Genomic DNA, 57,671 nt, shown 5'->3' on the forward strand with positions numbered 1-57,671 from the left:
TACGACAACTTGACCGGGATGACAGGCGGCTGTTGTCCCGGTTTTCGTATAAAGAAGTGCGGATTATCGGTGCCGAGGCGAAATAATTTTCTCGCGGCGTCAACTGTGGTATAGTACACGATTGATAGGTAATCTGGTTAGTTCGATGGGTTTACTGACCAAAATAATGTGTAAATAATTAGGCTTAAGCCTGGAGAGAAAGGGTGAGTTTATTGTTTGAAAACACCGAAACGAATGGCTCAGTAACTTGTTCATTCTGTGGTAAGTCACAGGATCAAGTTCAAAAGATTGTTGCCGGACCGGGTGTTTACATCTGTAATGAATGTATTGACCTGTGTAAGGAAATTATTGACGAAGAATTCAGCCAAGATGCCACACAAGAAACTTTAGAGGTACCAAAGCCAGTCGATATCGTTAAAACACTTAATCAATATGTAATTGGCCAAACTGAAGCCAAGCGGACCCTTTCCGTTGCGGTTTATAATCACTACAAGCGGGTCAATGAAATGGCACAGGCTGACGATGATGGTCCTGAGTTACAGAAGAGTAACATCGCCGTTATTGGACCAACTGGTTCTGGGAAGACTTACCTGGCGCAAAGCTTGGCAAAGATTCTCAACGTGCCGTTTGCCATTGCAGATGCCACGACGTTAACTGAAGCCGGCTATGTCGGTGAAGACGTCGAAAATATTCTTTTGAAGCTCCTACAAAATGCCGATTACGACGTTGATCGGGCTGAAAAGGGCATTATCTACATCGATGAAATCGATAAGATTGCTAAGAAATCCGAAAACGTTTCGATTACGCGTGATGTTTCCGGTGAAGGGGTTCAACAGGCTCTTTTGAAGATCTTGGAAGGAACGATTGCTAACGTGCCGCCTCAGGGTGGTCGTAAGCATCCCCAACAAGAATTTATTCAAATCGATACTACCAACATCTTATTCATCGTGGGTGGGGCGTTTGATGGTATTGACGGCATCGTTAAGCGGCGTTTGGGTGACCAAACGATTGGTTTTGGTGCCGACACCAAGGAGCAAAACGTACTGGCTTCAGGTGATAGTATGATGCAACACATCATCCCAGAGGACCTTTTGCAGTTCGGATTGATTCCTGAATTTATTGGGCGGTTGCCAATCTTAACGGCTTTGGAAAAGCTTGACGAAAACGATTTGGTTCGGATTTTAACGGAACCTAAGAACGCTTTGGTCAAGCAGTATGAGAAGCTGTTGTCTTTGGATGGTGTGGAACTTCAATTCCAGCCCGCTGCACTGCGTGAAATGGCTAAACTAGCAATTTCACGGAATACTGGTGCCCGGGGGTTGCGGTCGATCATTGAAGACGTCATGCGTGACATCATGTTTGACTTGCCAAGCCGTAACGACGTGGAGAAGGTCATCATTACCGCTCAAACGGTAACGGATCATGCCGAACCAGAATTAGTTTTGAAGGATCAAAAGGCGTCATAATTTTAGTGACGGGAAAAGATCAGCTGTGGCTGGTCTTTTTTTAATGAACTTGTAAAGTAGGGTAAGGGCAATAAGTTTGTAAGCTGTATAAGTGCTAATAATAGTGAAACGAGTTTGCCTTGGATTAGGCACTAAGATTATCCGACCAATTTAGGGCAATCAACTAAGTTGGTCGGCAGATGTGGGCTGGAACCGGGTGAAGACAACTTAAGACCGCGAAAATACCGAGTCTTCAACCTCATCTTTAGAAATTAATTTAAAAACAACTAAAAGACCGGATGCACTGCTTTTGAACCGTTTTCCAAGCGTTCAGCAATCAAGAACAGACTGCTGTCACTGGAAATTCTGTGTTAGAATGGTGAAAGATATTTTGGAGAGGATGGCACAACTAATGGAAGTAAATCACGTGGAATTAGTCATGAGTGCGGTTGACCCCGTACAATATCCAACGACGGGGTACCCAGAAATCGCCTTTGTTGGGCGGTCTAATGTGGGGAAGTCGTCACTGACTAATGTCCTCATCAATCGACGTTCGTACGCTCGGACCTCGAGTCAACCAGGTAAGACCCAAACCCTTAACTTTTATAACGTAGAGGATCAACTCTACTTTGTCGATGTTCCTGGCTACGGTTACGCAAAGGTTTCCAAGTCAGAACGTGAGAAGTGGGGCCAAATGATTGAGACGTATCTGACGCAACGCGACCAACTGCGTGGTGTTGTTTCATTAATTGATGCCCGTCACGCGCCGACTGCGGATGACATTCAAATGTACCAATGGCTAGCCTACTATGACTTACCAACGTTGATCGTTGCAACTAAGAGTGACAAGATTGCGCGCGGTAAGTGGAATCAGGCTATTAGCCAAATTAAAAAATCCATGGGCTTGCAGAACACCAACAACATCATTATGTTCTCGGCCCCCAAAAAGATTGGCAAGGATGCCGTCTGGAATTGGATCGAAGAACAAGCCTTTGGGGAGGAATAAACGTGGAATTTAATGATTATCAAAAAGCTGCTAACCGGACGTTGTACGGTAATGAGCAGGTTCTAACGAATTGTGCACTAGGCCTAGCTGGTGAATCTGGTCAAGTCGTTGAGCTGGTCAAACGCTATACCTTTCATGGTAAGGACCTCGATCATGATGCACTCGTCAAGGAAATGGGCGATGTGTTGTGGTATCTGAGTCAAATCGCCCAGTGGGCAGACATTGACTTTGATGAGGTGGCTCAAGATAACATTAAGCGACTGAACGAGCGTTATCCACATGGATTTCAACCAACCCGATAAAAATTAAAAGGGGCCCACGGCGATGTTGTCGTGAGTCCCTTTTGTTTAGTCTGTGGCGTGGTCTTTGTCGAGTTTAGTCTGGTCTTCCTTGGTTAGACCTTTGGGCCGCTTGTCGTCCTTGTGGGCGTCTTGACGCTTGAGAAACTTGTCACGCTTAACGTCGGTGGGGTCCATTTGAGCAAACTTACCGAACATGGAGTCCAAGTCATCTTGTCGTTTAACTTTAAGTGCCAATTCAGCCACCTCCTTGCTTGTTTGCAATTATCATAGCAGAATTATGGTCGTTTGTCATTTTTCGGCTAGGTTTCGAACGGTGGCTGATTAAATTTGCAACTATTGAGCTTCAAGCTGAAGGTTGAAAAGTTCCCAAATACTCATCATGACGGTTATCACAACGATATGGAGACTAAAATTGGACAACGTCGCTCAAACATCGCCTTACCGGTCAGTAGATAAGGGCTGAAAACCGGGCGGATGCTACCTACCTTGACATAGTTAGTTTGAGGCAACACAGCTTATGCCTGCTAGAAACGCTGCTGAATTACGCTTAAGCTTTAGCAACCACTTGAGATTCAGTGATTGAAATCGACATGCACAATCAGAGCCGGAGTGCGGCCGTTGCCATTCATTTAGCGGTGACAATTTCTACGGTTACAAGAGTAAGGTGAATATTTTGGCTTTCAATCTCGCAGCTTCAAGTAGGTTAGGGAGTGAATTGCTTGCACCAAACACGCATTCGGCTTATACTTTATAAGCTATTTATTGGACGAAACGGGAGGGATGCGCCTTGGCATCAGAGTATCTAGAACATAAGCTGGCATTATTGCCAGGACTTCCCGGCTGTTACCTCATGAAGAATATTAACAGCCAGATTATTTACGTGGGGAAGGCAAAGAATTTAAAGAATCGGGTCCGCTCTTACTTTAAAAGTAGTCATACTGGGAAGACTGCGCAATTAGTCAGCGAAATTGTGGACTTCGAGACGATCATTACGTCGACCGACAAGGAAGCGTTTTTGCTTGAAATTACGCTGATTCAAAAGCACCAACCTTACTTTAATATCAAGCTTAAGCGGGGAACGGGATATCCCTACATTAAGATTACGAATGAACGTGATCCCCAGCTTATCTTGGTCAGTAACATCAAGAAAGATGGGGCATACTATTTTGGGCCTTATCCCAACGTGTATGCGGCTGAAGAAACGATTCACTTTCTTCAGAAGGTTTATCCTTTACGGCGATGTACCGGATTTCAAGGCCGCCCATGTCTGTACTATCACATGGGCCAGTGCTTGGGTGCCTGTTTCAAGGAAGTTCCAGAAGAGGCGTACGCCAAGCAGATTCGTAAGATCAAGTCCTTCTTGAATGGAAACGTGGGTCGGGCCGAAAAAGAATTGACGACCCGGATGAACAAGGCAGCGGCCGACATGGAATATGAGCGGGCTGCAGATCTGCGAGACCAGATTCGTTACATTGAAGCCACGGTTGAAAAACAAAAGATCATTTCCAACGACAGTACACCGCGGGATATCTTCAATTTCTACTTGGATAAGGGCTGGTTGTCGATTCAGGTCTTTTTCATTCGGCAGGCCCGGTTGATGAAACGGGAGAAGCGTCTCTTTCCAATCGTGAACACTGCAGAGGAGGAATTGGCTAGTTTTATCGTTCAATTTTATCAGCGAAAGAACACGGTTTTGCCGCGGGAAATTCTAGTACCCAGTAGTATTGACGGGGATGTCATTGAGGAAATTCTGCATGTGCCGGTGCGGACGCCACAACGTGGGACTAAGCGTGATTTGCTTGAAATGGCTGGGAAAAATTCCCGACTTGTTTTGGAGGAAAAATTCCGACTGCTTGAACTAGATGAAAGCAAGACAACGGGTGCCATGCAGGAAATTACCGATGCTTTGGGAATTGCGCCCGGACATAAAATCGAAGCTTTTGACCATTCGCACATTCAGGGGGCCGATTTGGTTTCAGCAATGGTAGTCTTCATAGATGGTCAGCCCAATAAGAAGTTATATCGAAAATATAAATTGCGGACAGTCGACCATGCTGACGAAACGGCTAGCACGTTGGAAGTTATTCGGCGCCGGTACACGCGTTTGCTGAAGGAACATGGTCAGATGCCAGATCTCATCTTGATGGATGGTGGGGATATTCAGATGAACGCAGTCAAGGAAGTGCTTGAAGACGAACTGGACCTGCACATTCCGGTTGCTGGGATGGTTAAAAATGATCATCATAAGACGGCTGACTTGTTATTTGGTCCGGATGATCACCACATTCAATTGGATCCAAAGAGTCAGGGATTTTACCTGGTACAGCGGATTCAAGATGAGGTTCACCGGTTTGCGATTACCTTCCATCGACAAGTTCATTCCAAACATTCGTTGAGTTCACGATTGGACCTGATTCCCGGTGTTGGTCCCAAGACGCGGAATAAACTGTTGCGTAAATTTGGTTCCACTAAGAAAATCAGTGAGGCTAGTATCGATGATTTACGGGGACTGGGCATTAGCAAAGAGGTCGCTCAGACCGTTCACATTACGTTGTCAGCGGAGACGGCGGAAATCAAAAGTCCGCGGACCCCATCCCAACTTTGACGTGACACCCATTTGTCGGTATACTAGCAGGAGTCGAATTGAGAAAGCAGCGCAGGCTGGTTTAGAAAACGAGGAATAAAAAATATGTTTGTAGATCAAGTTAAAATTAGCGTTAAGGCTGGTAACGGTGGCGACGGAATGGTTGCTTTCCGGCGTGAAAAATTTGTGCCTAACGGTGGACCAGCTGGTGGTGACGGTGGTCGCGGTGGAAACATCGTCTTCGCCGTTGATGAAGGTTTGCGGACACTGATGGATTTCCGGTATCAACGGAAGTTTAAGGCCAAGCACGGTGGCAATGGGGGTATCAAGCAGATGACTGGTCGCGGTGCCGAGGATACGATTATTAACGTACCTCAAGGAACAACGATCATTAATGCCGAGACGGAACAGGTCATGGGGGACTTAGTAGCTCCCGACGACTCGGTCATTATCGCACATGGTGGTCGCGGTGGTCGTGGTAACATTCATTTCGCATCCCCTAAGAATCCCGCACCAGAAATTGCTGAAAATGGGGAACCAGGACAGGAATTTGAAATTCGGTTGGAATTAAAAGTTTTGGCCGATGTTGGCCTGGTTGGTTTCCCATCCGTTGGGAAGTCAACATTACTCGCCACAGTTACTAGTGCCAAGCCTAAGATTGCGGAATACCATTTCACGACGTTAGTTCCTAATCTAGGGATGGTGCGTTTGCCAGATGGTCGTGACTTTGTAATGGCTGATTTGCCTGGACTGATTGAGGGGGCCGCTACCGGTGTTGGATTAGGATTCCAATTCTTACGGCACGTTGAACGGACCCGGGTCATTCTCCACTTGATCGATATGAGTGGGTTGGAAGGCCGTGATCCTTACGAAGACTTTGAAAAAATCAATCAAGAATTGATGACGTACGATCCAGATATCCTCAAACGGCCCCAAATCGTGGTGGCTAATAAGATGGATATGCCAGATTCTGCGGATAATTTAGCCCAATTCAAGGAAGACTTAAAGCAAGATGAACTTTTGACGCAAACGCCAGAAATTTATGCTGTATCGGCGTTGACACATGCAGGATTGACGCCCTTGCTACAACGGACGGCCGACATGCTGGCTGCAACGCCACAGTTTCCAGTTAAGCAGCCAGAAGTGGCCACTAAGGCTGAGTATGACTTTAAGCCAGAGCCTGAATTTACCATTACACAGGATGCAAATGGTACTTGGGTTTTAGGTGGCGAGAAGCTCTTGAAGTTGTTTAAGATGACTGATATCAACCATGATGAGAGTCTGTTGCGGTTTACGCGGCAGATGCGTGGTATGGGAATCGACAATAGTTTACGGGACCATGGTGCCAAGAACGGTGACCTGGTTCAGATCGACGATTTCACCTTTGAATACATGGCTTAGCGTTTAATCTGGCTGTTGGACTGGCTAATAATGGTTGGAACTGCTATAGCTGAGATGGTGAACGTGCCATGACGGGCTGCACTTTAAAGCCCCAAAAGGCATATATCTTCGGCGACGGCTCATTCTGTAAGCTGACAAAATTGGCAGTTACCAGCACCTTCGTAATCTGGTTTCTTCCAGCTTAGAGTGACTGACACTAGAGATCTCGCCTGATCAAACTATGAAGTCGATAGTTGTCATACAGTAGAGTTGTGATGTTTTAAGCACTATCGGATGTTTAAAAACTATCGAATTATGCGACGAAAAAAGACGTTTCTAATCTGCCAGTTGGCAAAATGGAAAACGTCTTTTTCTATGTGCCTGAAGAGAATCAAATCGTTCACGTTACTCTTATGACGGTTGGAGGAGCAAGGCTCACACACGTGTTTCTCGAGACTAGCATGCGTCCAACCCAACCCCTCAAAAGGACACCTAGAGAGATGTGTGCCCCCCTCAGGTCGTTCCACGATGGTGTCCGGGAAAAGGGCACCAACTGATAACAGCGACGTAACTAGAAGCATCCCTGGCCGCGATTGCTGACCAATCTGCAGTTGGTATGGCAACATGCAATCGGCCAATTAGAAAGATTTAGAGGTTCAGTTTAAGCCAGGCAGTTGGCTTCACGAGTTGTTTCTGGTTGGCGTAGGCCCCGGCAAAGGCAATCTTAATACTCTTGAAGCTGGGTTTGGTTTTCTCACTAGCCAGACCGGTGGCAAAGGTCGCGAGCTTGCCGTTAGCCGGAATCGTCTTCCCAGCACTGGCGTCACTCAGTTGGTTAGAGGCGTTCAGTTGTTGGTTGGCCGATAAACGGATAGCTTTGATGCCATCTGTGGTTAAAGCCTGTTTTCCACGATTATAAATGGTAAACTTAACTTGAATTGTGTAGTATGGACTATCGAGATGGGCTAGGTTCAGAGCTTGGGCGGCCATCCGTTTAGCTGCGGCAGTTTCAGCAGTATTTTTGAGTATCCGTACTGTGGTGATCTTGTAGGTCAGTTTACCACTACGAATTGTGGTTTGTGGATGGGTAACTTGATTTAAGGTGAGCTTGGTGCCGACCTTGTCATAGGTGTATTGGCCATTACGGGTGAGATTGCCAGACTTCACGTAGCTGGCACTCCTGGTCTGGGCGGTGTCTGGATGATACGTCTGGGCCTCCTTAGAAGAAGAGGCAGCCGTGACCGCGGCATCTGGGTCGGCTGCTTTATAGTGGCTGGATTGGCTGCTACTGTCTTTAAAACTGGCCGTACTCTTTTGTGCGTTAGACTGGCAGCCGGTGAGGCCTAAGGTCAGTAGACTCAGTCCCAGAACTAATGAAAATTTAAATAATCGCATGAAAAACACTCCTTTTAGCCGAGTAAAATTTTATGAGGAATCAACCGGTAACCGTATAGTCGCAATGGTTCGGTATCACTGGCCATAAATAGATTGGTTTGGGGATCTACTTGTTGGCAACGTGTGCGGAACTGATCCAACGTGAGGGCGGGGCCATCGGCTGATAATAAGCGTAACTGGTGGCCGGTGGCGACAATTTGTAGGTCCGTAATGGGCATTGTCGTGTTGCTCTCCCAGTAGAGTTTTAGTGCGGGATGTAAGTCGATTGTCGAAAGATTAAAATCAATGAGTCGCATGCCGGAACCTCCCTAGTCAAGTAGTCACCTCGATTATACCGAACTTTGTCGGGGAACCCTAACAATATTCATGCGTAAGTTGGCTAAGATGCTAGTTGCGGTTTGCATGAAAATCCCCTAAAATAGTGGACGGACTCTAATTATAGAATAGGAACGAAAAAATATGGAAATTGAATTTTTAGGAACGGGCGCCGGTTCGCCAGGAAAGTTTCGCAATGTGACCAGTACGGCTTTACGTCTACTAGATGAACGTAACTCAGTCTGGTTATTCGATGTTGGTGAGGCCACGCAGCACCAAATTTTACGGACGACATTAAAACCCCGTAAGATCGACAAAATCTTCATTACACATTTGCATGGTGACCATATTTTTGGCTTGCCTGGTTTATTGAGTAGCCGGTCATTTCAAGGGGGCAATGCTCCCCTGACTATTTACGGACCTAAGGGAATTCGGGACTTCGTTGAAGTGAGCCTGCGCGTCTCTGAGACCAAGTTATCCTATAAGATCCATTACCAAGAGATTACGAATGACGGCCTAATCTTTGAAGACCCTAAGTTTCGAGTCTACGCCCAGCACCTGGACCACCGAATCGAGTGCTTTGGTTATCGAATCGTGGAAAAGGATCATCCTGGTGAGTTGCAGGTTGAAAAATTGCGAGCAGCCCAGATTCCATCGGGTCCAGTTTACGGGCAGTTGAAGGCTGGTCAGACAGTGACCTTACCGGACGGTCGAGTCGTTAATGGTCAGGACTTTTTGGGTCCGGCACAAAAAGGACGTGTGGTCGCTATCTTAGGTGACACTCGGCAAACGCAGAATGCGTCTCGGCTGACGCAAGATGCCGACGTCTTGGTTCATGAAAGTACGTTTGCTAAGGGGGAAAGCAAGTTGGCCCGTTCTTACTACCATTCAACTAATATTCAAGCAGCCGAGCTGGCGAAGCGTACGCACGTTAAGATGCTGCTACTGAACCATATTTCGGCGCGGTATACGGGGAAAATGGCCGTTGAACTGCAGCAGCAGGCACGCGAAGTTTTCAAGAATACACGCGTTGTGAAGGATTTTGACTTAGTGACGATTCCGTTTCAAAAAATGATTCCAGAGGATGCGAAGTAACATGAAAAATCAATGGCGAATTGTGATTACCTTGTTGTTAGTCATCGTGGTGGCCGTTTTTGCCATCTTAAATGTGGAGAGTGTGCCAGTCTCATTTGGCTTTACGACGGTGCGCTGGCCGTTGATTTTATTGTTATTAGTCTCCATCCTGATTGGGGCCGTTCTCATGATCTTATTTTCAACGATTACGACTTTTCGGCACAATCAGGCCTATAAGGAACTGGAAAGAACCAGTGATGAGCAGTTACAGAAACGCAACGCGGAAATTGACCGGCTGACAAAACGTTTACAGAATTCGAATTCAAAGCAACAGGGCGGCCAACAGGCAAAGCGGATTCAGGAGCTGGAGGCCCAGGTTGCCGATCTCCAGAGTAAATTAACAGCTAAATAGGATGTAGAACTAGGAGAGTGGCACATGACGTACCGCTCTTCAATCATTTTAGAGAGGATGGTTTGCTGGTGATTGCTGCACAATATCAATGGAACATTAAAAACGTTGACCAGCCGTCAGCTGAAGCTCAGCAGGTAGCTCACACGACGGGAATTTCACCAATTGTTGCCCAGATTCTGTGGAACCGAGGCGTTCGCACTGAAGAGGCCGTGACCGCCTTTTTGAATCCCGGTCCGGAGCAGTTGCATGACCCCAGTCTGTTACATGATATGGACAAAGGGGTGGCACGAATCGAAGAAGCTATCGGTGCCGACCAGCAGATAACAATTTACGGAGACTACGATGCCGATGGTGTGACCAGCACGTCTATTTTGTACGAAACGCTGAACGAAATGGGAGCGAAGGTCAACTATTACATTCCTAACCGGTTTAGTGATGGGTACGGACCAAATGTTACTGCTTTTCAGAAGCTGATTGCGGCCGGCACCCAATTATTTGTGACCGTAGATAATGGGGTATCGGGGAATGAGGCCATTACAGCAGCTAATGCGGCTGGTGTGGACGTGGTTGTCACGGATCACCATGAATTACCGCAAGAATTGCCCGCTGCGTACGCTATTATCCATCCAAGATACCCAGGAGCCGAATATCCTTTCGGGGGTTTATCAGGCGCTGGAGTGGCGTTTAAGGTCGCTCAAGCCTTGCGTGAAGAGATTCCGCAAGATGTTTTAGACTTAGCTGCCATTGGAACAGTTGCTGATCTGGTGCCACTGGTGGATGAGAACCGAGTATTGGTTTACTTTGGCTTACAACTGTTGAAGCAAGACGAACGGCCCGGACTGCGTTCACTGATGGCGGGTGCCGGAATTAAACCCGGCGAACTGACGGAGCAATCGATTGGTTTCGGTATTGCACCGCGGCTTAATGCACTGGGTCGACTAGACGATGCTAGTCCAGCTGTTGAGTTATTGACGACTGTTGATGACAGCCGGGCAACCGAATTGGCGCAACAAACGGAACAAAAAAATCGTCAACGACAAGAGCTGGTCCAGCAGATCAGTACGGCGGCATTGACCCAAGCAATGGACGACCAACACAAGGATCGGCCAACTCTAATTATTAGTGGCCGGAATTGGCACGAAGGCGTCTTGGGCATCGTTGCCAGCAAGGTCGTGGAAGCGACTGGTAAACCAACCTTGGTAATGAACATAGATGGGGATGGCCGGGCTAAGGGATCCGGTCGAAGTGTCGATGCGTTTAATCTATTTACTGCTTTAGATGGTCATAGAGACCTAATGACGGCTTTTGGGGGCCATCACATGGCCGTTGGTTTAACAGCGCCAGCAGACCAATTAGACGTCTTAGCGACAGCTATGGACCAAGAAGCAATTGCTCAGAAATTGACAGAGAGTGGTCCCAATGAGTTGCCGGTAGCGGCTTCTTTGAAAGTGGGTGCCATGACGACAAAACTTTATCAGGAGTTGGTCAAGTTAGCACCGTTTGGGACGGACAACGTGCAACCGCTGTTTGCGTTTGAAACGGCCACGATGGCTCAGGTGAAGACGATTGGGCAGGACCATAGCCATTTGAAATTTCAACTCCAAGAGGATGGTCATAGCTTAAATGCCATTCAGTTTGGTGCGGGAAAGTTTGCGTCCCAGCTAACAGCGGCACCGAATCAAGTAGCCGTGTTGGGAGCCATCGAAGATAACGTTTGGCAGGGTCGGCATTCCCTGCAATTGATGGTTAAAGATCTGCGTTTGGTGGAAGAGCCAGTCACAGATGCCAGAACAGTACAATTACATCAAGCGATGTTTAGCCAACCTGGAACGTACGTCTTTTTCCATCAAAAAATTTATCAACAGTTAGTTCAGCAATTACCCGTAACGGCAACGGCACTAGTTTATGATGGTGCGGCGTTACCCCCACTGCACGCGGAAACGCCACTGTTTATTGTGGATTGCCCGGATACGACCGGAGATCTGACCGCCGTTTTACAGCAATTACAACCGCAGAAAGTGACGGCCTATCTCTATAAGAAAGAAAGTCTTTCGCAATTAGGGATGCCAACTCGCGCGCAATATGCTAAACTGTTTAAGTTCGTTGCTACACATCAACAAGTCGATGTGGGACACCAGCTGACGCAACTCGCAACCTTTTTGCAAATTCCACGAACGCAATTAGTGTTCATGATTCAGGTTTTCTTCGAGTGTGGTTTTATCACAATCGCGCGTGGGGTGATGAACGGTGTGGCGCACCCGGAGCGTAAGGAACTTTCTACAGCACCGAGTTACCAACTACGACAACAGCAGATGCAGACGGAACAGGACCTCTTGTTCTGTTCGTCCGCAGAGTTGATTCAGCGTCTGCATGCCCCATTGAACTAATATAAAGGAGCTACTTAAACTTATGGCAACTGATTTTACGAAATACATTGCAAGCGTCCCGGACTACCCCGAAAAGGGAATCATGTTCAGAGATATCTCTCCATTAATGGCTGATGGCCAAGCCTTTCATGATGCGACTGACGAAATCGTCACGTATGCGAAGGGAAAGGGCGTTGAAATGGTTGTTGGTCCGGAAGCTCGGGGCTTCATCGTTGGCTGTCCGGTTGCTTATGATATGGGAATTGGGTTTGCGCCAGCCCGGAAGCAAGGGAAGCTCCCTCGCGAAACAGTCAAGGCGACCTACGACTTGGAGTACGGAACTTCTGCACTTTACATGCACAAGGATGCCATCAAGCCGGGCCAAAAGGTCTTGGTGACAGATGACCTACTCGCAACGGGGGGAACCATTGGTGCCACGATTCAGTTAGTTGAAGACTTGGGTGGTATCGTTGTTGGAACGGCCTTCTTAATTGAACTAAGTGATTTACATGGTCGCGACAAGCTGAAGGGTTACGACATCTTTAGTTTGATGAAATATTAAAAAAAAGCGATTGTCTCTTTTGTCCGGTAAACGGCCAGGGGAGACAATCGCTTTTTTGATTTGCGTGACAACTTAAGATTATGAGAAAATTCTGGTCGTTGTGGGGATCTTCAGCTTAGGACATGGATTTTCCGTGCAAATTTAGGCTGGTAGGCGAACGACAGGTTTCTATTTGCTTGAAGATCAAGAAACAACATGTATTTATTTAGAGTTTTTTCTGCCGTTCTAGATTTTTAAAGTATTGATAGGCCTGATTGATAATATCGGCAGGCGACTGATGATAGACTAACCGAATGTCGGGGCGTGAATTAATCTCACCTTTGGTCAACGTTTTCAGTACGGCGTGGGACAGACCTTCACTCATGAGAAAGGTAAGGTCTGTCTGTTGGCCAATTGCTTGTTGAGTGATCCAGGAGATACTTTTTTCGTGATTGTTCACGATGGTCGGTGAGGCGCCAAATGAGTGAAAGGCTTGATTTAGTGTCTGCGTTTGTTGCCAGGTTACAATCAGAATCCGTTTACCGTTCAAGATAGCCTTGCCATCGACTGGTAACCAGCTTGTGAAGTGCATGGGATGGGCTCGCTGGGTATGTTGGTGTAGCCGTCGAAGTTTGTCACGGGTCAGGTCGTGGGGCGTTACTTCACGATACATCTGGGTGAGCAACACCCCCTTATTTCCTGTCAGAATGCCGGCGTAAATGACATCCAAACGTGGCTCTGAACCGTAATCCAAGTCGTAATTAGAGAAAATTTGATCGTCGATCGTCTTGAAGGCGACGTGGGTATTAACTTTGATGAAATAGCCATAGGTTTGGTTTTCTTGCCGAATGACTAATTCGTTGAGCCGGAGTTGACGGTAACGTTTGGCAAAATCGGGGAGCCAACGAATTTGTTGAAAATCCTTGGCGTTCAGTAGGGCGTCTAAGTGGTATTTTAGATTTTGTGGCGATTCATTGCGAAGAAAATCAATTTGACGGTTTAACTCACGGATTGTTTCTCGACTAGCAGTGAGATCTTGATTAAGTGAGGCAACCTTATTTTTAAGCACATGCTGGTGTTTTTCGGCGGCGTTCGCACGGGCCTTTTCGGCCGGAAGCTGGGCGAGTTTTTTGCGTTGTTTATGAGACAATGGCTGGAGATGTGGTTGTTGTCGAAGTTGCTGAATGGTTTGGAGACGGGTCTCGGCCGTATGTAACAGGTTTCCAGCTTGAATGAGGTAGGTTTGGACGTAGTTGAGCTGTCGCTGACTGGTAGCGGCAGCGATTTGAAGCCTTTGGTTCTGTTGCGTGATGTCAGTATTTTCCTGAGAGAGTGCTTGATTTTGCTGGGTTAGCCTCCGATTAGCTTTTTTTAGTTGTTGTTGCGATTGCTGAGTGGTCCGTAATTTTTCTCGGAGTGCAAGTGCTCGATTATTGGCCTGCTCCTTCTGCAATTGGTGGCGTAGGTGACGAACTTCGGATTTTAACGCAACAGTGGCGTCAGATTGGTCTTCAGGCTGAATTTGAATAGTAGGTTGAAACTGCTGTTCACGTTGTTGGTAGCGTTCTAGGAGGTCTAATTTAACGGCATGAGCCCGCTGCTTATCCTGCTGGGATTGTTTTTTAAAATTAAATTGTTGGTTAACCATTATGATCACCACCTAAAGTATTCGTTGGATTAAGCCTAACTCTAAAGCAAGCAAAATATTCTTGCAACCGTGGGGGCCTGGTGCTGCTAAATGAGTGGCAATGGCCGCCCGCCTGTTGCTGTGGAGAACGTTTCCAGTCTATATCTGCTGGTCGGGTAAGGTGTTGACCGGATTTCAGTATTGCTGCTAAAGCAGGCATAACTGGTGCTTTGAAGCCTTCTTTAGTTTAACCTAAATGGTAGACGCCGTGGCAGGATTTGTTCAATAAATGCACTCGGTTAGTTTTGTCACGAGTCCATAATTCATCAAATATGCAAAAAACCCGTATTCTCCGAAGCCTCACAGACGACTAAACGGTTGTGAGACTGAAAAATACAAGGCTAGTACAAAGATTAGTGTAGATTTTAATTCATTTAAGGCGAAAAGAGAGCTGATTTTAGCGAATGAATGACACTGTACGAAAATTAGCGTTATGTACCAAATATTTTGGAAAGTTATGGTGGCTATCTTATTCAGCAATCATGCCATGCCGTTGAATCACAAAGCCGGTGAGGGTCAGACCGACTGCGAATAAGGCCAATAACCAGATGACCAGCGTCCAGGAGTGCATAAACTGCTGGAGATACCCGAAGAGAATGGGGCCCACTGCAGCCAGTAGATAACCAGCTGACTGCGCCATACCGGAGATGGCAGCCGTTTGGGATGGGTTCGTCGTTTTTTCCGTAAAGAAGAGAATGGCTAGGTTAAAGGCAATACCAGCGCCCATACCGGCGATCACACACATGGTGGTTAAGAAAAATAGTGAGTGGATCGGCAGGATGAAGGTCAGCGGGGCCACGACGTAGCCTAACGTCATGACACCCAGGAGAATGGTGACACCGTGTTTTTTGCTGAAGAGATAGGATACCATAAACGACAAGGGTAGTCCGCTGAGCTGAAGTAAGGTGAGCAGATTACTAGCGCTTAATGGCGAGACGCCATGGGTTACCAGAATGCTGGGTAACCAGGTAATAAGCGCGTAGTACACAAGCGACTGAAAGCCAAAGAAAAGGGTGATCAGCCAGCCTAGAGATTGATGCCAAACGCTTTGGTAGTGGTGAACTTGGACCTTCTGGGTGGTTAGTGCTGCTTGTCGTTTTAATTTCAAATTGGGAATCCATGTCAACAAGGCCAGAACGCTCGGAATGGAAAGAATACCCATAGTCACGCCGAGACTGATGTGTGAAATCAATAGGCCGGAAAGTGCCGTTCCAAGCGCACCTATAAGCAGCATGGATAGTGTGTATAGGCTAGTGCCGAGCCGTAAATTGGTCGCCATGTGCTCTTTGATAAGTGCGGGCACGAGGACGTTGCCGCTGTCGATCCCGATCCCGATAAGAAAAGTGCCAACGAACAGAGCTGGTACCGTGGGGATGATCCGCAGGTAGCTACCGACGATCAGAAGGATGAAGAGAAGAAAAACGGTCAACTCATTTCCCCAATGCTGAGCTAACCGAACGATGATCGGTGAGAAGATGGCAAAGGTGATGAGGGGAATCGACGTGAGCAGACCAGCCATGGAGCTGGTTAGGGCAAACGTTTTTTCAATGTGCGTCAATAGTGGGGGAATGAAGGTGATGGGCAGACGTAGGTTCGCCGCAATCATCATCATGCTAAAGAGAAACCACTGACGGTGGGGTTGTGTGTCGGTCAAAAGAAAGTCCTCCTAAATAAGTCAATACCTCATTATAGGCTGGTAAGCTACATTTTGAAAAGGGGAGTCCACGAAAAAACAGAGTGACCGGGATCACTCTGTTTCAGACAATTAAGTTGTACGTGCTTTCGGGGGGATAAATCATGTTAACTGTGAGTGGTCGAGGCAGTGAGGATGAGGGTCCTCACCGAGGATGGTCGACCAAGTCATGATAATCGTAATGGTGGCGGGCGACCCAAGCGGACTGGATCGTCAGGGACGGACAACGTGAAGCTGAAAAAAGTGAGAGGCACCGGTGGAATCGGTAACGTCCATGGCAACACCTCCATAATTATTAACCAATTATATTAATTAGTTAATGACTGAATTATGCCTGAATTTAGTGAAACGCGCAATCAATATGCCTATAGGGACAAAAAAGATTACAACCAGTTAGGCTGTAATCTAAGGCATACGTCACTGGCCCTTACGCGAGAGATAGTAGCTGTAGAGTGCAATTATTAAGGCAACGGCGACGATGCCTAGGAGAATGATACGCAAAATAACGACCTTCCTTCATCATGGAAAAATTAGTTGGCATTAGCGAGTGGGTTAAGGACGATGACCAAGGTAGTGAAAATCGGGGTCCCGTCCGTTCTTGTAACAGGCAAATGATTTGGCTAGTTCATTGTGAAAGGTAACAAGTATGGTGGGCGTTGCCCAGGTCGAGGCGGCCCAGAAGACGGTGTCATCAGGCTCACGATTGTCATTAGGATAGCGATAATAGCCAAGTTGGTCGTCCCAAATGGTGCCCTGAGTGTTGAGCCAGTCCTCGGCTAGCCCGGCTTGAACGACTGCGATGACGTCATGGTTATCGTGGATGAGGGCGGCTAACGTCTCCCAATCGAGTTGCCAGTCGTGGAGCTTCGGTGTCTGCTGTCGGGTACCTAAGGGGGTATGCTGTAATGTAATGGGTGCTAAGTCAATAAAATCCATGTGTCTAACCTTCTTTAGGATTATACTAGGTTTAGTGTAACCGATTACAGAATGTGCTTGCAACTATCTTAACGTGCCTCAAAGAATGAGCCGATTTTGAAACTAATAAACAGGACTTTCGTGAGGTGAAATGGGTTTATTGGTTAGCGGCTGAGTAGATAGTAGAAGGGAGCAAAGCATCATTAGTCTCGCTATATTAGCATAGTTATATAGTGTTCATAAGAAATAAATCTGTTTGTAATGGCTTTGTCTTATTAAGGGTCTACACTAAGACTAACTTAAATCAGAGAGGAGTTTGACACATGAGCGATCTTTTTATTAGTTATCAGTCTGCTGACCCGCTAGCCCGTTCGTTTCAGGTTCAGCTCCAGGAGTGGGCACAGCGGGAGTGGGAGTTTCCAACTATCAGTTTCCATGAGCAGCAGCCACCAGTTAAGTTTAACACTCGTCAGTCGGGGCGTCTCCGTCGAGAAATTCATCGAGAAATTAAGCGGTCTCATCAAGTTTTGATTGTGATTAGCCGTGGAACGTGGCAGTCGGAATGGACGGATTGGGAAATTTTAACGGCTCGAAAAGAAGATAAGCAAGTCTTAGCAGCAAAATTAGATAGTACAAATATAATGCCACTGGCACTGATGGATAGTGAACCAATCTGGATTGATCCATTTCGGCCGGAAGATTTTGTACAACGGATTATTTAAATTGAAGTAACTGACTCATGTATGCCACAATTTAATCTTGTTTGCCTGTGCTAGGTCGACTTCTGGGTAAAACAAGGAAGTCATGTTTTCATAAAGCAGACAGTAAAAATCAATTAAAGTCATTCTATCCAGTATGTACGACGGGTAGAGTGGTTTTTTTTGTGCAAAATGTGTGCACAGTCTTTTGATTTTATACCAATATTAAAAAATAGGAATCTCGCTAAACGTTGATTTAACGGGATTCCTATTTTTATTATTCTTCTAGCGAACTCTAAAAAGGAGAGTACAGGATTTGAACCTGCGCGCCGGTATTAGCCGGTTCGACGGATTTCGAGTCCGTTGCATTACCACTCTGCCAACTCTCCAAATGACTACTCTATTTATTCTACCAATAATAACTATAAATGCAAGTCAAAAACAGGAAAGAAATGCTGATGAGGACAAAAAGTGAGTTATTGATCTGACCTATCGAAACTCATATTTTTGGGTTTCCTTGATCTTAAATTGTTCGTCTGAGCCAGCCACGGTGATTAGAATGTTACTTTGTCCAAGGGCTCTCACTAGACTTTGAAATACCCTTAGCCTGCTTAATTGCTTCAGCTAGTGCTTTAGAAACCTCAGCAGGTGTCTTGTCCGTCAAATCCTGTTGCTTGAGCCATTCGTAAGCGGAAGCCTCATAAATATCGTCTGGAAAACTCATTCGTATTCACCACCTTTGCTTTGATTATAGCAAATTTCACTAAAAAACCACCAATCAAATTTGACTGGTGGCTCATTATTTACAAGTTATTTACTTTTTGGAAGAGACTGCAATCTTTTGGTGGGCCGCTACTGCCAACTCTGGGAACCAAATCGCAATTTCGTGGTGCGCATTTTCTCTGCTATCTGAGGTGTGCACGATGTTGCGGAGAATGCCATCTGGATAGTCGTGAGCGAAGTCACCGCGGATGGTACCAGGTTGCGCGTCGTTCGGGTGTGTTTTGCCTGCGAGGTTGTGGACGGCCTTAACGACATCTGTCCCACTGACAATGATGGCGACCATGGGACCCTCCATCATGTACGTCTTGATTTCCTCGTAGTATGGCATCTCTGCTTGGTACCTGTAATGTTGATCTAATTGGGCTGAAGTTGCGTTGATCACCTTTAAAGCTACAATTTGATAGCGCTTACTTTCGAACCGTGAAATAATCTCGCCAACGTGACCTTCTGCAACCCCGTCCGGTTTTACCAATACTAAAGTCTTTTCTGAATTTGCCATGAGTGAAACCTCCTTGTGATTTTTGGGTAAATCGTAAATCAAGGACCTGTTGTTCAATGCATAACAAGTTGCTACCTTAAATTGTAGATTAAACGGTTTCTAACGTCAATTAAATTATTAAAAAAACACCAATCGAGTTTATCGGTTGATGTTCACGAATATTGTTAAGCAGGATCACCCATAATCATCCATAGAATCAGGTAGGCAATGATTCCTGGAAAGGCGGGGGTGATGGCAAGCACGACGAACAGGACCCGAGCAATGCCCACGTTCCAGTCAAAATGTTCAGCTAGGCCGCCAATAACACCAGCAAAAATACGATTTGTGGCGGAGCGATGAATATTTTTCATGATGGTGTCCTCCTTAGAAAATTAGGATTGAAAATCAATTTTATTGAAAAAGTCGACGTGAATATTATCATCAGTAATTTCGAGTTTGGTAATACTTCCATTGATGGTGGCAATACCTTCATCCAGTTCAGGCGCATAACGGTCAACGATGGACCGAATCGTCATTCCGTGAGAAACGACCAGCACCTGATCGCCATCTTTGGCATTGGCTCGTAGTTTGTCAAAGCCGCGGTCAAGACGTTTCCAGAACATGTCGTTACTTTCGGCTTCACCGTACAGGTCGGCTTGATGGATCAGGTCACGGGCTTTTTCCAGGCCATAAGTTTTAAGGACGTCGGATTCTGAAGTTAATTTGACCTGGGCACCAACGAATTGCCACATCTGGTTTAAGTCGTTGCCCTCAAAATAACCATGACACTGTTCCCGGAATTCGGGGTACTGATAGGATACGATGTTCATATTTTCTGGATTTTCGTGGAGCGCAATGCTGGCAGTTTCAATGGCCCGACCGGAGTCGCTGCTGTAAGCGGCGGCAAACGGAATGTTTTTAAGCTGTTCACCGGCGCGCTTGGCATCTGCACGACCCTTTTCAGTCAATGGTGAGTCGATCCAGCCCTGAACCTTGTTGTAGTGATTCAACATCGTCTGACCGTGACGCACGAAATAAGCGGTAATTTTCTTCATCTTTCGAAACTCCTTCGTCAACTTCGTAAGTGGTTACATTCCTAGTATAGCAAGCAACGGGAGGGAACGCTAAGATTTTGCTACGGGAAAATCAAATCCCTTAGAACTTTTTTGATAAATCAAGGGACGAGTGGGAAAAAGCGTGCTATCTTTAAGGCATAGGAGATGATGCGCATGAGTACTGAAAGCAGTTATCGTTACACGGGAGAGTCACCAGTTGATCTCAGTCAACTTGCGACTCGAGTCAGTCGTGTTCCAGAACAGGCCGTAATTACGACCGCGTTAGAGGCAAATGTTGCGACTCTGAGCGATTTGCAGGCAAAATTATATTCTCAACAGCAAAACGGCATCGTTATTATTCTGCAGGGGATGGATACCGCCGGCAAAGATGGACTGATCCGCCATGTCTTTAGTGGCCTCAATCCATCTGGTACCAGCGTCGTTAGTTTTAAACAGCCAACGCATCTACAATTGGATCATGACTTTCTTTGGCGAATCAATCAAGCTTTACCACAACGGGGTCAAATTCGTATCTTCAATCGATCTCAGTACGAAGACGTGCTGATCAGCCGTGTGCATCCGGAAATGTTATTGCGTCAGAATTTACCCGGTGTGAAGACACTTGACGATGTCAACGATGCCTTCTTTGATAAACGGTACCATGACCTCCGCCATTTTGAAAAATACTTACGACATCAAGGGTTCATTACCATCAAGTTTTTCTTACATCTGTCGCTTGAAGAGCAGACCCGTCGGTTTGAGCGCCGAATCGAAGTACCAAGTAAGAACTGGAAATTCTCACCCAGTGATATGCAAGAACGAGCCTTTTGGCAAGACTATCAACGTGCTTATACGCAGATGCTGGAAAACACGGCGACTAAGAAACAGCCGTGGTACCTGATTCCAGCAGATGATAAAGGCGTGGCTCGCCTAATTGTCTCCAATATTTTAGTTAAACGGCTACAAGATTTGAAACCGGCTTACCCAACGGTTGACCCAGCCGTCCAGCAAAAATTAAAGACGACCCTCAAACAGTTACAAGAGGGAGAATTGTAATAGGCAAAAAGGGAAGGGGAAAGTTTTCTCTTCTTTTTTTTACAAGATAAATTGTAGTATACAACTGGGCAGATTTGCTAGAAACCTGGTTGAAATGGTATGGTTAGCGTAGAATTTTTAACCAGAAACCTACAGGAGGAATTAGGTCATGACGGTAGTTGGAATTGATAAGATTGGATTTTACACGCCTGGCATGTATGTCGACATGGCAGAGCTTGCTAGCGCACGAGGCGAAGATCCAAATAAATATTTAATTGGAATTGGACAATCGAAGCAGGCCGTAATCCCGCCAACTCAAGATGTCGTCACTATGGCGGCGAACGCGGCTGAACAGATCTTGACACCGGCTCTCAAGGCAGAAATTGGCATGGTATTGTTCGGTACCGAATCCGGGATCGACAACTCCAAGGCCGCTGCTGTTTATCTAGCCCACTTGTTAGACTTACCGCAAAATACGCGAGCCATTGAGTTGAAACAGGCCTGTTACGGGGCCACGGCAGGTTTGCAATTAGCAGCTGACTATGTACGCGTGCATCCCCAGGGGAAGGTGCTGGTTATTGGTGCAGATATTGCGCGGTATGGCTTGCGCACGGCTGGCGAGGTCACACAGGGGGGCGGCGCTATAGCCATGTTAGTAACGGCTGACCCAACCATCTTGGCGTTGGACGACGTCAGTAGTTATCACACGGCAGATGTTATGGACTTCTGGCGACCAACTTACCGGACCGAGGCACTAGTTGATGGGAAATATTCGACCAACGTTTATTTGAACTTTTTTAAAACAGTCTGGGCAGACTATCAACAACAGACACAGCGATCCATCAAAGATTTTGCAGCATTTGCTTTTCATTTGCCCTTTACTAAAATGGGCCGAAAAGGTCTGCGCCAAATTCTGCCAGAAGCAACGCCTGAGCAACAGACAACACTGACAGCCGCCTTTGAGGCCAGTCAAGAGGATAATCGCAATGTGGGTAACTTGTACACGGGTTCACTTTATCTGAGTTTGCTATCATTACTTCGACATGGTCAACTGATTGGCAACGAGCGAATCGGGTTCTTCAGCTACGGGTCCGGCGCCGAGGGTGAATTTTTCAGCGGTGTGTTGCAGCCCAATTTTCGTGACGGCTTTGTCGAAGAACGGTTGGCTCAACAATTGGCTGATCGGCAACGGGTCTCGGTAGCGGAGTACGAGCAAATCTATGCTGCCCAACTCAGTAACGACGGTCGTGACGTGCAACTTGCGGTGGGTGCAGAGCAAGCAACCTACTATTTGGCAGGTCGGCAACATGAGCAGCGTCAGTACCGTAAGCAATAAGACTTTCAAAAAAAGGGCGTGACGAGGGTTGTCAGTGTTAAGCGAATCCGACTAATCTTTGTCACACGGCTTAGCTATATAAATTTGGAGACATCAAAGGAGGCTTGACTTTTGTCATGGCCTCCTTTTTTTAAGCTTTAGGCTGAGTCTTTGGTGGCGTTACGAAGCCACTTTTCAGTGCGGCACCGATGGCCGGAATCTGACCAAGGTCGGCGACGTGGTCATTTGGAATGACTACGACGTTGGCCGGTGATTTTGCTAAATCGCTGAAAGCTGTGATCGATTGATTTTCGAAGAAACCGGGTTGGGCACTGCCCAAACTAGAATTGACCGTGTCGATGCGGTATTTTTCGGCATCAGCTCTGGTCCGAGTTGCGGTGGCTTCAGCGGCCGCCGTTGCCATTAAGGCATCATTTTTTGCCTTCGTTGTTAGCTCGATGGATTTGGCTTCACCTTCGGCCTGAGCAATAGTAGCGATTCGTTCACGGTCAGCGGTCAGCTGTTTATCCATGGCGGATTGAATGGCCTTGGAGGGGGTCAATTCATCGATGTTGGTCCGGTCGACATTTATCCCGTACGTGTCGGTCAAATCTCCGATAGCGGTAGCAAGTTCCAAGTTGATTTTGGCTGTTGACCCCAGAGCTTCATTCAGGTCCATTCGACCAATAATGTCTCGCAGGTGGCCCCGAACTAACTGAGCCATGGATTCCACGGAATCCGTGTTTTCATATTGGTATTTAACGGAGTTGGTGACATGGTAGTTGAGCGTTAGGCTGGCTGAGACATCGGCGTTATCCTTGGTGATCACGGAGTAATTAGGCAGAGCCAACGGCGTCATGGCTAAGCTGACCGTGCGAATCTTTTGAATCAGTGGCATATAGAAATGAATCCCGGAAGTGACACTCCGTTTGTACTTTCCCAACGTTTCAACTAATCCTTCGTTATTTTGACGGACAATTCTAATTCCGAACATACCGATTCCCCCCTAGATTTTCTTGAGCGTTAAAATGTTACCATTACTCTCCGTTATGCTATAGCTGGCAGTACGGTCGGGCTTCTCAGGTGACTCGAGAAGATAGCGATAGTAAATTCCAGCAACTAACACGAGACCGGATTTGGTATCGAGCTCCTTGCCAGACAACGAACGACCAATCAACTGGCGCTGCTCCCAGTTGCCATGTGGAGCAGCCTGGGAGAGTAACTTAACGATGTAGGCGTTGATGCTTCGGCCATCGGCGTCGGCAGCGTTAGATAGGCGTTCGAATAGGCTGTCGTCCATTCGCAGTAAAAAACGCTTTTGTTTGTCTTTGGCCATAATCCTTGCCCCCTGCTGATAGCTTAATGATATCACTTTGATATCGGAACTGGTAAGAAAACGCCATCAAATAGTAGTGAAGGAAAGCCAATTACTGTAAATTTGATTACATAATCACTGCAAGGAGGCGCCTGCGATAGGGAGACTTCCAGCTGAAAGAATGCTAGGTTTTTCATACAGTCTAAGGTCGCGCAAGGGACTTGAGTTCATGGGGGACTAGCAAAGCACGCCAGTCAATGCTATTTTTACTAATCTAGTGGTAGCGGTCAGGGATGTAGCTAGCCATGATAATTACGATTATTGCAAGAATAATGTGAACAATTTAGCTTTCAATCGTTTCAATCTTTAGCTTAAGCTATTAACCAATTAAAAAGAGCTTAAACGCTGACCGTTTAAGCTCATCTACACTACTCGAAACTATTTTTGATGATATAACCATCCTTAAAGATCAAGACTGGGGCTTGATCGCCGACTCGAATCTTAAAGGTATAGCCATTACCTAACGACTTTTTCAGCGAGGCACTGGTCTTAGCGAAACCATTAGCGAATTGTGGCCATTTTGCCTTTTTCGCTTGACTGGGGTCCTGCTTCAGGGCCGCAATCGTTTTCTTGAGATCCGCGTTGGTGACAGTGACCACATAGGTTTTTGATTGATGATCGAAGCTGACGTTGCCCATGGCCTTTAGCGATGATTGTAGCTGTTGCTGAATCTTTTTTTCGGTGCTTCGGCGGTCAGTAGTTATTGTACTGGAGCCAAAAGCTTGGCCAGATTGAGAATCTAGTTTTGCCTTTTTTACGGTATGACTCGTGGTCGGCGCTGTCGATTCGTGCGACCAGTAAGGTAACTTCCATACTGAGAGTCCGGTAAGAAGTAGCGCGATGGCTAATGCCAGCCCAGGGCCGACCTTAGACTCTCGCCGTTGAATCGCAAGTGTCAGTGAAAAAATAGCAATAATAGTGATTAAGCCACAAATGATAGCAAAACCAAGAACCATATAAGTCCCTCCCCGTGGGCACATGTCATGTGTTTGTGACCAATAAAATGGTCAAATTACTTTGCATAAGTATAGCATGAATCAATTATAGAATAAATTAAAGAGACCCAATTGATAAAATGAACGAACGTTAGGTCACATTAAGGTGAAACCGCTTAAAATATCATTTTATAACCGAATATTAATTAAAAATATATCGAAAAAAGTTAAGCTTTCCGGTATAATAAGGTCATCCAGTGAGACCGGCAACTTTTGCTTTGGTGATTACGGACAGTACAGAGAAATGAGGAGATTAGTGTGACCAACGTTTACTTAGCAGGACCGTTTTTTGATGATGAACAGATTTCCCGAATTGAACGCGTAGAAAAGGCCTTAGCCGCTAATCCGCGGGTTGATGATGTCTTTAGCCCTCGGGCTGGCGAGATTCCTGGCTTAACTGTCGGCACGCCCGAATGGGCCACGCAAACCTTCCAAATGGATATCCATGAGATTGAGCAGGCCGACGTGGTAGTTGCTTTAGTTGACTTCGTAGATGATCAGGTGGATTCTGGCACGGCTTTTGAGATTGGTTACGCTTTTCACTTGAAGAAGCCAGTTGTGATTCTCCATGAAAAAGACACCATTTTGAACCTGATGATTGCTGAAGGGTTACATGCTTACTTACGAGAAGCTGAAGCCCTAGCAGCATACGATTTTAGTACACTTCCTGAGAGCCACTACCAGGGTAAAGTCATTTAGAAAAATTTCAGAAAAATGAGGGACCAGGAAGATTTCCTGGTCCCTCATTATTTTATTATAGAACTTAATGAACGTCGTCGCGGAATAGGCCAACGACTTTACCTAAGATGCTAACGTGATTCAAAATGATTGGTGCCATAGTATCGTTTTCGGGTTGGAGACGGAAATGATCGGCTTCCTTGAAGAAACGCTTGCACGTGGCCTCGTTCTCCTCGGTCATCGCAATAACGATATCGCCGTTGTCCGCAGATTGTTGCCGACGAACAATGACTTGGTCACCATTTAAGATACCAATGTTAATCATACTTTCACCGCGAATCGTCAACATGAAGAGGTCATCTTCATCGTGATCAAATTCAGGAGGAACAGGGAAGTAATCTGTGGCTTCCTGAACGGCTAAGATGGGTTCACCGGCGGTAACAGTGCCCAAAACAGGAATTTGGGTCTGCTTTTCGTGGACGCCTAATTCTTCCAATCCAGCTGGTGTGATTTCCAGTGCCCGTGGCTTAGTGGGATCCTTAGTCAGCAGCCCTTTCTTTGTCAGGCGGGCGATGTGACCGTGCACTGTAGAAGTTGAGGACAGGGCAACAGCCTCACCGATTTCTCGGACAGTTGGGGGATACCCTTTTTCATTGACCCGTTCCCAAATGAAGCGAAGAACGGCGATTTGTTTACTTTCAGAAGCTTTGCTCATATCTTTTTGCCACCTCGTTCGTCATTCGTAGTATAGTTTAGTCTTAGTGTAGCATAGGTTGTCGTTGTTTTCAAACAGATGTTCGGGTAAATGAGTTGAATTCTGAAAATAACCCTGATATTATGGACTGTGGTTTGAAAGCGGGGAGATCTCCCTAGCTACTGACACTCAGGAAGAGTGATCACGCAACACGATAAAATGTGGGTTGCTCTGCCCGTAACGTCATTAAACGCAATTAAATACTTTAAAGGAGGATCGTTCATGGCAGAAACAACAATGGACACCCTATTGGCAAGAATCAATGAACTGGCTCACAAGGCCAAAGCGGAAGGCTTAACTGATGATGAGATTGCAGAACGGGATCACTTACGGAAACAATATTTGAAGCTTTTTCGCGAGAGTTTCAAAAGTCAGGTTGAAATGATGCAGGTCTATGACAAAAACGGGAAAGAAGTTACCCCCGAAAAGGTTCGCGAAATTCAGCGGAAAAAGGGTTTGCGGGATAATTAATTACGGAAGCGCGTCTTTTTCCGGGATTCGCGCTTTTAATTTACCTTAAGTTTGTGTAGAATTGTTAAATGAATGACTTCAATGAAGGAGGGGAAATCGTCTTGGCAACTTGGATCTGGATCTTAATCGTCATCGTTGTCGGCTTAGCTTGTGCGGCCGGTGGCTTTTATGGCGCACGCAAGTACATGGAGAAATACCTGAAAGACAATCCACCGATTAACGAAGACCAATTACGTGCGATGATGTTGCAGATGGGGCAAAAACCATCCCAACGGAAATTACATCAAATGATGAACGCTATGCAACAAAACGCGTCTTCATCACGTAAGAAATAATCGTCTTAGTTTTTCAGACTCGCTTCCAGATTTCTTTGGGAGCGAGTTTTTTTAGTTGCATTTTGTTTAAATTTCGGTAAAATTAAAAAGTCTGTGTTATATTTTAATCATATTCTAATTTTAGGAGGGGTGTTCGTGAGTATCTTTCACAAATTGTCGTGGTATTTCCGACTTGAATGGCGGCGATACCTGACTGGAATTATTGGCTTGTTATTAACGGCCCTAATTGCCATTATTCCCCCGCGAATCATCGGTAACATGGTGGATGGCATTCACGGGCAATCAATGACGGCACACTTACTGCTTGTTGATCTCGGCTTGATCACGATTGCCGCGTTGGCCCAATATGGTACGCGTTACATTTGGCGGAATGCAATCTGGGGTGGGGCAGCCCGGCTGGAACAATTGTTGCGAAACCGGCTGTTTAATCATTTCATGCGTATGGACCGGGTCTTCTACCAAAAGTACCGAACGGGTGACTTGATGGCGCACGCAACCAATGACTTGGAAGCTATTCAACGGGTTGCCGGTGGGGGAATCTTGCAGTTTGCGGATGCCATCATTACCGGTGGGACTACGCTAATTGCCATGATGGCCTTGATTGACTGGCGGTTGACATTGCTAGCAATCATTCCGTTTCCATTTCTAGCCGTTATTTCGTGGTATTTAGGTCAAAAGATCCACCGGGCTTTTGGTGAATCACAGGCGGCCTTTTCACGGTTGAATAACAAGGCACAGGAAAGCATTAGTGGTATTAAAGTCATCAAGGCCCTCGGTCAGGATGACGCTGATGTGGCAGATTTCGATTCACAAGTGGATCGAACGATTAACATCAACCGGCGTGTGAACCGCTTAGACTCACTTTTTGATCCATCAATCACGTTGATCATTTCCATTTCCTATGTTGCAACCATCGTCTTAGGTGGGCTCTTTGTGATTCACAACGTTATTACGATTGGGAATTTGGTCTCGTTTATTAGCTATTTGGCAATGATGGTTTGGCCGATGTTTGCTGTGGGAATGCTCTTTAACACCATGGAACGTGGGAACGCCAGTTATGATCGGGTTATGGAACTCTTGGAACAAAAGACGCACATCATCGATCAGACAAATGGTATTACCAAACGGCCACAGGGAACCTTGGACTATCACGTTTCTCAGTTCGACTATCCAGACAATGGCGGTGCCAGTCTTAAACGAATCGACTTCACGTTGCCAGCGGGACATACGCTGGGAATTGTTGGGCGGGTTGGCGCTGGGAAATCAACGATTATGAAATTAATTTTACGCGAGTTCGACAACTATGACGGCGATATCATCTTTGGTGGTCACAACATTAAAGAATATGCACTAGATAGCTACTTGCCGGCCATTGGTTATGTGCCACAAGAGAGTTTCTTGTTCTCAACGGATATTTTTGAAAATATTCGTTTTGCGCGTCCCGAAGCGACCAAGAAAGAGGTTGAAGCAGCTGCAGCTAAGAGTGATCTTGCTGGGCAAATCGACAACTTACCCGCGGGTTACGACACGCAAGTCGGTGAAGAAGGAATTTCGCTGTCTGGAGGCCAACGCCAACGTTTGGCGATTGCCAGAGCCCTGTTGATCAATCCAGAACTCTTGATTTTGGACGATGCGTTGTCCGCGGTTGACGCCGAAACGGAAGCTGAGATTTTAGCGAATTTGAAGGCGGAACGGGAGAATAAGACGACCATCATTTCTGCCCACCGATTGAGTTCCGTTATGAATGCCGATGAAATCATCGTGTTGGATGATGGTCAGGTGGTCGAACGCGGGACGCATGATGAACTGATGGCTGCCCACGGGTGGTATCAGCGTATGTTTAACCAGCAACAACTGGAAACACAAGTGAAGGGAGGTGTTCAATAATGGCCGATAAGCCTTACGAATCAGCGTGGGCCCACAGCATGACCACCAAGGAGCAAGTCACGGTGATTGGACGACTGTTTAAGTTCGCCGCGCCTTACAAGTGGTTCTTTATCGTGTCAGTTATTCTGTCGGCCACAATTAGTGCAGTCAACGTCTTCTTGCCGTGGCTGCTCCAAATGTATATGGACCGCTACCTACGGACCAGCAACGCAACAATCGCCATTATGTGGATGTTTGCCGGCCTATATTTCTTAGGGATGCTGACACGAGCTATTATGCAGTTCTGGCAGAACTACACGAGTACCATGGGTGCCGAGTATATGCTTGAAAATGTCCGCCGTAAATTGTTTAGTCAGCTTCATAAAAAAGGCATGCGTTACTTCGACCAAACGCCGGGGGGGTCAATTCTCTCACGACTGATGAATGATACGATGACGTTCTCCAACTTCTGGGCGTTATTGAATACATTAATGTTGGCAATCTTTGCGGTTATTTCATCATTTATTGCGATGGCTGTGACTGATATGACGGTGGCATTATGGACGCTGGTTTTGGTGCCATTTCTTACCATAACCATCTGGTATTACCAGCATTACAGCTCCAAAGTTTATCGACGGATGCGGGAACGCTTGAGTGAATTGAACACGAAACTTGCCGAAGCCATCACGGGCATCAGCGTAATTCAGGAATTTCGGCAAGAGAAACGCACTGCAACTAACTTTGAAAAGACCAATGAGGCCTATTACGATACACGTAAGGCCATGATTCGGACGAACTCTTTACTGTTAAGCCCAATCATTAACCTGTTTTACGCGTTAGGAACGGTTATTGTCTTGAGTATCTTTGGAATTCGTGGGTTACACGAGGTCGTTGCAGCCGGGGTTATTTACGCGTTCATTACTTACCTCAATAATTTTTACAGTCCTATGAGTAACATGATGGACAGTCTGAGTGATTTTCAAAACGGGATGGTTGCCGGGTCGCGAGTGTTAAAGGTCGTTGATGACCAGACATTGGCACCCGCGCAACATCCGGTAGCAGATGCAGAGATCACGCAAGGAAAAGTTGAATTTCGTCACGTGACGTTTGCTTACGACCAGGAGCATCCGGTGTTAAAGGACGTGTCGTTTGTTGCTGAACCCGGTCAAACGGTGGCCTTAGTCGGTCAAACGGGATCCGGGAAGACATCGACTATTAACGTACTGATGCGGTTCTATGAATTTCAATCCGGCGAGGTCTTGATTGATGATCGAGATATTCGGGAATATCCAGCCGAAGAACTGCGGGCGAAGATGGGCTTAGTTCTACAAGAACCCCAGCTCTTTTACGGAGATATCCAGACCAACATTCGGATGTTCAACCCAACCATTTCGGATGATCAGGTTCAACAGGCAGCACATTTTGTTCAGGCCGATGAGTTCATTGAGAGGTTGCCTAAGGGCTATGCCACGCCTGTTTTGGAACGGGGTACAGAATACTCCGCGGGCCAACGGCAATTAATTACGTTTGCCCGGACCGTGGTTACCGATCCAAAGATTCTGATTTTGGATGAGGCAACGGCTAATGTTGATACCGAGACCGAAACGATGATTCAAAATGGGTTGAATCGGATTCAAGAGAACCGGACGACCATTGCCATTGCGCACCGACTGTCCACGATTCAAAACGCCGATTTGATTCTAGTCTTGAATCAAGGAAAAATCGTTGAACGCGGGACGAACGATGAACTGATGGCCCAACATGGCTATTACTATGACATGATTCAATTGCAGAATGCCGCCCACGAAGAGTAAGCCTTGAGCTAGTCTGAGAGTGAACGCGCTCCGGCTGCCAAAGAATTCTGCTGTAGGGAGATACTTTGGTGGCTGATCAGTGCAAAAGAGTTTAGGATGTTTAATGTTATGCTAACATCGTGGTTACAGTAAATATAACCGACAGTTATCAACTTTGAACCTGCGATCAAAACCAAAAAGGCCGCATCGGTTACTCCCTAACGCGGGAATAATCGGTGCGGCCCTTTGCATACAGTAGTTGCAAGTTCTAAAATATCCGTTACGCCTGTTGTCACAACGTTACTGGGACTAAAATATCCAGCGTTGCTTCACCTGGTAGCCGTAGCGTGGCAATTACCACTAGTTAAGTGGTGGTAATTCTTACTACCGCAAGTGTAATGGGAACCGGTTAGCTTTGAGCCTTCAGATAAAATGTCTAAAGGCAGCAATTAATCCTTTTTACTGGTAACATCGATATAGTGGAAATTGGGATTGATTTCCTTGTCGAGTTTATCAAAGGAGTCCTGCATTAATTTCTCAATTTGTGCTTGACCCTCTTCATTGAGTTTTAGCTTGCGGTCGATGGTAATGGGCACCCCAAAGGCGACCGTGACCGGTTTGTGTGAAAATAGGCGTTTGAACGTCAGTGGACCTTGATAAACGGCGGGAACTAGTGGGACACCGGCCATTTTTGCAATGACCGCGGCCCCACCTTTGAGCTCTGCGGAGTGCCGTGATCCGGACGGAAACATGATCAGTGACAGGTCGCCTTGCCGCAAGAGTCGGACGGGCGTCTTAATGGCGGACGGTCCTGGATGATCCCGATTTACCGAAAAACCATTGACATGGTAGAGCAGCCATCGGAAAATGGGGTTCTGGAATAATTCTTCCTTTGCCATGAAGCTAAATTTTCTGGGACTTGCAGCTAACGCAAAGTAGACAGGGTCAAACCACGTACGGTGAGGGCCAACTAAGACGTAAGGTCCGTCCGGCAGGTCTTCACGATGTAAGTAAGTGGCACGACCGTTGATCAGAAATAAAATGGCCCGAATCAAGCCACGTAAAAATGAATAAAACATGTGTCGCACTCCTCTCGCAACGTTGCTATTTAATCCAGTATGCAAAAAAAGTGGCCGGGTTGCAAGTTATCTGAAAAATATTTGAAAAGGAAGTGGTGATTGTGACGACATTAAGGCCCGGTGAAAGAATTGACCAGCTTTACAGTCAAGATATCCAAATTATTCAAAGCCCAGAGGTGTTCGCGTTTTCACTGGATGCCGTATTACTCGCTAATTTTGCGAAATTACCACTGCGCGCCAACAGTCAAACAGTTGACCTGTGTGCTGGTAACGGGGCAGTTGGCCTGTTCATGAGTCATCAGACTAAAGGGAAAATTGCGGAGGTTGAACTCCAACCACGACTAGCTGACATGGCACGGCGAAGCGTTACACTGAATGGTTTGGCAGACCAACTTACCGTTTATGAAGGGGATTTGGCAACGGTTAATCAGTGGATTCCTAAGGATTCCGTGGATGTGGTCACCTGTAATCCGCCATACTTTGCTGATTTACCGCAGAGTCAGAAGAACCCGAACCCTTATTTAGCAATCGCCCGTCACGAAATCACGACGGATCTCGCAACCATCGTGGCAACGACCAGTGGCCTGCTCAAAATGAACGGGAAGGCCTATTTTGTCCACCGGCCGGACCGTTTATTGCAGCTACTGGAGCTGATGACAGCGAACCGGTTGGCACCTAAACGCGTCCGGTTAGTGCACCCGAAGCCTGGGAAGGAAGCCAATATGGTTTTAGTCGAAGCCATTAAGGATGGAAAGCCCGGGGGCCTGCGTTTCCCAGCACCGTTAGTTGTTTACGATGAAGGTGGGAAGTATTCAGCCGAAGTGGGGGCGCTGCTCTATGGCGAACACTAAAGCTTACTATTTCTACGTCTTACTCTGTGTGGATCAGTCGTTATACGGCGGTTTTACAACCGATGTGGCTAAACGATTTGCGACCCATCTTGCCGGTAAGGGCGCGAAGTATACCAAGGTACATCACCCACTGAAGGTCTTGTACAGCGAGTCATTTACCAGCAAGCACGATGCCTTGCATGCCGAATGGGCCTTTAAACACCAAAGTCGAGCAAAGAAACTTGCTTTCTTAGCTGAACGAGGTATCTCCATAAGTGGGTAAGCGTTTGACTAAGCAAACACTGATGTCTATGGTAGACTGAAATTGTATAGCCGGGTAAGATAGTTCAGCACCCTAAGGAGGAGCTTATTGTGAAAATTATTGCCTATGGAATTCGAGACGATGAACAGCCTTACTTAGAACAGTGGTCACAGCAGCAAGGCATCGCGGTTAAGGTCGTTAAAGAACTCTTAGATGAACAGACCGTTGACCTAGCAAAGGGATATGATGGCGCTGTCGTTTATCAGCAGAAGCCTTACACGGCAACCGTTCTCGATCGCTTAGCTGAGAATGGGGTCACCAACCTCTCTCTGCGTAACGTGGGGGTCGATAACGTGGACGCAGATGCCATCAAACGTAACGGCTTCAAGGTCACCAACGTGCCGGCCTATTCACCAGAGGCCATTGCCGAATTGACCGTCACGCAACTGATGCGGTTACTGCGGCGGACACCAACGTTTGATCGAAAGCAAGCTAACGGGGACCTAACCTGGGCACCGGATATTGCCGATGAACTGAACAAAATGACGGTGGGGGTCGTTGCTACCGGTCGGATTGGCCGCGCGGCGATGAAGATTTACCAAGGCTTCGGTGCAAAAGTGATTGCGTATGATGTTTTTCACAATCCAGAACTGGAAAAGCAGGGCATCTACGTGGATACGTTAGACGAATTGTACGCTCAAGCCGATGTGATCTCCTTACACGCGCCGGCAACTAAGGACAATAACAAAATGCTTAATGACGCGGCCTTTGCGAAGATGAAGGATCGCGTGTGGATCTTGAACCCGGCCCGGGGCGCTTTGATCGATACGGATGCGTTGATTCGGGCACTGGACAGTGGCAAGGTTGCCGGTGCCGCACTGGACGTGTACGAGGACGAAGTTGGAATCTTCAATACGGATTTTGGCAGTTTCGATGCCATTCCAGACGAACGACTGAAGAATCTAATGAAACGGGAAAACGTGTTGGTTACGCCGCACATCGCCTTTTACACGAAGACAGCTGTTAAGAACATGGTTCAGTATGCTTTGAACAATAATAAGCAACTGATTGAAACTGGTCAGGCAGAAAATGAAGTTACATTTTAACTAAAAAAGAGCAGTGGTGGTTTCCAAATAGGAGACGTCACTGCCCTTTTGATGAGGAAATGTTGCGGGTGGTCGTTCCAAAATTTTTGGTCGGTGGTGAACAAAGTACAGTGACATCTTGCTGATCTTCTGGAGATGGGTGTATATGCAAGCCGGGATGAATGAGGACGGGATGTAAAGACAGAAGGCCTGCCTGAGGTTTATGCTGATCACAATGGAATGTCTAAACTGAAGTATGATATCCAACAAGCCTGGGACATAACTCAAAAAGTTGCTCCTTTCAGAGTCATTAGATTCTGAAAGGAGCAACTTTTATTTACGCCACTATGGTGCCAAAACGTGGGACATAAGGCAGTTTGTTGTGCTTAACCGGATAGCAAAAATTATACCAGAAACGGGCATGATTTTTGCTATTCGGTTAATACTCGCAAACTTATGGCCCATTCTCGCGCTTAGATGCTGGTTAGGCTTCGGCGATGGCGGTCAAAGCAAGGAGCAAGTCCTGTAACTCAAAGGAATCGCCTACGGTCTGATCTGGAATCCAGTCACCATCGGGTGTTTCTTGGTTACGGTGGTTGAACCAAAATGCTTGCCAGCCAGCCTTCTTTGCGGCACGAACGTCCATGCTGTAGCAGTCACCAATGTAGACAACTTCACTAGCACGGAGGTTTAGCCGACGATTCATGAGTGTGAAGATTTGTGGATCAGGTTTAGCCAATCCGGTTTCTTCAGAGGTCATGATGGCATCGCGGTCAACCCACCGGTGCATCTCTAATTGCATCACTTTTGCCAATTGGTGTTGCGTTTTACCATTGGTAATGATGCCTAATTTGTAATGTTCCTTAAGCTGATCCAAAGCATTGGCTAGTCCAGGAAAGAGTTTGATTTTCTGTAGGCCAGTACAGTAAGCTTTTTGGAAAGCTAAGGCTATCTCGGTTGTCACCGAGGGTAAGTTTTGACTCCGTAAAGCGGCGTTTAGCCGTTTGACAGCCATTTCTTCGTGAGACCAAATACCGGCAGCAACTTGTTCATAAGCTGCGGCGCTTTGTTGCCGGTAAGTTTGAAAGGCCAAACTGAGGTCCGCGGCTTCAGGCAACTTGAGTAAGGGTGCTAATGCTGCCGTGAAGGGGGCCTTTTGGTCATAGAGCGTGTCATCGACATCGAAGACGACCGCTTTTATCATGCTGGTTCCTCCTCATTTGTGACCTAAGCAGTTTACCATACTCTACTGGGAAAGCCAATTTTATCGAAAAATTTAGGGATTTAGCTTGTGTTTAGCTGGTCAGTTTTGTATAATAACTTTCGGTGCGTATGCGCCAATTCACACCTCGCGTGATGACCGGAGGGGTGCTCGCTTGCGAGTTCTCTAGTCAATTGAGCGTGGGGGAGGAAATCAAAAACTATTTGGAGGCATTTTATCATGGCTGTTATTTCAATGAAACAACTGCTCGAAGCCGGTGTCCATTTTGGTCACCAAACCCGTCGTTGGAACCCAAAGATGAAGCAATACATCTTTACGGAACGTAACGGTATCTACATCATCGACTTACAAAAGACGGTGAAGTTGATCGACGTTGCTTACAACTACATGAAGGACGAAGCTGCTAAGGGCGCCGTTGTTCTGTTTGTTGGGACTAAGAAGCAAGCACAAGACTCTATCGAAGAAGAAGCTACCCGTGCGGGTCAATACTACGTTAACCATCGTTGGTTAGGTGGGACCTTGACTAACTGGGAAACCATCCAAACGCGGATCAAGCGTCTGAAGTCATTGAAGAAGATGGCGACTGACGGTACGTTTGATGTTCTTCCTAAGAAGGAAGTTTCTTTACTGAAGAAGTCTCAAGACAAGTTGGAACGTTTCTTAGGCGGTATCGAAGATATGCCTAAGTTGCCTGACGTTATGTTCATCGTTGACCCTCGCAAGGAACAAATCGCTGTTCACGAAGCACAAAAGTTGAACATTCCGATCGTTGCTATGGTTGATACGAACACTGACCCAGACGAAATTGACGTGGTTATCCCATCTAACGATGATGCTATCCGTGCCGTTCGTCTGATCACTTCTAAGATGGCTGATGCCATTGTTGAAGGCCGTCAGGGTGAAGACCAAGTTGACGAAAAGACTTTCGAAGGTCAAAAGTCTGCTGCCGCTAAGGGCGACAAGAAGACCGCTGACAACTCGATGGAAGACATCGTTAACGCCGTTGAAGGCGACAACAAGTAATTAAATGCAAGGTGTCGTTCGCGGCACTTTCCAAATACTAGATTTAAAGCACCTTAGGCTGGCTTAATGTTTAGGACCGTTCATGGCCTGAGATTGAGTCAGTCTTTTTTGGGGAATTAGATGAATTATAAAAGGAGGCCATTACACATGGCAAGCAAAATCACTGCGGCACAAGTAAAAGAATTACGGGACAAGACCCAAGTTGGGATGATGGATGCTAAAAAGGCCCTTGTTGCTTCTGAAGGCGATATGGACAAGGCCATCGATTTCTTGCGTGAAAAAGGGATCGCCAAGGCAAAGAAGAAGAGCGGCAACGTTGCTGCTAACGGTTTAGCTCGGGTGAAGGTTAGTGGAAACACCGCTGCCATCATTGAAGTTAACTCCGAAACTGACTTCGTTGCAACTAACGACACGTTTAACGCCTTGGTTGATAAGGTAGCTGACACGATTGCTGCACAACAACCAGCTGACTTAGATGCTGCCTTAGCTCTGAAAGCTGACGACGGCGAAACGTTGAATGAAGCCATCGTCAAGACGACTCAAGTTACGAGTGAAAACGTTCAATTACGTCGTTTTGCTGTTGTTAAGAAGACAGACGGTCAAGTCTTTGGTGCTTACTTACACCAAGGCGGCCAAATCGCTGCTGTCGTTGTCTTAGACGGTGCCGATGAAGAGACTGCTAAGGACGTTGCGATGCACGTTGCTGCGATCAACCCAGAATTCGTCTCACGCGATGATATTCCTGCTGACCGTTTAGCACACGAACGTGAAGTTCTGAAGCAAGAAGCCTTGAATGAAGGCAAGCCTGAAAAGATCGTCGAAAAGATGGTTGAAGGGCGGTTACACAAGTTCTTGTCCGAAATCAGTTTAGCTGACCAACCATTCGTTAAGGATGGCGACCAAACTGTCAGCCAATTCGTTGCTAGCAAGGGTGGCAAGTTAGTTACCTTTGTCCGTTACGAAGTTGGTGAAGGAATCGAAAAGCCAACTGTTGACCTGGCCAAAGAAGTCCAAGACCAAATCAACGGTTAAGCAAACCGTAAAAAAGCGTAGATTCCGCTAAGGGGCCTACGCTTTTTTGTTGGCATTTGACGGGATGCCGTGTTGCGTCATCAGATACGTTGACCGGTTTAGGACAAACGGGTGCTTTTCTCAGATTATCGGCCAGCAAACGTGAGCTGGAAATGGGATGATCACACCTTGAAGTCTCAAAGGTTTCGAATCTACAAGCTTGGTTTTCAATCATGCTAGGGATATAGCCGATTTATCGGCTGACGTAGTTGGTTGGAGGCAACATGGGGTTATGCCCGGGAAACGCCGTTGGGCTATGATTAAACGCTAGCAACCACTTGGGATTCAGTGATTGAAATTGGCATGCACAATCAAAGCCGGAGGTGGTCAGGGATGTCCCCGGCTGCGAGCTGGAAGCCCATTCTTTGTTCCCACAGCAAGTGGAAGCGCTGATCACTGAAGTGCGGCCATTGCCACTAATTTAGAGGTGCCGATTCTTGCTGTCACAAGAGCGGTGTGAACATTTTAGCTTTCAACAGTCAGTTCCTAGTAATTAGAGTACAACCGGTTAAGTGGTTGATGACCAGTGAGTAACAAATAAAAATCTTTTTGGTGACAAACCAGGGATTTCGTACCCCCTGACTATCACTAACGGGTGTAAGTATGATAGAATTATTGTCAGAATACAATAGGAGGAAACACAATGGCGGACGTAAAGTATAAGCGGATTATGCTCAAACTCAGTGGCGAGGCTTTGGCTGGTGACAAGGGATTTGGGATTAATCCGCCAGTAATTAAAACCGTAGCGGAAGAGGTCAAGGATGTCTATAATTTAGGAATCCAAATCGCTATTGTGGTTGGTGGCGGTAACATGTGGCGAGGCGAAGCTGGCGCACAAATGGGCATGGAACGCGCACAAGCCGACTACATTGGCATGTTGGCAACCATCATGAACGCATTGGCATTGCAAGATAACTTAGAGTCAATTGGCGTGCCAACGCGTGTTCAAACTTCTATTGAGATGCGGCAGATTGCTGAGCCGTACATTCGACGGAAAGCAATTCGGCACTTGGAAAAGGAACGAGTCGTTATCTTTGCTGGGGGAACGGGTAGTCCTTACTTCTCCACGGACACGACCGCTGCTTTACGAGCAGCTGAAATCAATGCTGATGCTATCTTAATGGCGAAAAATGGAGTCGATGGGATTTATTCTGCCGATCCAAACAAGGATCCCAATGCCGTTAAGTTTGATAAGCTGACGCAACTGGACATTATCAACAAGGGCTTACACGTCATGGATACGACGGCTAGCTCACTTTCAATGGACAACGATATCCCGTTTGTTGTCTTCAATTTGAACGAGCCTGGTAACATTCGGCGAGTCGTTGAAGGCGAAAACATCGGGACCACAGTTAGGGGAAAATAGATATGGCTGATCAGATAGTTACAACTGCAGAATCAAAGATGAAAAAGGCGGAAGAAGCCCTCAAACGTGAATTGGGAACGATTCGTGCTGGCCGGGCTAACGCTAGTATTTTAAACCGGGTCATGGTGAACTACTATGGGACCCAAACGCCGCTGAACCAAGTGGCTTCGATCACGATTCCAGAACCCCGGATTTTAATGGTTACCCCGTACGATAAGTCTGCACTCGAAGATATCGAAAAGGGCATCATGGAATCTGATGTTGGGATTACGCCAGCCAATGATGGGACGGCCATTCGTCTGGTCATTCCACAGTTGACTGAAGAACGGCGGAAAGAAATTGCGAAGCGCGTGAAGGCCACTGCCGAAGAAGGCAAAGTTGCTGTGCGGAACGTTCGTCGTGATGCAATGGATAACATCAAAAAGGGTCACAAAGACGGCGATTACACCGATGATGATTTGCACAACTTAGAGGATCAAGTCCAAAAAGTTACGGACAAGGCTATCAAGAGTGTTGACGCGATTGCGGCTGACAAAGAAAAAGAAGTCTTAACTGACTAAATCTGATTAGAGTAAGGAGCGTTTTAAGATGGCAGAAGATAACCAAGATCAACAAAACGTAGAAATCACCCCAGGGACGAAAGAATTTGGGAAGATGGTTTTCCGTTTGAATAACGAAGTTAACGCTGAAAATATTTCAATCTTGAACTATAACGGTGCAGAACTGGAACAGATTCAAGACGGTGTGTATGCCCAACCCGCCTTTGTCAGTGATGACTTTAACTTATTCTTCGTGGTGACCCAATTGATTGGGGACGATTGGATTGTTGCGTTCTCTAAAGCAACGATTGAAAACGGCAATGAAATTACCGACTTATCCGACCCATTACCAACTGGGGAAGGCCTGAATCTCTTGGGCCAAGTTAGCGCCGATGACGCCAATAAGTTGTTAAGCTACTTCGGGACGTTAGCGGATGCTAAACGTGGTGAATGGCGGTTAATCGAGTAATCAGCCGGTCAAAAGCTAAAGATTTCGCTCAATTTGGGGGCCGGGATAGTTTCCCGGTCCTTTTTTTGTTATGATGAGAGGTTGTAAAGACCAATGGAGGTGCGCTGTGTTTTCATTCTTAAATAAAAATCAATCGACGGGCGAGGTAGAAGAGCTTCAACTTGATGAAGCCAACATTCCCGCTCACGTCGCTATTATCATGGATGGTAATGGTCGGTGGGCGCAACAACGTCATTTGCCACGAATTGCCGGTCACAAGCAAGGAATGGATACCGTGAAGACGGTGGCCACTGCAGCTAGCCATTTAGGGGTGAAGGTGTTGACCCTGTACGCCTTTTCGACCGAAAACTGGAAACGTCCCACGGCTGAAGTCAATTACTTAATGAAGCTGCCCGTTGACTTCTTTGGGGCGTTTGTGCCAGATTTGATCAAAAATAATATTCGGGTCAAGGTCATGGGCTACACGGATAAACTACCGGCTGCGACTCAGAAGGCCGTTCGTGATGCGATTGCGGATACCCAACATTGTACGGGAATGGTCCTGAACTTTGCGTTAAACTATGGTGGTCGTGCTGAAATCGTCACGGCGGTCCAAAACCTGGCTGAGGAGGTCAAGGCGGGGCGGTTAGATCCGTCAGCGATTGACGAAGCAAGTATCGACCAGCAATTAATGACGGCGGATTTAGATGAATTACGTGATCCGGACCTTTTGATTCGGACGAGTGGTGAGGAACGACTGTCAAACTTTATGCTGTGGCAGGTCGCTTATAGCGAATTCGTATTCACCCAGCAACACTGGCCCGATTTTGACCAGACGGCGTTAGAACAAGCGATTTATGAATATCAACAGCGCCACCGACGGTTCGGTGGGTTGACGCCCGATAAGGGGTAATTTAAAGAAACTAAGGAGCTTGGAAGATGAAACAACGGGTTATCACGGCGGTTGTCGCCTTAATTATATTTATTCCTATTATCGTTGCGGGTCATATTTGGATCGATATCGCTGGGTTTGCGTTAGGGTTAGTGGCCTTATCGGAAATCTTGATCATGCGGAAAAAGTTGTTAGTGAGTGCAGAAGCCATTATTTCTGGGATTGGGATTCTGGCAGTAATTGCGCCACAGAGTTGGTGGGCAGACTTGCCGAAATTTCTGAGTCCCTGGTACATCGTGTACCTTTTCGTCCTGTTACTCTTGCTGCGGACGGTAGTCTCACGCAATCGTTTTTCCTTTGATGATGCCGGGGTGATCACCCTGAGCATGCTGTATATTGGAATCGGGTTTCACTTCTTTATTGCAGCCAGAGCAGTTAGCCTAGTTGCCTTACTGTACGCGCTATTTATCGTTTGGACCACTGATTCTGGAGCCTACATGATTGGTCGGAGATTTGGCCGAAACAAGCTGGCACCTCACATCAGTCCCAATAAGACCTGGGAAGGATCCATCGGTGGTTCTATTGTCGGCACTATCGTCGGGAGTGTCTTTTGGTACTTTTTCCCAATTGGTCATCTGAGCTTAGGCATCATGATTTTGCTGACCCTGATCTTCTCCATAGTTGGGCAATTTGGTGATTTAGTTGAGTCTGCACTTAAACGGTATTACGGCGTGAAGGACTCCGGTAAGATCTTACCAGGTCATGGTGGTATTTTAGACCGGTTTGACAGCTTACTGTTGGTACTGCCAGTCATCCACTTGTTCGGTTTGATTTAGTCCTCGCTGTTCGCTTGCGCCTTCTAGGGTGCTTAGGGTATGCTAGGTGGCAGAGAAAAAGTTGGGGAGTTACTACGAATTGAAGAAGGGACGACATCTGTGATTACGACGATTATTACCTTTATCATTGTTTTTGGAATTCTGGTCATCGTGCATGAGTTCGGTCACTTTTATTTCGCCAAACGTGGCGGTATTTTAGTGCGTGAATTTTCCATTGGGATGGGGCCCAAGCTCGTCTATCACCGCGGTAAGGACGGGACAACGTATACGTTACGTCTGCTCCCGGTCGGTGGGTACGTACGGATGGCGGGTGCCGAAGATGACGAAGAAGAGTTAAAACCTGGGACTCCCGTGAGTTTGTACGTTGGGACCGAGGGCAAAGTTGAACGAATCAATACAAGCAAGAAATCAACGTTATTCAATGGTATTCCGCTAGAAGTTACCGGAACCGACCTGGAAGATAAATTGTGGATCGAAGGGTATGAAAACGGGGATGAAGCCGAAGTTAAACGTTACTCGGTGGCCCACAATGCCACGATTATTGAGAGCGATGGGACCGAGTTACAGATTGCGCCAAAGGATGTCCAGTTCCAAGCAGCCTCTTTAGGTCGCCGATTGATGACCAACTTTGCTGGGCCAATGAACAACATTCTGTTGGCGATTGTGACCTTTATGCTGATGTCGTTTGTTCAGGGTGGCGTCGCTATGGGGACCAATCAGGTACAAGTGGCAAGTTCACCCGTTTCCGTTGCCAAAAAGGCTGGTGTGCAGTCTAACGACAAGATTATGGCGGTCAACGGCAAGAAGACTACGAGTTGGACAGATCTGAGTACGGCGATTCAGCCATTGGCCAATAAGAAGACGATCCTGACCGTTAAACGTGGTGATAAGACTCGTAAGATTACGTTGACGCCAGCTGGTGAAAAATCCAACGGTAAGACGGTTGGTATGATTGGGATCACGCAGGCCCAAAACAAGCATATTGGTGCCATTTTAGCGTCTGGATTTACGCAGACCTGGACTATGACCAAGGCCTTGTTTGGGGCATTGTGGCATATGGTTTCCGGTCACTTCAGTCTCAATGACTTGGGGGGGCCCGTAGCCATCTTTGCAACAACCTCTCAAGCCACACAGTACGGGGTTGTCGGGGTCTTGAACTTCCTGGCCTTCCTGTCGATTAACTTAGCAATTGTCAATTTACTACCAATTCCAGCATTGGATGGTGGTAAAATATTATTAAACTTTATTGAAGCCATTCGGCGTAAGCCCCTTTCAGAAAACGTGGAAGCGGCAATTACGCTGGTCGGGGTAGGGTTCTTGGTTCTACTCATGTTGTTAGTGACATGGAACGATATTGAACGTTACTTTATACATTAACAAATTCGGTCGTTACGAGAAGGGAATATTTAACTATGAAACAATCGAAACTACTCATTCCAACTTTGAAAGAAGTTCCAAATGGGGCAGAAGCGCTTAGCCATCAAATGATGTTGCGGGCGGGGTACATTCGTCAGGTTACCGCAGGCGTTTACGCTTACCTACCATTGGCTTACCGAGTGGTTGAAAACATCGAAAAGATCATCCGCGAAGAGATGGACAAAATCGATGCCGTAGAAACGTTGATGCCAGCCATTCTACCAGCAACACTCTGGCAGGAATCGGGACGTTATGAGACGTATGGTCCGAACTTGTTTAAGTTTAAGAACCGGCACGATAGTGATTTTATTTTAGGCCCAACACACGAAGAGACGTATACCATGTTGATTCGGGATGCCATTAAGTCCTACAAGCGGTTACCACTGATCATGTACCAAATTCAACCAAAGTATCGGGATGAAGACCGTCCCCGCTATGGGTTACTGCGTGGCCGGGAATTCATTATGAAGGATGCTTATTCCTTCTCTATTAACGATGAGGACCTTGACCGGATCTATAGCCAAATGGAACAGGCCTATGAAAATATTTTTGATCGCGTTGGCTTAAATTATCGCGCCATTGTCGGTGACGGCGGTGCCATGGGCGGTAAAGATTCGAAGGAGTTCTCTGCCATTGCTCCAGTTGGGGAAGACACAATTGTTTACTCGGATTCTTCTGATTACGCGGCTAACTTGGAAATGGCTAAGAGTCTGTTTATCAGTAAGAAGTCCCATGCCCAACTAGAGGAGTTGCAGAAGATTGCGACGCCAGGGGCAAAGACCATTGATGAAGTTGCTGAGTTTTTGGACGTTAAGCCATCTGCGTTGGTCAAGAGCATGCTGTACGTGGCCGACAAGGAACAGCCTGTGATGGTTCTGATTCGTGGTGATCACGAAGTCAACGAGACCAAACTGAAAAATTACTTGGGCGCAGACTTCTTAGATCCCGCAACGCCAGAGGATGCCCAAAAGTACTTGAACGCTAACTTTGGTTCACTTGGACCAGTTGGTGTCGGTGAAGACGTGAAAATTCTGGCTGACCAGTACGTCGGTGACATGGTCAACGTTGCTGTGGGTGCCGATGAAGATGGGTTCCACTACGTTAACGCTAATGCCGGTCGTGATTTCCGGGTTGATGCGTACACTGACCTTCGTGACGTGCAACCAGGTGATCTGTCGCCCGATGGTTCCGGTGTTCTAAAGTTCACTAAGGGGATTGAAATTGGTCATATCTTCAAGCTAGGGACCCGTTATTCAGATGCCATGAATGCGACAGTCCTTGACGAAGGTGGCCGTCAAAAGCCAGTCATCATGGGATGCTACGGTATCGGTGTCAGTCGGTTACTGTCGGCCATCGCCGAACAACAGGCCGATGAAAACGGGCTGGTTTGGCCACGGAACATTGCACCATTTGACATTCACTTGGTCCCGGTTAATCTGAAGAAGGAGGATCAAGCGGACCTGACGGCTGAACTAGAAGAACAGTTAACGGCTAAGGGTTACCGTGTGTTGACCGATGACCGAAAAGAGCGGCCAGGGGTTAAATTTGCTGATTCCGATCTCATGGGGATTCCTGTGCGAATCACGATTGGTAAAAAGGCCGGCGAAGGCATCGTTGAAATTAAGATTCGGAAGACTGGTGAAACGGTCGAAGTCATTAAGGACGAAGTTGCTAGTACCGTTGAGATTCTATTCAAGGATATTGACTAGTACACTTGAAAAGGCCAGCAAAAATGCTGGCTTTTTTCATTCTAAATGAAGGTTGAAGCGTTTGTGTTCGTGAGGACTAGTGCTGTTAAATTAACCGTCTTCCAGTTATCAGAAATTATGCCTGATGAGGACACTTGAAACCGAGAGTCAGTCTGCTAATTTGAGTTGAAGTCGTGAAGAATATGCGACCTCCAAGATTACCGTGACAAGCTAACTGAAGGATTGCCAGCTAACATTGGCATGCCAGTCTTGACGGCGGTAGGATGAAAAGCATACTAAGTCGCCTAGTCTGCCTGCTAATCGGGTTGCTATAATGAGCAGGTAGTAACGTTTGATTTTTAGATTTTAACGGGTACCATTATATGTCGGTAAGGATATAAGATGATTTGTAAGCAAGACAGTTGAAAGGAGTTCGCTCGTGGACGAAGATCGCCATGCTTTATTTGAAAAGCTCTTACAACAATTGGATTTAACCAGTGCGGCCGAGCAACCATACTTTCAAACGGCTACGATTGACCATTTAACGGTTCATGAACAATCGCGCCGATGGCATTTTTATTTGAACGTGCCTAGCATTTTACCGTTTACGGCCTTTGTGGCGTTTCAAAATCACCTGCAGATCGCCTTTCGGGAGATTGCGACGGTTGAAAATACCTTTTTGATCACTGAACCGGATCTCACGAACCGCGCTTTAGGGGACTATTGGCAGTGGGTCGTGAAAAATAGTGGATTGACCAGCAATTTGATTCAAGAGTTGTGTCAGTCCCAGGTTCCAGAGTTAGATTCGGACGGCCGGGTGCTGCTGTATGCGCAGAACGAGGTCGTCAAGGACTTCTTGAGCAACCAAGCATTAGGACCAATTGAGGAGACTTATCGCAACGCTGGTTTTCCTAAATTCAACATTCATGTCATGATTGATGAATCAAAGTCTCAGGCTAAGATTGACGAGTTCAAGGCGCGTCAGGAAAAGACGGATGCCCAACTTGCTCAGCAAGCTGCGGCAGCCATCGAAAAGGCTAACCAAAAGCGTCAGAGTCAGGGTGATGCGCCAGCTGCTGAGGGGCCAACTCAGATTGGGAAGACCATTAAAGGTGATCAACCGATTATGCGAATGGCCGATATCGTTCAAGAAGAACGTTCGGTCGTCGTTGAAGGCTATGTTTTTGATAAAGAAGTTCGAAAGTTGCGTTCGGGTCGGCAATTGTTGACCATTAAGATCACGGACTATACGTCATCAATCGTGGTCAAAAAATTCTCTCGAGGTGCCGAGGATGAGGCACAATTTGCGGGAGTCACTGAGGGGAGTTGGGTCAAGGTCCGTGGAAGTGTCCAAGAGGATAGCTTCATGCGTGATCTGGCACTGAACGCCTATGATATCAATGAAGTTAAGCATGCCAGTCGTCAAGATACGGCACCGGCTGATGAGAAGCGAGTAGAACTTCACTTGCATACGACCATGAGTCAGATGGACGCGACTAATCCCATCGAAGACTATGTGAAGCAAGCCAAAAAATGGGGGATGCCCGCACTGGCGATTACGGATCATGCCGACGTGCAAGGATTCCCCGCCGCCTTTAATTCAAGTGCTAAGGCTGGTATTAAGATGCTCTACGGTGTCGAGGCTAATTTGGTGGATGATGGGGTGCCCATTGGTTATAACAGCGCACACGTCCCGCTAGATGGTGCTACGTACGTTGTTTTTGACGTGGAAACTACCGGGCTGTCTGCCATCTATGATAAGGTTATCGAACTCTCGGCCGTTAAAATGCAGCATAAGAATGTTATCGATCAGTTTGAAGAGTTCATCGATCCTGGATTTCCGTTGTCTGAGCAGACCACGAATCTGACCAGTATCACCGATGACATGGTTGCCGGGTCGAAGTCGGAAGAAGAGGTTTTTAAGCTCTTCCGAGATTTCTGTGGCGACGCAATCGTCGTTGGGCATAACGTTACGTTTGACGTGGGGTTCATGAACACCGGTTATCAACGACACGGAATGTCTGAAATTAGTAATCCGATCATTGATACCTTAACGTTGGCGCGGTTCCTGTACCCGACCTTAAAGAGCTATCGGTTGAATACGTTGGCCAAACGGTTCCACGTGAGTTTGGAGCACCATCACCGGGCCGTTTATGATGCCGAATCGACTGGTCATCTGAACTATTTGTTCTTGAAGGATGCCGAAGACCGTTATGATATTCAGTATCATGACCAGTTGAACGACCACATGACCGATAATGATGCCTATAAACATGCGCGGCCGAATCATGCCATTTTAATTGCCAAGACGCAAGCGGGCTTGAAGAACATGTTCAAACTAGTCTCAGCATCTAACGTGGATTATTATTATCGGGTGCCACGGGTACCTCGGAGCGTGCTAGACCACTACCGTGAGGGAATCATCGTGGGTTCCGCTTGTTCTTCAGGTGAAGTCTTCACGGCGATGATGCAAAAGGGGCAAGTGGAAGCTGCTGCCAAGGCCAAATACTATGATTACCTCGAAGTTCAACCGAAGGCGGCCTATCAACCACTGATTGACTCTGGGTTGATCGCCGATGAGGCTAACCTAGAAGAAATCGTTGGGAACATGGTCAAACTGGGGCATGACTTGAACAAGCCGGTCGTGGCCACGGGAGATGTGCACTACCTGAACCCTGAGGACTACATTTATCGTAAGATCTTGATTCACTCACAAGGTGGGGCTAACCCGCTGAACCGGCAGGAATTACCAGATGTCCATTTCTTGACGACCAACGAAATGCTGGCGGACTTCTCTTATTTAGGCGAAGATGTCGCTAAAGAGATTGTTGTGACTAATACACAGAAGATTGCGAACGATGTCGACGAGGTTCATCCGTTGAAGGACAAACTGTATACGCCACGGATGGAAGGTGCCGAGGATGAAATTCGGCAACGGACCATGGATACGGCGCATGCCTGGTACGGAGATCCGCTACCAGAATTAGTCCAACACCGAGTAGACCGGGAATTGAAATCGATTATTGGGAACGGGTTCTCCGTGATTTACTTGATTGCACAACGGTTAGTAGCCAAGTCCAATAAGGATGGCTACTTAGTTGGGTCACGGGGGTCCGTCGGGTCCAGTGTTGTGGCGACGTTTACAGGAATTACCGAAGTTAACCCCTTGCCGCCGCACTACCGTTGCCCTAACTGTCAGTACTCGCATTTTTATACCAAAGGGGAATACAGTTCGGGATACGATTTACCCGAGAAGAATTGTCCCAAGTGTGGGACACTGATGATCGGTGACGGGCATAACATTCCGTTCGAGACTTTCTTAGGGTTTAAGGGAAACAAGGTCCCCGATATTGATTTGAACTTCTCCGGGGATTACCAACCGATTGCACATAACTATACTAAGGTCTTGTTCGGTGAAAAGAACGTTTACCGGGCCGGGACGATTGGAACGGTTGCCGATAAGACTGCTTATGGTTACGTAAAGGCCTATGAGCGGGACACGGAGCAAACTTTCCGTGGCGCCGAAATCGACCGTTTAGCTAAGGGGGCGACCGGGGTCAAACGGACGACCGGCCAACATCCCGCGGGGATCATCGTTGTACCGGATTACATGGAGATCTACGATTTCACGCCGATTCAGTATCCAGCCGACGATCAAACCGCTGCTTGGCAAACGACCCACTTTGATTTCCATTCGATCCATGATAATATTTTAAAAATTGATATTTTGGGACATGATGACCCAACCATGATTCGGACCCTGCAAGATTTGTCTGGGGTCGATCCACAGACGATTCCGATGGATGATCCAGGCGTTATGGCACTGTTCTCCGGGACGGATTCGTTGGGGGTCACACCGGAACAGATTCAGTCGAAGACCGGGACACTAGGCGTGCCGGAATTCGGGACACGATTTGTTCGGGGGATGCTTGAGGAAACCCATCCCAAGAACTACTCACAGTTGCTTCAGATTTCTGGCCTGTCTCATGGGACCGATGTGTGGTTAGGGAATGCCGAAGAATTAATCAAGGCGGGAACCGCGACCATCGCCAACGTGATTGGGTGTCGGGATAACATTATGACCGACTTGATCAACTTTGGTCTAGATTCCGAAACGTCTTTCCAAGTCATGGAACACGTGCGGAAAGGTCGGGGAATTCCTGATGAGTGGCAAGATAAAATGAAGCAAACGGACTGTCCGGACTGGTATATTGATTCTTGCCTGAAAATCAAGTACATGTTCCCCCGGGCCCATGCGGCTGCGTACGTCTTGATGGCGTTGCGGGTGGCTTATTTCAAGGTCTACTTCCCAATTATTTATTATGCCGCTTACTTCTCCGTACGGGCAGACGACTTCGACGTTGTGGCTATGTCACAAGGTAAAACGGCTGTGAAAGCTGCGATGAAGGCGATTAATGACCAGGGAATGGACGCGTCGACTAAGGACAAAAACCTGCTGACAGTTTTGGAACTGGCCAATGAAATGCTCGAACGGGGCTTCAATTTCAAGATGATTGATTTGAATCGCTCCGATGCGGCTGATTGGATCATTGACGGTGACACGTTGATTGCACCATTCCAATCCGCACCTGGATTGGGATTGAACGTTGCTAAACAAATCGTGGCTGCTCGAAACGATCGTCCATTTATCTCGAAAGAGGACCTGGCTAAGCGAGGCAAGGTCTCTAAGACGATTATTGACTTCATGACGGAAAACGGTGTGCTAACTGGTTTACCAGATGAAAACCAGTTGAGTTTATTTGACGATATGATGTGATTGGCGGTCTAACTGAGACCGGGTGCCATTAATGTTTGTCGACACGGTTAGCTGCAATTCTGGCCTTCTTGGGCTCTGATTGTGCCCGTCCATTTCAAACGCTGAGTCCCTATTGGCCATGAGATGCGATATAAAACTGTTGAGGTTATCCGATTCTAAGGGATAAGGTCAACAGTTTTTTTGTCTGCCATTCAGTAGGAAAGGTGTTAAATGTTAGTCTTGAATTCGTCATCTAACAGGGTCCGACTTGCTCTAAAGTTGGCAACATGAAAGCAGAATCAAAGTCGAAGACGACCAAACCGAATGATCCCCACAGGAGGGGAGCGCGGCGATAGTCGTCATGTGGTCAAGTTGAACCAATCTGGGTGTAAAACCAATTTTCAGAAATCACGTGATTAACCGGATTAGGTGCCTGCAACCGCTTACAAAAAGGTGGTTTCATGTTATAATAGCAGTGAGGAATAATAGAACCATTAATAAACTTTACCGAAAGCGGGTGTTCACCATGTTACGGCGATTTGTAGGCTTACCAGATGGGTGGATTTTTCTAGCAGGTTATTGTTTGATTGGTTTGGGATATATTCTGTTCGGCACTCTGGCAACCGTGGTTGCGACCCCATTTTTGGCGTTGGTTGTGGCCTACTTCCTAGCAGCATTTGTACTGACGATTATCAAAGCAATCAGTTTACGTGAGATGGCTTTGACACGGTTGAACTTTCTGGTGTTTGAGTTTATCACGGCGTTTGGATTCGTTCTGCTCCTATTGACGTGTGAATAGCAGGTGGCGCAATGGTTGCAATCGCCGGTGAACTGGTGTATTCTTGTGTTTGTAGTTAAACTCGTTTTTTAAATGAGTGAGCAGTCAATGCTCACTCTTTTTAATGGAAAAAATGTAGGAGGCGGAATTCTTTGAGTACTGTCGTCGAGACCGTAACAGCCCTAGCCCAGCCAATTGTGGCGCAGCATCAGTTTGAATTAGTTGACGTTGAATTTGTCAAGGAAGGTAAGAGCTGGTACCTGCGGCTCTACATTGATAAGCCTGGTGGCATCAACATTGAAGAATGTGCGATGGTCAGTGATGAGGTGTCCGAAAAAATGGACTCTCTTGATCCGGATCCCATTCCTCAAGCTTACTTCTTAGAGGTATCTTCACCAGGAGCTGAGCGACCGTTAAAGAAGCCAGAAGATTTTGAACGGGCTGTGGGCGATTATATCCACGTTTCCCTGTATCAAAAGATTGGCCAGAGCAAGGTTTATGAAGGAACGTTATTGACGCTGACGGATGATAGCATGGATCTCAAGGTTAATTTGAAAGGTCGTATCAAGACCTTGACGATTCCTCGCGATGCCATTGCGCAGGCCCGCTTAGCCATCAAGTTCTAACCAAATAAGGAGCGTAGCACACCATGAGTAAAGAATTATTGGGGGCCTTAGACGTCCTCGAAACGGAAAAGGGAATCGACAAGCAAATTGTGATCGATGCCCTAGAAGCCGCGTTAGTTTCAGCATACAAGCGAAACTACGATCAAGCCCAAAACGTTGAGGTCAATTTTGACCAACGGAAGGGTGACATTCACGTTTTCGCTGTGAAAAAGGTCGTTGACCAAGTGTATGATTCACGTTTGGAAGTTGGCTTGGATGAAGCCCTGACCATCAACAAGGGTTATGAACTGGGCGATGATATCAAGTTTGAAGTAACACCGAAAAACTTTGGTCGAATCGCTGCTCAGACGGCTAAACAGGTTATCTTGCAGCGGGTTCGAGAAGCCGAACGGAACATTATTTACAACCAATACAGTCAGTATGAAAATGAAATCGTGACTGGTGAGGTTGAACGACAAGATTCCCGCTTCGTTTACGTTAGCTTAGGTAAGGTTGAAGCTGTGATGGGTCGTCAGGATCAAATGCCTAACGAAACTTACCGAATTCATGACCGTATCAAGGTTTACGTGACCCGGGTCGAAAATGCAACCAAGGGACCACAAGTCTTCGTTAGTCGGACACACGCTGATTTGTTAAAGCGGCTGTTTGAACAAGAAGTTCCAGAAATTTACGATGGGACCGTGGAAATTATGGCTATCGCCCGTGAGGCCGGTGACCGGGCTAAAGTTGCGGTTCGCTCAAATAATCCCGACATTGATCCAGTTGGGACGAGTGTTGGTCCCCGCGGTCAACGGGTTCAAACCATCGTGAATGAACTTGGCGGTGAAAACATGGACATCGTTGAATGGACTGAAGACGAAGCGAAGTTTATCGCCAACGCGTTGAATCCAGCCGAAGTATTAGATGTTATCTTTGATCCAAACAACGAACGAGCCTGTGAAGTTATCGTTCCTGACTATCAATTATCCTTAGCTATCGGAAAACGGGGTCAAAATGCCCGTTTGGCCGCTAAGTTAACCGGTTATAAGATTGATATTAAATCAGAATCCGAAGCATCTGCTATAATGGAAGCTGATCAGGAAAATGACACGTCAACGGATGCTGCTCCTGATAACGAAGACGTCGCCACCGACGACGTTGAGACGGCTGATGCAACGACGGTGACGCCAGCAGCGGATGCAGCTTCGAATGCACCTGAAGATGCACCTGCAGCCGATGACGCACCTGAGGCGGAGACCGCAGAACCAACGAGTGAAACTACCAGTGACGCTGACGACCAAACGGCCGAATAACGTCCACCTTAAGGAGGTTTGGGTCCATGAAACAACGGAAAGTCCCCATGCGCAAGGATATTGTGACCGGGGAAATGGCGCCCAAGAAGCAATTGGTCCGCATTGTACGGAACCAAGAACAAGAGGTTAGTATCGATCCTACCGGCAAGCAGTCGGGTCGTGGTGCTTACATCAGTTTAGATGTTGCCATTGCTAAGAAGGCTAAGCAGGAACGGACTTTCGACCATACCTTTGGCGTTAAAATCGATGATCAATTCTACGATGATCTCATCGCTTATGTTGACCATCAGCAAGCACGACGGGAATTATTTGATAATGACTAATTCTGAGCGCGCTTTACAATTATTGGGATTGGTGCGGCGAGCAGGCAAGCTGGTTACCGGCGAATCCTTTGTCTTAGCCGCTGTTCGTGACGGTTCTGCGAAGCTTGTCTTAATGGCCAGTGATACTGGTAAGACGAGTCAAAAGCAGTTCCGCGACAAAACGACGAGCTATGACGTCCCATTGAATGAATCGTTTACCAAGGACCAGTTGAGCACGGCCATCGGGTCGGCGCGCACGGTCATTGCCATTACTGATCCGGGATTCGTCCGGAAGTTACACCAACTTTTAGAGTAGCCACCTGACGTTCTCGTGATCGGTAGAATATGAAGGAGAGTGAAGATATGGGGAAAACGCGAATTTATGAACTCGCCAAAGAAATTAATGTCTCCAGTAAACAGATCATCGCGAAGGCCGAAGAAAAGGGCTTTCCGGTGAAAAACCATATGTCAACGCTCGGCGAGAACGAAGAACGTCAGTTACGGGCTGCTTTTCAACCAAAACAGTCAACGGCTAAAGTAACATCTTCGGCTAAACAACCCGTGAAAACACAGGCTGCTCGGCCGGCTAACCACAGCAACGGTACTGGAAATCAAACGACCCATAAGACCACGTCCAATGGTGGTAATAGCCATCAGGGGAAGCCAACTGATGGTCGGCAACGCAGTAACAATAGTACGACCAGTGGTAACCGAAATGCTAGTGGAAACAACAAGCAACAACGTCCTAACGATAATAAAAATAATGGCCAGACCGGCAATAAGCATACTGAGCAACACAATACCGGTACCGGCAGATTTGGTGGAAGCTTGAATAATAATACAAATAATAGTAATGGTCGGCGGAGTAGCAACAATGGCAGTAGCAGCAACAGTCGCGGGGGCCGGAATAACCGGAACAACCGCAATAACCGTCGCCGAAACAATAATAATAACAATCGGTATAAGAAGAACCAACGGATTAAAGACACAAATCAACACAAGGGCGCACCAGAACGTAAGAACAAGGCATTGCCAGATGTTTTAGTTTATACGGACGGCATGAATGCCCAAGACTTGGCAAAAATCTTACACCGTTCTTCAGCTGAAATCGTGAAGAAACTGTTCATGTTGGGTGTCATGGTCAACCAAAACCAATCATTGGATAAGGATACGATTGAAGTCTTAGCGGACGACTATGGTATCGAAGCCAAAGAAAAGGTTGAAGTCGACGTTACTGATATCGATAAGTTTTTTGACGCTGAGATGGCAAACACGGAACACCAAGTAACTCGTGCACCAGTCGTTACCATCATGGGTCACGTTGACCATGGGAAGACAACGTTGCTGGACCACTTACGTCACTCTCATATTACTGAGGGTGAAGCTGGTGGGATTACCCAGGCCATTGGGGCTTACCAAGTCCACTACAATGACAAGTTGATCACCTTCTTGGACACGCCAGGACATGCGGCCTTTACGGAAATGCGAGCGCGTGGTGCCGAAATTACCGACATCACTGTCTTGGTCGTTGCTGCCGATGATGGTGTTATGCCACAAACCATTGAAGCCATTCACCATGCGAAGGCCGCGGGAACACCAATCATCGTTGCCGTTAACAAGATCGATAAGCCAGGTGCTAATCCGAACCACGTTATGGAGCAGCTGACGGAATATGAATTGATTCCTGAAGACTGGGGTGGCGATACCATCTTCGTTGAAATCTCTGCGAAGTTTGGTAAGAATATTGATGAGTTACTCGACATGATCTTACTACAATCCGAAGTCCTCGAATTGAAGGCCAACCCAGAACAAAATGGGGCTGGTAGTGTTATCGAAGCACGTTTGGACCAAGGTCAAGGCTCCGTTGCGACCCTATTGGTACAACAAGGGACCTTACACGTTGGAGACCCAATCGTGGTTGGGAATACCTTTGGTCGTGTCCGGACAATGGTCAACGAACGTGGTCGCCGGATCAAAGACGCCGTACCATCTACGCCAGTTGAAATCACTGGGTTAAATGACGTGCCAGAAGCCGGAGACCGGTTTGTTGTCTTTGACGACGAAAAGACGGCTCGGGCAGCTGGTGAAGAACGGGCCAAGGAAGCCTTGGTCAAGGAACGAGGAAATACCAGTCATGTGACATTGGACAACCTCTTTGATTCCCTTAAGGAAGGCGAAATGAAGGAAGTTGACGTCATTATTAAGGCTGACGTTCAAGGCTCCGTTGAAGCCTTAGCTGGCAGCTTGAAGAAAATCGATGTTTCCGGTGTACGGGTTAACATCATTCATTCTGCCGTTGGGGCCATCAATGAAAGTGACGTTACTTTGGCAGAAGCCTCAGACGCCATCATCATTGGGTTCAACGTTCGGCCAACCCCACAAGCACGGGCACAAGCAGATGGCGACAAGGTCGACATTCGTTTGCACAACGTCATCTACAACGCCATCGATGAAATTGAGACGGCGATGAAGGGGATGCTAGAGCCAACCTACGAAGAAGAAGTTATCGGTGAAATTGAAGTTAAGGATATTTTCCATGCTTCTAAAGTCGGTACGATCGTTGGTGGGATGGTTACCGAAGGCTATGTCACATCAGATAGTGACGTTCGTTTGATTCGTGATGGCGTTGTCATCTACGAAGGTAAGCTAGGTAGTCTGAAGCGTTTCAAGGACGACGTCAAACAAGTTAAAATGGGTTATGAATTAGGATTGACTATTGAGAACTACAACGACATTAAGGTAGACGACGTTATTGAAGCCTACGTGATGAAGGAAGTTCCCATTAAATAAAGATTCGGAGGCAAACCGTCTATGGCACAATATCGAGTTGGCCGGTTGGAGCAAGAAATCCAACGGGAAGTTACGGATATTTTACTAAAGCGTGTCCGCGATCCACGGGTCGAGGGTGTCACCGTTACTGGTGTGGAAGTCACTGGTGACTTACAGCAAGCCACAATTTATTACAGCATCTTGTCAGACAAGGCGTCTTCCGCTGAGAAGACGCAACAGGGGTTAAACAAGGCCACTGGTCTGATTCGTTCTGAATTGGGCTCACGTTTGAGCATCTATAAGACGCCAGAACTGAATTTCGAGCAGGATTCGTCAGTTCGCTATGGTAGTCATATCGATGAACTCTTAAATGAACTTCATCATCGCGAGTAATTGCGGTGTTCAAAAGGCATTGATCGGCTATGATCGATGCCTTTTTGCGTAAAATGGTTGTACATCGGTTGCTCGGGGACTCCGCAGCAATCGGCGAGAGACACGTCGCTAGTTTGAACTGTAGATTTGGTGGGTGCCAGTTCTCAACAGTGGCTTGTATCACCCGTCAACAGCCGTGTAGACTGAGATGTTAGCGGGTAGGCTTAGTGATTGACGGTAATAGTTCACCGGCCTAACAAAAAAGGGACCTTGTAGAATTGCAGGCCGCGAGAATGCAAGTTGTAGCCGCTTCATCCCTTCTCCATTGGCCGGTAAGGCAAAGAGGCCAATAAACGAATCACTCTTCAAAAGCCACTAGAGTTAGCCAAAGTAGCGATGAGATGGGAACTTGTGGTAAACTAAATGTTACGCCATGTGTGGCCATCTTTTGGCGTTGGTACACGTAATCGGTAGTGTCGCTGAGTTGTGGGGCAGGACGGGCAATTATTAACTCTTAATGTTTGACATAGTCCATGCTGCCTCAGGACCTCCAAGCAAGTCCATACCTACCGGGCCGATGAGACGATGAGACGATGAGACGATGACTGAACTGAGATTCCCAATTTTAGGGTCAGTATTGTTGGGGACAACAGCCATAATAGGTTGTATTGAAACTTTCAAGCTTTAGTAATAACGCAATTAAACATTAAAAGATAAGAAGCGGAGGCACCATCATGGACGGGATTATTCCCCTGTACAAAGAACGTGGCTTGACCAGTTTTGACTGCGTCGCTAAGTTACGTCACATCTTACACACTAAAAAAGTCGGTCATAGTGGAACTTTAGATCCTAGCGTGGATGGCGTTTTGCCAATCTGTATTGGCTCCGCGACGAAGGTTGTTCCTTATTTGATGGGCTCCGGAAAGATGTATCGCGGGACCGTCACACTGGGACTGGCAACGACTACTGAGGATCTTGATGGTGATGTGATTGACCGGCAACCGCTGATGCAAGCCTTTACTTTAGGACAATTGACCGCCGCCGCAGCCAAATTGACTGGGACAATTCAACAGACTCCACCGATGTATTCGGCGGTCAAAGTTAACGGTCGTAAGCTGTACGAGTATGCCAGAGCCGGTGAGACCGTGGCACGGCCAACACGGACGATTACCGTGGACCATTTTACGCTGATGGACGCAGGCACCTTTGACGCTGATGCTGGGACACAGACGGTAGCATTTGAAGTGGCCTGCTCGAAAGGAACCTACGTGCGGACGCTCGCGGTCGATCTGGGTCGGCAGTTGGGTGTTCCAGCCGTTATGGCGTCGTTGACGCGGCATAAGAGTGGCGGTTTCACATTGGATGAGACGGTGACCTTGGCTCAGGTTGAGGATGCAATGGCCGCCGATGATCTGAGCACGATTTTACGGCCCATCGACTATGCCCTGCAGGATTATCCACACGTGGCACTTTCTGATAAATTGTGGGGGCTGGTCAAGAATGGTGTCTTTCTAACGCCTGAGGAAATGGTCAGTACAGAACCAATTGTTGCACTGACTTATCAGGGTCAGACGAAGTGTCTGTACCAGTGGGTGCCAGAAAAAAAGCAATATAAACCACTAAAAATGTTTACGGTTAATTAATTATCAGTAAAGGAAGTCCATTATGGAAGTTATACGTATACATCATCCGCTAGATTCACGCCAGATTCCCGACGAGCCAGTAGTTCTCGCCATGGGATTTTTTGATGGCGTTCATCTTGGTCACCAAGCGGTCATTGAACGCGCTAAAACGATTGCTCAGGCCAAGGGCGTTAAACTAGCTGTATTGACCTACGATCACCATCCGGCACTAGTCTATCGGCCACTAGAAGCCGATGACCGTAAATATTTGAGTACGACGGCTCGAAAATTACATCAACTGGATCGTTTGGGTGTTGACCGGGTCTTTTTGGTCAATTACACGGGTGAGTTCGCTGCCCAGACACCGCAGGAATTCGTTGATCACTATCTGGTTGGTTTTCACACGGTTGTGGCTGTGGCTGGGTTTGACCACACCTACGGGAAAAAGGCCGTGGCGACGATGGCGCTGTTGCCCAAGTACGCCCAGGGACGCTTTGAGGTCGTTACGGTTGCGGAGGAAGCTAGTGGCCATGAAAAAATTAGCTCTAGCCGTATCCGTCAAGCAATGAAGGCTGGCAACATTGATACAGTTAATCAGTTGCTGGGCTACACGTACCGGTCGAATGGACTCGTTGTTCATGGTGAGGCCCG

55 protein-coding genes and 1 tRNA gene (1 of these 56 only partly in view) are annotated in these 57,671 nt (G+C 47.0%); 39 read left to right on the forward strand and 17 right to left on the reverse strand.

The genetic code is table 11. The annotated features are described in order from the left end of the window. Positions 1 to 212 precede the first annotated feature (212 nt). From clpX to EKM89_RS03080, 3 genes are all read left to right on the forward strand, one after another. Positions 213 to 1,466 carry an ATP-dependent Clp protease ATP-binding subunit ClpX gene (gene clpX / locus EKM89_RS03070; protein WP_125685753.1) on the forward strand — a complete coding sequence of 418 codons (1,254 nt, stop codon included), beginning with the start codon at positions 213 to 215 and terminating at the stop codon, positions 1,464 to 1,466. Positions 1,467 to 1,857: 391 nt separating this feature from the next. Beyond that, on the forward strand, positions 1,858 to 2,451 hold the full coding sequence (yihA, locus tag EKM89_RS03075; RefSeq protein WP_125685754.1) for a ribosome biogenesis GTP-binding protein YihA/YsxC: 594 nt from the start codon (positions 1,858 to 1,860) through the stop codon (positions 2,449 to 2,451). Between the two features lie 2 nt (positions 2,452 to 2,453). Further along, positions 2,454 to 2,753 (forward strand): nucleoside triphosphate pyrophosphohydrolase family protein, encoded by a 300-nt coding sequence (locus tag EKM89_RS03080; RefSeq protein WP_048735873.1) that lies wholly within the window; start codon positions 2,454 to 2,456, stop codon positions 2,751 to 2,753. Positions 2,754 to 2,798: 45 nt separating this feature from the next. On the opposite strand, the gene EKM89_RS03085 is transcribed toward EKM89_RS03080, so the two are convergent. Next, on the reverse strand, positions 2,799 to 2,987 hold the full coding sequence (locus EKM89_RS03085; protein WP_048735874.1) for an SPJ_0845 family protein: 189 nt from the start codon (positions 2,985 to 2,987) through the stop codon (positions 2,799 to 2,801). Between the two features lie 553 nt (positions 2,988 to 3,540). Here EKM89_RS03085 and uvrC point away from each other — a divergent pair. Together uvrC and obgE are read left to right on the forward strand one after the other, a co-directional pair. Next, positions 3,541 to 5,358 carry an excinuclease ABC subunit UvrC gene (gene uvrC / locus EKM89_RS03090; RefSeq protein ID WP_125685696.1) on the forward strand — a complete coding sequence of 606 codons (1,818 nt, stop codon included), beginning with the start codon at positions 3,541 to 3,543 and terminating at the stop codon, positions 5,356 to 5,358. Positions 5,359 to 5,442: 84 nt separating this feature from the next. After that, positions 5,443 to 6,738, forward strand: a complete 1,296-nt coding sequence (gene obgE, locus EKM89_RS03095) for a GTPase ObgE (RefSeq protein ID WP_125685697.1) — start codon at positions 5,443 to 5,445, stop codon at positions 6,736 to 6,738. 627 nt (positions 6,739 to 7,365) lie between these two features. Here obgE and EKM89_RS03100 read toward each other — a convergent pair. Both EKM89_RS03100 and EKM89_RS03105 read right to left on the reverse strand, forming a co-directional pair. Continuing rightward, entirely contained in the window at positions 7,366 to 8,112 is a 747-nt protein-coding gene (locus EKM89_RS03100) for a hypothetical protein (protein ID WP_125685698.1), read from the reverse strand. Between the two features lie 14 nt (positions 8,113 to 8,126). Next, positions 8,127 to 8,408: a hypothetical protein gene (locus EKM89_RS03105; RefSeq protein ID WP_125685699.1), complete on the reverse strand. Its 282-nt coding sequence runs from the start codon at positions 8,406 to 8,408 to the stop codon at positions 8,127 to 8,129. Positions 8,409 to 8,571: 163 nt separating this feature from the next. Here EKM89_RS03105 and rnz point away from each other — a divergent pair, with 163 nt between their 5' ends. The 4 genes from rnz to EKM89_RS03125 all read left to right on the forward strand — a co-directional run bounded on the left by rnz (position 8,572) and on the right by EKM89_RS03125 (position 12,841). Further along, positions 8,572 to 9,522: a ribonuclease Z gene (rnz, locus tag EKM89_RS03110; protein WP_125685700.1), complete on the forward strand. Its 951-nt coding sequence runs from the start codon at positions 8,572 to 8,574 to the stop codon at positions 9,520 to 9,522. A gap of 1 nt (position 9,523) precedes the next feature. Then, positions 9,524 to 9,913 (forward strand): LapA family protein, encoded by a 390-nt coding sequence (locus EKM89_RS03115; protein ID WP_125685701.1) that lies wholly within the window; start codon positions 9,524 to 9,526, stop codon positions 9,911 to 9,913. A 68-nt stretch (positions 9,914 to 9,981) separates the two neighbouring features. Continuing rightward, a complete protein-coding gene (gene recJ, locus EKM89_RS03120; RefSeq protein WP_125685755.1) occupies positions 9,982 to 12,300 on the forward strand; it encodes a single-stranded-DNA-specific exonuclease RecJ in 2,319 nt (772 codons plus the stop codon). Between the two features lie 22 nt (positions 12,301 to 12,322). Continuing rightward, positions 12,323 to 12,841 (forward strand): adenine phosphoribosyltransferase, encoded by a 519-nt coding sequence (locus EKM89_RS03125; RefSeq protein WP_125685702.1) that lies wholly within the window; start codon positions 12,323 to 12,325, stop codon positions 12,839 to 12,841. A gap of 205 nt (positions 12,842 to 13,046) precedes the next feature. Here the strand turns inward: EKM89_RS03125 and EKM89_RS03130 are convergent, their stop codons facing one another. From EKM89_RS03130 to EKM89_RS03140, 3 genes are all read right to left on the reverse strand, one after another. Next, entirely contained in the window at positions 13,047 to 14,468 is a 1,422-nt protein-coding gene (locus EKM89_RS03130; RefSeq protein WP_125685703.1) for a GumC domain-containing protein, read from the reverse strand. Between the two features lie 508 nt (positions 14,469 to 14,976). Continuing rightward, entirely contained in the window at positions 14,977 to 16,161 is a 1,185-nt protein-coding gene (locus EKM89_RS03135; protein WP_225421800.1) for an MFS transporter, read from the reverse strand. A gap of 591 nt (positions 16,162 to 16,752) precedes the next feature. Continuing rightward, positions 16,753 to 17,136, reverse strand: a complete 384-nt coding sequence (locus EKM89_RS03140; RefSeq protein WP_125685704.1) for a hypothetical protein — start codon at positions 17,134 to 17,136, stop codon at positions 16,753 to 16,755. 302 nt (positions 17,137 to 17,438) lie between these two features. Between EKM89_RS03140 and EKM89_RS03145 the strand changes: the two genes are divergently transcribed. After that, a complete protein-coding gene (locus tag EKM89_RS03145; protein WP_125685705.1) occupies positions 17,439 to 17,837 on the forward strand; it encodes a TIR domain-containing protein in 399 nt (132 codons plus the stop codon). A gap of 277 nt (positions 17,838 to 18,114) precedes the next feature. Here the strand turns inward: EKM89_RS03145 and EKM89_RS03150 are convergent. The 5 genes from EKM89_RS03150 to EKM89_RS03165 all read right to left on the reverse strand — a co-directional run bounded on the left by EKM89_RS03150 (position 18,115) and on the right by EKM89_RS03165 (position 20,129). Beyond that, positions 18,115 to 18,202, reverse strand: a tRNA-Ser gene (locus tag EKM89_RS03150). Between the two features lie 173 nt (positions 18,203 to 18,375). After that, positions 18,376 to 18,537: a hypothetical protein gene (locus EKM89_RS14000; RefSeq protein WP_164510491.1), complete on the reverse strand. Its 162-nt coding sequence runs from the start codon at positions 18,535 to 18,537 to the stop codon at positions 18,376 to 18,378. A 90-nt stretch (positions 18,538 to 18,627) separates the two neighbouring features. After that, positions 18,628 to 19,095 (reverse strand): nucleoside-diphosphate kinase, encoded by a 468-nt coding sequence (gene ndk, locus EKM89_RS03155; protein WP_125685706.1) that lies wholly within the window; start codon positions 19,093 to 19,095, stop codon positions 18,628 to 18,630. Between the two features lie 164 nt (positions 19,096 to 19,259). Next, positions 19,260 to 19,445, reverse strand: a complete 186-nt coding sequence (locus EKM89_RS03160; RefSeq protein WP_125685707.1) for a PspC domain-containing protein — start codon at positions 19,443 to 19,445, stop codon at positions 19,260 to 19,262. A gap of 21 nt (positions 19,446 to 19,466) precedes the next feature. Further along, positions 19,467 to 20,129, reverse strand: coding sequence for a histidine phosphatase family protein (locus EKM89_RS03165; RefSeq protein WP_125685708.1), 663 nt, complete (start codon positions 20,127 to 20,129; stop codon positions 19,467 to 19,469). 174 nt (positions 20,130 to 20,303) lie between these two features. Here EKM89_RS03165 and EKM89_RS03170 point away from each other — a divergent pair, with 174 nt between their 5' ends. Further along, positions 20,304 to 21,185: a PPK2 family polyphosphate kinase gene (locus EKM89_RS03170; protein ID WP_125685709.1), complete on the forward strand. Its 882-nt coding sequence runs from the start codon at positions 20,304 to 20,306 to the stop codon at positions 21,183 to 21,185. Between the two features lie 148 nt (positions 21,186 to 21,333). Beyond that, complete coding sequence (locus EKM89_RS03175) at positions 21,334 to 22,500, forward strand: hydroxymethylglutaryl-CoA synthase (protein ID WP_125685710.1); 1,167 nt, start codon at positions 21,334 to 21,336, stop codon at positions 22,498 to 22,500. A 130-nt stretch (positions 22,501 to 22,630) separates the two neighbouring features. On the opposite strand, the gene EKM89_RS03180 is transcribed toward EKM89_RS03175, so the two are convergent. The 3 genes from EKM89_RS03180 to EKM89_RS03190 form a co-directional block, all read right to left on the reverse strand. Then, on the reverse strand, positions 22,631 to 23,473 hold the full coding sequence (locus EKM89_RS03180; RefSeq protein WP_125685711.1) for an SPFH domain-containing protein: 843 nt from the start codon (positions 23,471 to 23,473) through the stop codon (positions 22,631 to 22,633). A gap of 12 nt (positions 23,474 to 23,485) precedes the next feature. Beyond that, positions 23,486 to 23,815: a toxin-antitoxin system HicB family antitoxin gene (locus tag EKM89_RS03185; protein ID WP_125685712.1), complete on the reverse strand. Its 330-nt coding sequence runs from the start codon at positions 23,813 to 23,815 to the stop codon at positions 23,486 to 23,488. Between the two features lie 407 nt (positions 23,816 to 24,222). Continuing rightward, the gene (locus EKM89_RS03190; RefSeq protein ID WP_125685713.1) at positions 24,223 to 24,810 is read right to left on the reverse strand and encodes a hypothetical protein; all 588 of its coding nucleotides are present in this window, start codon (positions 24,808 to 24,810) and stop codon (positions 24,223 to 24,225) included. A gap of 297 nt (positions 24,811 to 25,107) precedes the next feature. Here EKM89_RS03190 and EKM89_RS03195 point away from each other — a divergent pair, with 297 nt between their 5' ends. Next, positions 25,108 to 25,548, forward strand: coding sequence for a nucleoside 2-deoxyribosyltransferase (locus EKM89_RS03195; protein ID WP_125685714.1), 441 nt, complete (start codon positions 25,108 to 25,110; stop codon positions 25,546 to 25,548). A 64-nt stretch (positions 25,549 to 25,612) separates the two neighbouring features. Here EKM89_RS03195 and lexA read toward each other — a convergent pair whose 3' ends face one another. Continuing rightward, on the reverse strand, positions 25,613 to 26,242 hold the full coding sequence (lexA, locus tag EKM89_RS03200) for a transcriptional repressor LexA (RefSeq protein ID WP_125685715.1): 630 nt from the start codon (positions 26,240 to 26,242) through the stop codon (positions 25,613 to 25,615). A 261-nt stretch (positions 26,243 to 26,503) separates the two neighbouring features. Here lexA and EKM89_RS03205 point away from each other — a divergent pair, with 261 nt between their 5' ends. The 4 genes from EKM89_RS03205 (at position 26,504) to EKM89_RS03220 (ending at position 30,767) form a co-directional block, all read left to right on the forward strand. Further along, the gene (locus EKM89_RS03205) at positions 26,504 to 26,752 is read left to right on the forward strand and encodes a DUF896 domain-containing protein (RefSeq protein WP_125685716.1); all 249 of its coding nucleotides are present in this window, start codon (positions 26,504 to 26,506) and stop codon (positions 26,750 to 26,752) included. 101 nt (positions 26,753 to 26,853) lie between these two features. Further along, a complete protein-coding gene (locus EKM89_RS03210; RefSeq protein ID WP_125685717.1) occupies positions 26,854 to 27,087 on the forward strand; it encodes a YneF family protein in 234 nt (77 codons plus the stop codon). A 135-nt stretch (positions 27,088 to 27,222) separates the two neighbouring features. After that, positions 27,223 to 28,974, forward strand: coding sequence for an ABC transporter ATP-binding protein (locus EKM89_RS03215; RefSeq protein WP_125685718.1), 1,752 nt, complete (start codon positions 27,223 to 27,225; stop codon positions 28,972 to 28,974). Next, positions 28,974 to 30,767 carry an ABC transporter ATP-binding protein gene (locus EKM89_RS03220; protein ID WP_125685719.1) on the forward strand — a complete coding sequence of 598 codons (1,794 nt, stop codon included), beginning with the start codon at positions 28,974 to 28,976 and terminating at the stop codon, positions 30,765 to 30,767. Before EKM89_RS03215 ends, EKM89_RS03220 begins: the two co-directional genes overlap by 1 nt. A 428-nt stretch (positions 30,768 to 31,195) precedes the next feature. Here EKM89_RS03220 and EKM89_RS03225 read toward each other — a convergent pair whose 3' ends face one another. Continuing rightward, positions 31,196 to 31,825 carry a lysophospholipid acyltransferase family protein gene (locus tag EKM89_RS03225; protein ID WP_125685720.1) on the reverse strand — a complete coding sequence of 210 codons (630 nt, stop codon included), beginning with the start codon at positions 31,823 to 31,825 and terminating at the stop codon, positions 31,196 to 31,198. A 95-nt stretch (positions 31,826 to 31,920) separates the two neighbouring features. Between EKM89_RS03225 and EKM89_RS03230 the strand changes: the two genes are divergently transcribed. The 3 genes from EKM89_RS03230 (at position 31,921) to EKM89_RS03240 (ending at position 34,023) form a co-directional block, all read left to right on the forward strand. Then, the gene (locus EKM89_RS03230; protein ID WP_382333400.1) at positions 31,921 to 32,676 is read left to right on the forward strand and encodes a tRNA1(Val) (adenine(37)-N6)-methyltransferase; all 756 of its coding nucleotides are present in this window, start codon (positions 31,921 to 31,923) and stop codon (positions 32,674 to 32,676) included. Further along, entirely contained in the window at positions 32,663 to 32,938 is a 276-nt protein-coding gene (locus EKM89_RS03235; RefSeq protein WP_125685722.1) for a GIY-YIG nuclease family protein, read from the forward strand. Before EKM89_RS03230 ends, EKM89_RS03235 begins: the two co-directional genes overlap by 14 nt. Positions 32,939 to 33,027: 89 nt before the next feature. Beyond that, positions 33,028 to 34,023, forward strand: coding sequence for a D-2-hydroxyacid dehydrogenase (locus tag EKM89_RS03240; protein ID WP_125685723.1), 996 nt, complete (start codon positions 33,028 to 33,030; stop codon positions 34,021 to 34,023). Positions 34,024 to 34,486: 463 nt separating this feature from the next. Here EKM89_RS03240 and EKM89_RS03245 read toward each other — a convergent pair whose 3' ends face one another. After that, a complete protein-coding gene (locus EKM89_RS03245) occupies positions 34,487 to 35,206 on the reverse strand; it encodes an HAD family hydrolase (RefSeq protein ID WP_125685724.1) in 720 nt (239 codons plus the stop codon). Positions 35,207 to 35,443: 237 nt separating this feature from the next. Here EKM89_RS03245 and rpsB point away from each other — a divergent pair, with 237 nt between their 5' ends. The 19 genes from rpsB to ribF all read left to right on the forward strand — a co-directional run. Further along, complete coding sequence (rpsB, locus tag EKM89_RS03250) at positions 35,444 to 36,247, forward strand: 30S ribosomal protein S2 (RefSeq protein ID WP_125685725.1); 804 nt, start codon at positions 35,444 to 35,446, stop codon at positions 36,245 to 36,247. 147 nt (positions 36,248 to 36,394) lie between these two features. Then, positions 36,395 to 37,279: a translation elongation factor Ts gene (gene tsf / locus EKM89_RS03255; RefSeq protein ID WP_125685726.1), complete on the forward strand. Its 885-nt coding sequence runs from the start codon at positions 36,395 to 36,397 to the stop codon at positions 37,277 to 37,279. Between the two features lie 682 nt (positions 37,280 to 37,961). Further along, positions 37,962 to 38,684 (forward strand): UMP kinase, encoded by a 723-nt coding sequence (pyrH, locus tag EKM89_RS03260; RefSeq protein WP_048735911.1) that lies wholly within the window; start codon positions 37,962 to 37,964, stop codon positions 38,682 to 38,684. Positions 38,685 to 38,686: 2 nt separating this feature from the next. Continuing rightward, positions 38,687 to 39,244 carry a ribosome recycling factor gene (frr, locus tag EKM89_RS03265; protein ID WP_125685727.1) on the forward strand — a complete coding sequence of 186 codons (558 nt, stop codon included), beginning with the start codon at positions 38,687 to 38,689 and terminating at the stop codon, positions 39,242 to 39,244. Between the two features lie 28 nt (positions 39,245 to 39,272). Continuing rightward, positions 39,273 to 39,692: a hypothetical protein gene (locus EKM89_RS03270; protein ID WP_125685728.1), complete on the forward strand. Its 420-nt coding sequence runs from the start codon at positions 39,273 to 39,275 to the stop codon at positions 39,690 to 39,692. 106 nt (positions 39,693 to 39,798) lie between these two features. Continuing rightward, complete coding sequence (locus EKM89_RS03275; protein ID WP_225421801.1) at positions 39,799 to 40,584, forward strand: isoprenyl transferase; 786 nt, start codon at positions 39,799 to 39,801, stop codon at positions 40,582 to 40,584. Positions 40,585 to 40,610: 26 nt separating this feature from the next. After that, complete coding sequence (locus EKM89_RS03280; RefSeq protein ID WP_125685730.1) at positions 40,611 to 41,399, forward strand: phosphatidate cytidylyltransferase; 789 nt, start codon at positions 40,611 to 40,613, stop codon at positions 41,397 to 41,399. A gap of 99 nt (positions 41,400 to 41,498) precedes the next feature. Continuing rightward, the gene (gene rseP / locus EKM89_RS03285) at positions 41,499 to 42,776 is read left to right on the forward strand and encodes an RIP metalloprotease RseP (protein WP_125685757.1); all 1,278 of its coding nucleotides are present in this window, start codon (positions 41,499 to 41,501) and stop codon (positions 42,774 to 42,776) included. Between the two features lie 35 nt (positions 42,777 to 42,811). Next, a complete protein-coding gene (locus EKM89_RS03290; RefSeq protein WP_125685731.1) occupies positions 42,812 to 44,524 on the forward strand; it encodes a proline--tRNA ligase in 1,713 nt (570 codons plus the stop codon). Between the two features lie 418 nt (positions 44,525 to 44,942). Beyond that, positions 44,943 to 49,280: a PolC-type DNA polymerase III gene (locus EKM89_RS03295; protein ID WP_125685732.1), complete on the forward strand. Its 4,338-nt coding sequence runs from the start codon at positions 44,943 to 44,945 to the stop codon at positions 49,278 to 49,280. A gap of 505 nt (positions 49,281 to 49,785) precedes the next feature. Next, positions 49,786 to 50,058: a hypothetical protein gene (locus EKM89_RS03300; RefSeq protein WP_125685733.1), complete on the forward strand. Its 273-nt coding sequence runs from the start codon at positions 49,786 to 49,788 to the stop codon at positions 50,056 to 50,058. A 131-nt stretch (positions 50,059 to 50,189) separates the two neighbouring features. Then, positions 50,190 to 50,663, forward strand: coding sequence for a ribosome maturation factor RimP (rimP, locus tag EKM89_RS03305; RefSeq protein ID WP_125685734.1), 474 nt, complete (start codon positions 50,190 to 50,192; stop codon positions 50,661 to 50,663). Positions 50,664 to 50,686: 23 nt separating this feature from the next. Next, positions 50,687 to 51,955, forward strand: coding sequence for a transcription termination factor NusA (gene nusA, locus EKM89_RS03310; RefSeq protein WP_125685735.1), 1,269 nt, complete (start codon positions 50,687 to 50,689; stop codon positions 51,953 to 51,955). Positions 51,956 to 51,981: 26 nt separating this feature from the next. After that, positions 51,982 to 52,278, forward strand: a complete 297-nt coding sequence (gene rnpM / locus EKM89_RS03315) for an RNase P modulator RnpM (protein ID WP_125685736.1) — start codon at positions 51,982 to 51,984, stop codon at positions 52,276 to 52,278. Further along, positions 52,271 to 52,573, forward strand: coding sequence for a L7Ae/L30e/S12e/Gadd45 family ribosomal protein (locus EKM89_RS03320; protein ID WP_125685737.1), 303 nt, complete (start codon positions 52,271 to 52,273; stop codon positions 52,571 to 52,573). The genes rnpM and EKM89_RS03320 overlap by 8 nt, the downstream gene beginning before the upstream one ends. Before the next feature lie 47 nt (positions 52,574 to 52,620). Further along, positions 52,621 to 55,047 carry a translation initiation factor IF-2 gene (gene infB, locus EKM89_RS03325; protein ID WP_125685738.1) on the forward strand — a complete coding sequence of 809 codons (2,427 nt, stop codon included), beginning with the start codon at positions 52,621 to 52,623 and terminating at the stop codon, positions 55,045 to 55,047. 21 nt (positions 55,048 to 55,068) lie between these two features. After that, positions 55,069 to 55,419 carry a 30S ribosome-binding factor RbfA gene (rbfA, locus tag EKM89_RS03330; RefSeq protein ID WP_125685739.1) on the forward strand — a complete coding sequence of 117 codons (351 nt, stop codon included), beginning with the start codon at positions 55,069 to 55,071 and terminating at the stop codon, positions 55,417 to 55,419. Between the two features lie 713 nt (positions 55,420 to 56,132). Next, complete coding sequence (truB, locus tag EKM89_RS03335) at positions 56,133 to 57,041, forward strand: tRNA pseudouridine(55) synthase TruB (RefSeq protein WP_125685740.1); 909 nt, start codon at positions 56,133 to 56,135, stop codon at positions 57,039 to 57,041. A gap of 22 nt (positions 57,042 to 57,063) precedes the next feature. Beyond that, positions 57,064 to 57,671 carry the 5' portion of a riboflavin biosynthesis protein RibF gene (ribF, locus tag EKM89_RS03340; protein ID WP_125685741.1) on the forward strand. Its footprint extends 346 nt past the window's final position, so only the first 608 of its 954 coding nucleotides appear in the window; the start codon lies at positions 57,064 to 57,066; its stop codon lies beyond the right edge, outside the window.

The sequence above is a fragment of the Levilactobacillus fujinensis genome (genome assembly GCF_003946335.1).
Classification (GTDB): Bacteria; Bacillota; Bacilli; order Lactobacillales; family Lactobacillaceae; genus Levilactobacillus; species Levilactobacillus fujinensis.

Bases quoted from the DNA above. Each gene is read 5' to 3' on its own strand.
- EKM89_RS03180 (WP_125685711.1), bottom strand. From the start codon at position 23,473: ATGTTCGGAATTAGAATTGTCCGTCAAAATAACGAAGGATTAGTTGAA.
- EKM89_RS03320 (WP_125685737.1), top strand. From the start codon at position 52,271: ATGACTAATTCTGAGCGCGCTTTACAATTATTGGGATTGGTGCGGCGA.
- rbfA (WP_125685739.1), top strand. From the start codon at position 55,069: ATGGCACAATATCGAGTTGGCCGGTTGGAGCAAGAAATCCAACGGGAA.
- EKM89_RS03105 (WP_125685699.1), bottom strand. From the start codon at position 8,408: ATGCGACTCATTGATTTTAATCTTTCGACAATCGACTTACATCCCGCA.
- EKM89_RS03175 (WP_125685710.1), top strand. From the start codon at position 21,334: ATGACGGTAGTTGGAATTGATAAGATTGGATTTTACACGCCTGGCATG.
- EKM89_RS03185 (WP_125685712.1), bottom strand. From the start codon at position 23,815: ATGGCCAAAGACAAACAAAAGCGTTTTTTACTGCGAATGGACGACAGC.
- EKM89_RS03145 (WP_125685705.1), top strand. From the start codon at position 17,439: ATGAGCGATCTTTTTATTAGTTATCAGTCTGCTGACCCGCTAGCCCGT.
- EKM89_RS03205 (WP_125685716.1), top strand. From the start codon at position 26,504: ATGGCAGAAACAACAATGGACACCCTATTGGCAAGAATCAATGAACTG.
- EKM89_RS03300 (WP_125685733.1), top strand. From the start codon at position 49,786: ATGTTACGGCGATTTGTAGGCTTACCAGATGGGTGGATTTTTCTAGCA.
- EKM89_RS14000 (WP_164510491.1), bottom strand. From the start codon at position 18,537: ATGAGTTTTCCAGACGATATTTATGAGGCTTCCGCTTACGAATGGCTC.
- rnpM (WP_125685736.1), top strand. From the start codon at position 51,982: ATGAAACAACGGAAAGTCCCCATGCGCAAGGATATTGTGACCGGGGAA.
- ndk (WP_125685706.1), bottom strand. From the start codon at position 19,095: ATGGCAAATTCAGAAAAGACTTTAGTATTGGTAAAACCGGACGGGGTT.
- truB (WP_125685740.1), top strand. From the start codon at position 56,133: ATGGACGGGATTATTCCCCTGTACAAAGAACGTGGCTTGACCAGTTTT.
- pyrH (WP_048735911.1), top strand. From the start codon at position 37,962: ATGGCGGACGTAAAGTATAAGCGGATTATGCTCAAACTCAGTGGCGAG.
- EKM89_RS03170 (WP_125685709.1), top strand. From the start codon at position 20,304: ATGAGTACTGAAAGCAGTTATCGTTACACGGGAGAGTCACCAGTTGAT.
- nusA (WP_125685735.1), top strand. From the start codon at position 50,687: ATGAGTAAAGAATTATTGGGGGCCTTAGACGTCCTCGAAACGGAAAAG.
- rnz (WP_125685700.1), top strand. From the start codon at position 8,572: ATGGAAATTGAATTTTTAGGAACGGGCGCCGGTTCGCCAGGAAAGTTT.
- EKM89_RS03130 (WP_125685703.1), bottom strand. From the start codon at position 14,468: ATGGTTAACCAACAATTTAATTTTAAAAAACAATCCCAGCAGGATAAG.
- EKM89_RS03100 (WP_125685698.1), bottom strand. From the start codon at position 8,112: ATGCGATTATTTAAATTTTCATTAGTTCTGGGACTGAGTCTACTGACC.
- EKM89_RS03140 (WP_125685704.1), bottom strand. From the start codon at position 17,136: ATGGATTTTATTGACTTAGCACCCATTACATTACAGCATACCCCCTTA.
- EKM89_RS03270 (WP_125685728.1), top strand. From the start codon at position 39,273: ATGGCAGAAGATAACCAAGATCAACAAAACGTAGAAATCACCCCAGGG.
- EKM89_RS03290 (WP_125685731.1), top strand. From the start codon at position 42,812: ATGAAACAATCGAAACTACTCATTCCAACTTTGAAAGAAGTTCCAAAT.
- frr (WP_125685727.1), top strand. From the start codon at position 38,687: ATGGCTGATCAGATAGTTACAACTGCAGAATCAAAGATGAAAAAGGCG.
- EKM89_RS03125 (WP_125685702.1), top strand. From the start codon at position 12,323: ATGGCAACTGATTTTACGAAATACATTGCAAGCGTCCCGGACTACCCC.
- infB (WP_125685738.1), top strand. From the start codon at position 52,621: ATGGGGAAAACGCGAATTTATGAACTCGCCAAAGAAATTAATGTCTCC.
- EKM89_RS03115 (WP_125685701.1), top strand. From the start codon at position 9,524: ATGAAAAATCAATGGCGAATTGTGATTACCTTGTTGTTAGTCATCGTG.
- EKM89_RS03235 (WP_125685722.1), top strand. From the start codon at position 32,663: ATGGCGAACACTAAAGCTTACTATTTCTACGTCTTACTCTGTGTGGAT.
- rpsB (WP_125685725.1), top strand. From the start codon at position 35,444: ATGGCTGTTATTTCAATGAAACAACTGCTCGAAGCCGGTGTCCATTTT.
- lexA (WP_125685715.1), bottom strand. From the start codon at position 26,242: ATGAGCAAAGCTTCTGAAAGTAAACAAATCGCCGTTCTTCGCTTCATT.
- EKM89_RS03225 (WP_125685720.1), bottom strand. From the start codon at position 31,825: ATGTTTTATTCATTTTTACGTGGCTTGATTCGGGCCATTTTATTTCTG.
- EKM89_RS03160 (WP_125685707.1), bottom strand. From the start codon at position 19,445: ATGAAAAATATTCATCGCTCCGCCACAAATCGTATTTTTGCTGGTGTT.
- tsf (WP_125685726.1), top strand. From the start codon at position 36,395: ATGGCAAGCAAAATCACTGCGGCACAAGTAAAAGAATTACGGGACAAG.
- yihA (WP_125685754.1), top strand. From the start codon at position 1,858: ATGGAAGTAAATCACGTGGAATTAGTCATGAGTGCGGTTGACCCCGTA.
- EKM89_RS03245 (WP_125685724.1), bottom strand. From the start codon at position 35,206: ATGATAAAAGCGGTCGTCTTCGATGTCGATGACACGCTCTATGACCAA.
- EKM89_RS03190 (WP_125685713.1), bottom strand. From the start codon at position 24,810: ATGGTTCTTGGTTTTGCTATCATTTGTGGCTTAATCACTATTATTGCT.
- EKM89_RS03165 (WP_125685708.1), bottom strand. From the start codon at position 20,129: ATGAAGAAAATTACCGCTTATTTCGTGCGTCACGGTCAGACGATGTTG.
- obgE (WP_125685697.1), top strand. From the start codon at position 5,443: ATGTTTGTAGATCAAGTTAAAATTAGCGTTAAGGCTGGTAACGGTGGC.
- EKM89_RS03220 (WP_125685719.1), top strand. From the start codon at position 28,974: ATGGCCGATAAGCCTTACGAATCAGCGTGGGCCCACAGCATGACCACC.
- EKM89_RS03280 (WP_125685730.1), top strand. From the start codon at position 40,611: ATGAAACAACGGGTTATCACGGCGGTTGTCGCCTTAATTATATTTATT.